This window comes from Brevundimonas sp. AC546 (genome assembly GCF_979258305.1).
The window spans coordinates 507,896-562,165 of sequence record NZ_OZ409849.1 but is presented as its reverse complement, the minus strand read 5'-3'; the positions used below and the strand labels follow the sequence as shown (position 1 = coordinate 562,165).

At 65.8% G+C, this 54,270-nt stretch carries 60 protein-coding genes and 1 tRNA gene (2 of these 61 only partly in view); 25 read left to right on the top strand and 36 right to left on the bottom strand.

Translation table 11 applies throughout. The features are described from left to right. Positions 1–116 carry the 5' end (the start) of a 30S ribosomal protein S9 gene (rpsI, locus tag ACZZZD_RS02815; RefSeq protein ID WP_135195973.1) on the bottom strand. 379 nt of this gene lie to the left of the window's left edge, so only the first 116 of its 495 coding nucleotides appear in the window; its start codon is at positions 114–116; the stop codon falls past the left edge of the window. A 2-nt stretch (positions 117–118) separates the two neighbouring features. Continuing rightward, positions 119–592 (bottom strand): 50S ribosomal protein L13, encoded by a 474-nt coding sequence (rplM, locus tag ACZZZD_RS02810; protein WP_159851782.1) that lies wholly within the window; start codon positions 590–592, stop codon positions 119–121. Positions 593–858: 266 nt separating this feature from the next. On the opposite strand from rplM, the gene ACZZZD_RS02805 reads away from it, so the two are divergent. Then, positions 859–2,244: an alkaline phosphatase PhoX gene (locus tag ACZZZD_RS02805; protein WP_463432463.1), complete on the top strand. Its 1,386-nt coding sequence runs from the start codon at positions 859–861 to the stop codon at positions 2,242–2,244. On the opposite strand, the gene ACZZZD_RS02800 is transcribed toward ACZZZD_RS02805, so the two are convergent. Next, positions 2,213–3,313, bottom strand: coding sequence for a COX15/CtaA family protein (locus ACZZZD_RS02800; protein WP_463432461.1), 1,101 nt, complete (start codon positions 3,311–3,313; stop codon positions 2,213–2,215). The genes ACZZZD_RS02805 and ACZZZD_RS02800 overlap by 32 nt on opposite strands. Before the next feature lie 135 nt (positions 3,314–3,448). Between ACZZZD_RS02800 and ACZZZD_RS02795 the strand changes: the two genes are divergently transcribed. Together ACZZZD_RS02795 and ACZZZD_RS02790 are read left to right on the top strand one after the other, a co-directional pair. Further along, positions 3,449–3,700, top strand: coding sequence for a transglycosylase (locus tag ACZZZD_RS02795; protein ID WP_463432459.1), 252 nt, complete (start codon positions 3,449–3,451; stop codon positions 3,698–3,700). After that, the gene (locus ACZZZD_RS02790) at positions 3,700–3,894 is read left to right on the top strand and encodes a DUF2842 domain-containing protein (protein WP_463432457.1); all 195 of its coding nucleotides are present in this window, start codon (positions 3,700–3,702) and stop codon (positions 3,892–3,894) included. Before ACZZZD_RS02795 ends, ACZZZD_RS02790 begins: the two co-directional genes overlap by 1 nt. 64 nt (positions 3,895–3,958) lie before the next feature. On the opposite strand, the gene ACZZZD_RS02785 is transcribed toward ACZZZD_RS02790, so the two are convergent. The 7 genes from ACZZZD_RS02785 to ACZZZD_RS02755 form a co-directional block, all read right to left on the bottom strand. Then, positions 3,959–4,035 (bottom strand) — tRNA-Pro (locus ACZZZD_RS02785). A gap of 59 nt (positions 4,036–4,094) precedes the next feature. After that, positions 4,095–4,502 (bottom strand): MerR family transcriptional regulator, encoded by a 408-nt coding sequence (locus ACZZZD_RS02780; RefSeq protein WP_463432455.1) that lies wholly within the window; start codon positions 4,500–4,502, stop codon positions 4,095–4,097. Between the two features lie 5 nt (positions 4,503–4,507). Continuing rightward, positions 4,508–4,816, bottom strand: a complete 309-nt coding sequence (locus ACZZZD_RS02775; protein WP_135196090.1) for an integration host factor subunit alpha — start codon at positions 4,814–4,816, stop codon at positions 4,508–4,510. A 74-nt stretch (positions 4,817–4,890) separates the two neighbouring features. Further along, positions 4,891–5,868, bottom strand: coding sequence for a beta-ketoacyl-ACP synthase III (locus tag ACZZZD_RS02770; RefSeq protein WP_463432453.1), 978 nt, complete (start codon positions 5,866–5,868; stop codon positions 4,891–4,893). Beyond that, positions 5,865–6,908 (bottom strand): phosphate acyltransferase PlsX, encoded by a 1,044-nt coding sequence (gene plsX / locus ACZZZD_RS02765; RefSeq protein WP_463436060.1) that lies wholly within the window; start codon positions 6,906–6,908, stop codon positions 5,865–5,867. Before plsX ends, ACZZZD_RS02770 begins: the two co-directional genes overlap by 4 nt. A 139-nt stretch (positions 6,909–7,047) precedes the next feature. Then, positions 7,048–7,566, bottom strand: a complete 519-nt coding sequence (locus tag ACZZZD_RS02760; RefSeq protein WP_463432451.1) for a YceD family protein — start codon at positions 7,564–7,566, stop codon at positions 7,048–7,050. A gap of 5 nt (positions 7,567–7,571) precedes the next feature. Then, positions 7,572–8,096: a ubiquinol-cytochrome C chaperone family protein gene (locus tag ACZZZD_RS02755; RefSeq protein ID WP_463432449.1), complete on the bottom strand. Its 525-nt coding sequence runs from the start codon at positions 8,094–8,096 to the stop codon at positions 7,572–7,574. Between the two features lie 91 nt (positions 8,097–8,187). Here ACZZZD_RS02755 and ACZZZD_RS02750 point away from each other — a divergent pair, with 91 nt between their 5' ends. Beyond that, on the top strand, positions 8,188–8,667 hold the full coding sequence (locus tag ACZZZD_RS02750; protein ID WP_017503908.1) for an outer membrane protein assembly factor BamE: 480 nt from the start codon (positions 8,188–8,190) through the stop codon (positions 8,665–8,667). Positions 8,668–8,743: 76 nt separating this feature from the next. On the opposite strand, the gene ACZZZD_RS02745 is transcribed toward ACZZZD_RS02750, so the two are convergent. Continuing rightward, positions 8,744–10,891, bottom strand: a complete 2,148-nt coding sequence (locus ACZZZD_RS02745) for a sodium-translocating pyrophosphatase (protein WP_463432445.1) — start codon at positions 10,889–10,891, stop codon at positions 8,744–8,746. Between the two features lie 280 nt (positions 10,892–11,171). Here ACZZZD_RS02745 and ACZZZD_RS02740 point away from each other — a divergent pair, with 280 nt between their 5' ends. Continuing rightward, positions 11,172–11,453 carry a hypothetical protein gene (locus ACZZZD_RS02740; protein WP_463432443.1) on the top strand — a complete coding sequence of 94 codons (282 nt, stop codon included), beginning with the start codon at positions 11,172–11,174 and terminating at the stop codon, positions 11,451–11,453. Here ACZZZD_RS02740 and ACZZZD_RS02735 read toward each other — a convergent pair. The 14 genes from ACZZZD_RS02735 to ACZZZD_RS02670 form a co-directional block, all read right to left on the bottom strand. Beyond that, positions 11,450–11,884, bottom strand: coding sequence for a hypothetical protein (locus ACZZZD_RS02735; protein WP_463432441.1), 435 nt, complete (start codon positions 11,882–11,884; stop codon positions 11,450–11,452). The two genes, ACZZZD_RS02740 and ACZZZD_RS02735, sit on opposite strands and share 4 nt — an antisense overlap. Positions 11,885–11,926: 42 nt before the next feature. Next, a complete protein-coding gene (gene thiL / locus ACZZZD_RS02730) occupies positions 11,927–12,916 on the bottom strand; it encodes a thiamine-phosphate kinase (protein ID WP_463432439.1) in 990 nt (329 codons plus the stop codon). Beyond that, a complete protein-coding gene (gene nusB / locus ACZZZD_RS02725) occupies positions 12,916–13,440 on the bottom strand; it encodes a transcription antitermination factor NusB (protein ID WP_159851412.1) in 525 nt (174 codons plus the stop codon). Before nusB ends, thiL begins: the two co-directional genes overlap by 1 nt. Beyond that, the gene (gene ribH, locus ACZZZD_RS02720) at positions 13,437–13,898 is read right to left on the bottom strand and encodes a 6,7-dimethyl-8-ribityllumazine synthase (protein ID WP_463432437.1); all 462 of its coding nucleotides are present in this window, start codon (positions 13,896–13,898) and stop codon (positions 13,437–13,439) included. The genes nusB and ribH overlap by 4 nt, the downstream gene beginning before the upstream one ends. Beyond that, positions 13,895–15,028: a 3,4-dihydroxy-2-butanone-4-phosphate synthase gene (gene ribB / locus ACZZZD_RS02715; protein WP_463432435.1), complete on the bottom strand. Its 1,134-nt coding sequence runs from the start codon at positions 15,026–15,028 to the stop codon at positions 13,895–13,897. Before ribB ends, ribH begins: the two co-directional genes overlap by 4 nt. Further along, positions 15,028–15,618 carry a riboflavin synthase gene (locus ACZZZD_RS02710; protein WP_463432433.1) on the bottom strand — a complete coding sequence of 197 codons (591 nt, stop codon included), beginning with the start codon at positions 15,616–15,618 and terminating at the stop codon, positions 15,028–15,030. The genes ribB and ACZZZD_RS02710 overlap by 1 nt, the downstream gene beginning before the upstream one ends. Before the next feature lie 68 nt (positions 15,619–15,686). Beyond that, complete coding sequence (locus ACZZZD_RS02705) at positions 15,687–16,307, bottom strand: RibD family protein (RefSeq protein WP_463432431.1); 621 nt, start codon at positions 16,305–16,307, stop codon at positions 15,687–15,689. Then, positions 16,307–16,777, bottom strand: coding sequence for a transcriptional regulator NrdR (gene nrdR, locus ACZZZD_RS02700; RefSeq protein WP_135195991.1), 471 nt, complete (start codon positions 16,775–16,777; stop codon positions 16,307–16,309). The genes ACZZZD_RS02705 and nrdR overlap by 1 nt, the downstream gene beginning before the upstream one ends. Positions 16,778–16,784: 7 nt before the next feature. Beyond that, a complete protein-coding gene (gene glyA, locus ACZZZD_RS02695; protein ID WP_463432427.1) occupies positions 16,785–18,068 on the bottom strand; it encodes a serine hydroxymethyltransferase in 1,284 nt (427 codons plus the stop codon). 79 nt (positions 18,069–18,147) lie between these two features. Then, positions 18,148–18,543 (bottom strand): hypothetical protein, encoded by a 396-nt coding sequence (locus tag ACZZZD_RS02690; protein WP_463432425.1) that lies wholly within the window; start codon positions 18,541–18,543, stop codon positions 18,148–18,150. A gap of 63 nt (positions 18,544–18,606) precedes the next feature. Beyond that, positions 18,607–18,792, bottom strand: a complete 186-nt coding sequence (locus ACZZZD_RS02685; RefSeq protein WP_463432423.1) for a DUF6898 family protein — start codon at positions 18,790–18,792, stop codon at positions 18,607–18,609. 9 nt (positions 18,793–18,801) lie between these two features. Continuing rightward, the gene (gene hemA, locus ACZZZD_RS02680; RefSeq protein ID WP_463432421.1) at positions 18,802–20,028 is read right to left on the bottom strand and encodes a 5-aminolevulinate synthase; all 1,227 of its coding nucleotides are present in this window, start codon (positions 20,026–20,028) and stop codon (positions 18,802–18,804) included. A gap of 115 nt (positions 20,029–20,143) precedes the next feature. Then, entirely contained in the window at positions 20,144–21,331 is a 1,188-nt protein-coding gene (locus ACZZZD_RS02675; RefSeq protein WP_463432419.1) for a sialidase family protein, read from the bottom strand. Continuing rightward, positions 21,331–22,134 carry a class I SAM-dependent methyltransferase gene (locus ACZZZD_RS02670; protein ID WP_463432417.1) on the bottom strand — a complete coding sequence of 268 codons (804 nt, stop codon included), beginning with the start codon at positions 22,132–22,134 and terminating at the stop codon, positions 21,331–21,333. Before ACZZZD_RS02670 ends, ACZZZD_RS02675 begins: the two co-directional genes overlap by 1 nt. 126 nt (positions 22,135–22,260) lie before the next feature. Between ACZZZD_RS02670 and hemB the strand changes: the two genes are divergently transcribed. Both hemB and ACZZZD_RS02660 read left to right on the top strand, forming a co-directional pair. Further along, positions 22,261–23,262: a porphobilinogen synthase gene (hemB, locus tag ACZZZD_RS02665; protein ID WP_463432415.1), complete on the top strand. Its 1,002-nt coding sequence runs from the start codon at positions 22,261–22,263 to the stop codon at positions 23,260–23,262. Then, positions 23,259–23,750 (top strand): N-acetyltransferase family protein, encoded by a 492-nt coding sequence (locus ACZZZD_RS02660; protein ID WP_463432413.1) that lies wholly within the window; start codon positions 23,259–23,261, stop codon positions 23,748–23,750. Before hemB ends, ACZZZD_RS02660 begins: the two co-directional genes overlap by 4 nt. Positions 23,751–23,753: 3 nt before the next feature. On the opposite strand, the gene ACZZZD_RS02655 is transcribed toward ACZZZD_RS02660, so the two are convergent. Further along, positions 23,754–24,614, bottom strand: coding sequence for an NAD(P)-dependent oxidoreductase (locus tag ACZZZD_RS02655; protein ID WP_463432411.1), 861 nt, complete (start codon positions 24,612–24,614; stop codon positions 23,754–23,756). Between the two features lie 117 nt (positions 24,615–24,731). Here ACZZZD_RS02655 and ACZZZD_RS02650 point away from each other — a divergent pair, with 117 nt between their 5' ends. The 5 genes from ACZZZD_RS02650 (at position 24,732) to ACZZZD_RS02630 (ending at position 29,321) form a co-directional block, all read left to right on the top strand. Continuing rightward, positions 24,732–25,628, top strand: a complete 897-nt coding sequence (locus ACZZZD_RS02650) for a flagellar motor protein MotB (RefSeq protein WP_463432409.1) — start codon at positions 24,732–24,734, stop codon at positions 25,626–25,628. 114 nt (positions 25,629–25,742) lie between these two features. Continuing rightward, positions 25,743–26,480, top strand: a complete 738-nt coding sequence (locus ACZZZD_RS02645) for an arginyltransferase (RefSeq protein WP_463432407.1) — start codon at positions 25,743–25,745, stop codon at positions 26,478–26,480. A gap of 100 nt (positions 26,481–26,580) precedes the next feature. Next, positions 26,581–27,351: a peroxide stress protein YaaA gene (yaaA, locus tag ACZZZD_RS02640; protein ID WP_463432405.1), complete on the top strand. Its 771-nt coding sequence runs from the start codon at positions 26,581–26,583 to the stop codon at positions 27,349–27,351. 53 nt (positions 27,352–27,404) lie between these two features. Beyond that, a complete protein-coding gene (locus ACZZZD_RS02635; protein ID WP_463432403.1) occupies positions 27,405–28,235 on the top strand; it encodes a 3-hydroxybutyrate dehydrogenase in 831 nt (276 codons plus the stop codon). Between the two features lie 18 nt (positions 28,236–28,253). Then, on the top strand, positions 28,254–29,321 hold the full coding sequence (locus ACZZZD_RS02630; RefSeq protein ID WP_463432401.1) for a patatin-like phospholipase family protein: 1,068 nt from the start codon (positions 28,254–28,256) through the stop codon (positions 29,319–29,321). Here ACZZZD_RS02630 and ACZZZD_RS02625 read toward each other — a convergent pair. Further along, complete coding sequence (locus ACZZZD_RS02625; protein ID WP_463432399.1) at positions 29,318–30,235, bottom strand: L-threonylcarbamoyladenylate synthase; 918 nt, start codon at positions 30,233–30,235, stop codon at positions 29,318–29,320. The genes ACZZZD_RS02630 and ACZZZD_RS02625 overlap by 4 nt on opposite strands. Then, on the bottom strand, positions 30,232–30,783 hold the full coding sequence (locus ACZZZD_RS02620) for a cytochrome b (RefSeq protein ID WP_463432397.1): 552 nt from the start codon (positions 30,781–30,783) through the stop codon (positions 30,232–30,234). The genes ACZZZD_RS02625 and ACZZZD_RS02620 overlap by 4 nt, the downstream gene beginning before the upstream one ends. 149 nt (positions 30,784–30,932) lie before the next feature. Between ACZZZD_RS02620 and ACZZZD_RS02615 the strand changes: the two genes are divergently transcribed. The 5 genes from ACZZZD_RS02615 to ACZZZD_RS02595 all read left to right on the top strand — a co-directional run bounded on the left by ACZZZD_RS02615 (position 30,933) and on the right by ACZZZD_RS02595 (position 37,363). Continuing rightward, a complete protein-coding gene (locus ACZZZD_RS02615; protein ID WP_463432395.1) occupies positions 30,933–32,717 on the top strand; it encodes an acyl-CoA dehydrogenase in 1,785 nt (594 codons plus the stop codon). A 79-nt stretch (positions 32,718–32,796) separates the two neighbouring features. Next, positions 32,797–35,016 (top strand): S9 family peptidase, encoded by a 2,220-nt coding sequence (locus tag ACZZZD_RS02610; RefSeq protein ID WP_463432393.1) that lies wholly within the window; start codon positions 32,797–32,799, stop codon positions 35,014–35,016. Continuing rightward, positions 35,013–35,579 (top strand): N-acetyltransferase family protein, encoded by a 567-nt coding sequence (locus tag ACZZZD_RS02605; RefSeq protein ID WP_463432391.1) that lies wholly within the window; start codon positions 35,013–35,015, stop codon positions 35,577–35,579. The genes ACZZZD_RS02610 and ACZZZD_RS02605 overlap by 4 nt, the downstream gene beginning before the upstream one ends. Before the next feature lie 39 nt (positions 35,580–35,618). Beyond that, the gene (locus ACZZZD_RS02600) at positions 35,619–35,945 is read left to right on the top strand and encodes a hypothetical protein (RefSeq protein WP_463432389.1); all 327 of its coding nucleotides are present in this window, start codon (positions 35,619–35,621) and stop codon (positions 35,943–35,945) included. Positions 35,946–36,001: 56 nt separating this feature from the next. Next, complete coding sequence (locus ACZZZD_RS02595) at positions 36,002–37,363, top strand: hypothetical protein (RefSeq protein WP_463432387.1); 1,362 nt, start codon at positions 36,002–36,004, stop codon at positions 37,361–37,363. Between the two features lie 4 nt (positions 37,364–37,367). Here ACZZZD_RS02595 and ACZZZD_RS02590 read toward each other — a convergent pair whose 3' ends face one another. The 4 genes from ACZZZD_RS02590 to tpiA all read right to left on the bottom strand — a co-directional run bounded on the left by ACZZZD_RS02590 (position 37,368) and on the right by tpiA (position 40,643). Next, positions 37,368–37,541: a hypothetical protein gene (locus ACZZZD_RS02590; RefSeq protein ID WP_463432385.1), complete on the bottom strand. Its 174-nt coding sequence runs from the start codon at positions 37,539–37,541 to the stop codon at positions 37,368–37,370. 82 nt (positions 37,542–37,623) lie between these two features. Next, complete coding sequence (locus tag ACZZZD_RS02585; RefSeq protein ID WP_463432383.1) at positions 37,624–39,276, bottom strand: CTP synthase; 1,653 nt, start codon at positions 39,274–39,276, stop codon at positions 37,624–37,626. A gap of 124 nt (positions 39,277–39,400) precedes the next feature. After that, complete coding sequence (secG, locus tag ACZZZD_RS02580) at positions 39,401–39,826, bottom strand: preprotein translocase subunit SecG (protein ID WP_463432381.1); 426 nt, start codon at positions 39,824–39,826, stop codon at positions 39,401–39,403. Positions 39,827–39,890: 64 nt separating this feature from the next. Continuing rightward, a complete protein-coding gene (tpiA, locus tag ACZZZD_RS02575) occupies positions 39,891–40,643 on the bottom strand; it encodes a triose-phosphate isomerase (RefSeq protein WP_463432379.1) in 753 nt (250 codons plus the stop codon). A gap of 152 nt (positions 40,644–40,795) precedes the next feature. Between tpiA and ACZZZD_RS02570 the strand changes: the two genes are divergently transcribed. Together ACZZZD_RS02570 and trpE are read left to right on the top strand one after the other, a co-directional pair. Continuing rightward, a complete protein-coding gene (locus tag ACZZZD_RS02570) occupies positions 40,796–42,703 on the top strand; it encodes a peptidyl-prolyl cis-trans isomerase (RefSeq protein WP_463432377.1) in 1,908 nt (635 codons plus the stop codon). Then, positions 42,700–44,217, top strand: coding sequence for an anthranilate synthase component I (trpE, locus tag ACZZZD_RS02565; protein WP_463432375.1), 1,518 nt, complete (start codon positions 42,700–42,702; stop codon positions 44,215–44,217). Before ACZZZD_RS02570 ends, trpE begins: the two co-directional genes overlap by 4 nt. On the opposite strand, the gene ACZZZD_RS02560 is transcribed toward trpE, so the two are convergent. Next, a complete protein-coding gene (locus ACZZZD_RS02560) occupies positions 44,214–44,417 on the bottom strand; it encodes a peptidoglycan-binding protein (RefSeq protein WP_463432373.1) in 204 nt (67 codons plus the stop codon). The genes trpE and ACZZZD_RS02560 overlap by 4 nt on opposite strands. An 88-nt stretch (positions 44,418–44,505) precedes the next feature. Between ACZZZD_RS02560 and ACZZZD_RS02555 the strand changes: the two genes are divergently transcribed. From ACZZZD_RS02555 to lexA, 4 genes are all read left to right on the top strand, one after another. Beyond that, complete coding sequence (locus ACZZZD_RS02555) at positions 44,506–45,096, top strand: anthranilate synthase component II (RefSeq protein ID WP_463432371.1); 591 nt, start codon at positions 44,506–44,508, stop codon at positions 45,094–45,096. A gap of 2 nt (positions 45,097–45,098) precedes the next feature. After that, positions 45,099–46,136: an anthranilate phosphoribosyltransferase gene (gene trpD / locus ACZZZD_RS02550; RefSeq protein WP_463432369.1), complete on the top strand. Its 1,038-nt coding sequence runs from the start codon at positions 45,099–45,101 to the stop codon at positions 46,134–46,136. Further along, positions 46,133–46,927, top strand: a complete 795-nt coding sequence (trpC, locus tag ACZZZD_RS02545; protein ID WP_463432367.1) for an indole-3-glycerol phosphate synthase TrpC — start codon at positions 46,133–46,135, stop codon at positions 46,925–46,927. Before trpD ends, trpC begins: the two co-directional genes overlap by 4 nt. Before the next feature lie 129 nt (positions 46,928–47,056). After that, positions 47,057–47,752 carry a transcriptional repressor LexA gene (lexA, locus tag ACZZZD_RS02540; RefSeq protein ID WP_159851186.1) on the top strand — a complete coding sequence of 232 codons (696 nt, stop codon included), beginning with the start codon at positions 47,057–47,059 and terminating at the stop codon, positions 47,750–47,752. Here lexA and ACZZZD_RS02535 read toward each other — a convergent pair. Then, positions 47,733–49,847 (bottom strand): ComEC/Rec2 family competence protein, encoded by a 2,115-nt coding sequence (locus tag ACZZZD_RS02535; protein WP_463432364.1) that lies wholly within the window; start codon positions 49,845–49,847, stop codon positions 47,733–47,735. The genes lexA and ACZZZD_RS02535 overlap by 20 nt on opposite strands. 67 nt (positions 49,848–49,914) lie before the next feature. Between ACZZZD_RS02535 and gltX the strand changes: the two genes are divergently transcribed. Beyond that, a complete protein-coding gene (gene gltX / locus ACZZZD_RS02530; RefSeq protein ID WP_463432362.1) occupies positions 49,915–51,330 on the top strand; it encodes a glutamate--tRNA ligase in 1,416 nt (471 codons plus the stop codon). A gap of 66 nt (positions 51,331–51,396) precedes the next feature. Continuing rightward, entirely contained in the window at positions 51,397–52,698 is a 1,302-nt protein-coding gene (gene gltA, locus ACZZZD_RS02525; RefSeq protein ID WP_159851180.1) for a citrate synthase, read from the top strand. Positions 52,699–52,755: 57 nt separating this feature from the next. Here gltA and ACZZZD_RS02520 read toward each other — a convergent pair whose 3' ends face one another. Both ACZZZD_RS02520 and ACZZZD_RS02515 read right to left on the bottom strand, forming a co-directional pair. After that, complete coding sequence (locus tag ACZZZD_RS02520; RefSeq protein ID WP_463432360.1) at positions 52,756–53,748, bottom strand: FUSC family protein; 993 nt, start codon at positions 53,746–53,748, stop codon at positions 52,756–52,758. 2 nt (positions 53,749–53,750) lie between these two features. Next, a protein-coding gene (locus ACZZZD_RS02515) for an alpha/beta fold hydrolase (protein ID WP_463432358.1) crosses the window boundary here: on the bottom strand, positions 53,751–54,270 show its 3' portion. 179 nt of this gene lie beyond the right edge of the window; 520 of the gene's 699 nt are visible here — the last part of the coding sequence; the start codon falls outside the window, past its right edge; its stop codon occupies positions 53,751–53,753.

Genomic DNA, 54,270 nt, shown 5'->3' with positions numbered 1-54,270 from the left:
CGGCCCTGGGCGTCCAGCTTCTGGACATAGACGGGGGCGTCGTTCTCGACCGAAGAGCTCAGGCCCTTCAGGGCGTCGAAGCCGGTGGCGGCGGTGTCTTGCGTCGCGTCAGTCATGCTCAGGCGCTCCGGGTGTTCTTGGGCGACGCCGACGCGAAGTCGATCGTTTCCGGTTGCTGGGCTTCATGTTCGTGTGCGCCGCCGGCGAACAGACGCAGGTGCGTCATCTGCTTGCGGGCCAGAGGGCTTTCCTTGGGCAGCATGCGCTCGACGGCCTTCTCCAGCACGCGCTCGGGGAAGCGGCCGCCAAGGACCTTCTCGGGGGTCGTCGACTTGACGCCGCCCGGGTGGCCGGTGTGGCGATAATAGACCTTGTCGGTCGACTTCTTGCCGGTGAACACCACCTTGTCGACGTTGGTGACGACGACATAGTCGCCGCAATCGACGTGCGGGGTGTAGTCGCCGCGGTGCTTGCCGCGCAGACGGTTGGCGATGAAGGTCGCGAGACGGCCCACAACGACGCCTTCGGCGTCGATATGGATCCATTTCTTCTCGACCTCGGCCGGCTTCAACGAAGCCGTAGTGCTCTTCAGCATGAGGGGGTTCCTGGAGACGAAAATCGGGTCCGGCCCCCGAGGGAACCGAATGAAGGCGCGCTGATACAGGAGACGATTGGTCGCGTCAACGCGTTCGAATGCGCCGCAATTACTACAAGGTGCTGTTATTATTGATGATTACAAATACGGTATTAAAATACCCGACGCATCGGAACTTTCAGCGTTACGAAATAACGCCTTTCGTCATCAAACCATGACCTTTCCCGGCCATCCGAGGGCCGATCTTCCTTCGGAGCCCTCCTATGATCCTTCACCGTCGCGGCCTGATCGCCTCCAGCGCCGCCTCCGCGTTCGCCGGTCTGGCGCACCACGCCTCCGCCCAGGTCGCCGGAGAAGAAACCTACGTCAATGAGGTTCACGGATACGGCCCGCTGATGCGTGATCCGAACCGCCTGCTCGACCTGCCCGAAGGCTTTTCGTATCAGGTCGTGGCCCAAAGCGGCGACACCATGGACGACGGCCTGTTCGCACCGGGACAGCCCGATGGCATGGCCTGTTTCGCGTTGGAGGGCTCGCGCGTCGCCCTGGTCCTCAATCACGAGCTCAAGGGATCCAGCGGCCTGCACCGCAACCTGGGTCCGGGCGGCCTGCACGAAGAACGGCTGGGCCTGCTGGACGCAAGCAAGGCCTATGATACCTACAAGAATGGCCGCCCCCTGCCAGGGGGGTGCTCCACCATCATCTACGATCTGGCGACCCGCAAGATGGTCAGCCAGCATCTGACCCTGGCCGGGACCTCGACCAACTGCTGCGGCGGCCCGACCCCCTGGGGCAGCTGGCTGACCTGCGAGGAAACGCTGGAGACGCCGGCAGACGCCGACGTGACCAAGAACCACGGCTGGGTGTTCGAGGTGCCGGCGACAGCGACCGGCCCCGTCGATCCTGTTCCGTTGAAGGCCATGGGCCGTTTCGACCATGAGGCCGTCTGCGTCGATCCCCGCACCGGCACGATCTATCTGACGGAAGACGACAACGCCGGCCTTTTCTACCGCTTCATCCCCAATGTCCCGAGCAAGCTGGCCGAGGGCGGCCGGCTTCAGGCCATGGCCTGGAAAGGCGTTCCCGCCGCCGACACCCGTAATCAGGACGTCCGCGCCTGGGCGGTCGGCGACTGGCGCGAGGTCGAATGGATCGACATGGACGACGTTGAATCCCCCAATGGCGACCTGGCCAAGCGCGGCCATGCGGCGGGCGCGGCCCTGGTCGCGCGCGGCGAAGGCGTCTGGTGGGGCGACGACGAGATGTATTTCACCGCCACCTCGGGCGGGCCGATCCGGCGCGGCCAGGTCATGCGACTGGTCCCCGGCCTGAACGGCGCGGCCGACCGTCTGCAGTTGTTCGTCGAAAGCACGGATCTGAAGACGGTGAACATGGCGGACAACATCACCATCGCACCGTGGGGCCACCTGATCCTGTGCGAGGACAACTATTCATCAGATGTCCGCAACCACCTGAAAGGCGTCACGCCAGACGGCAAGGTCTATACGATCGGCCGCAACGTCTTCACCGGCAACTCGGAATTCGCCGGCGCGTGCTTCTCGCCGGACGGCGAGGTGCTGTTCGTCAACATCATGTACCCCGGCATGACCCTGGCGATCAGAGGCCCATGGTCCTCGGTCCGGACATGAAGATGCGGGGCTGAGCGCGCAGCACAAGCCAAAGGTTAGCCGTCGCCACCGCCAGCACGACGGCCGCCCCACCCTGATGCAGTACGCCCAGCCACACCGGCACGGCATGCATCAGGGTGACGATGCCCAGCAGGGCCTGGAACCAGACCACGCCCGCCAAGGTGAAGGCGGCCAGGCCCATCCCTTCTGCCACGCGCCAGCGCCAGGCCTGGAAGGCGTAGATGCTGACGGCGATCAGCAGCCCATAGGCCACCAGCCGGTGATTAAACTGGGTCAGGGCCTGGTCGTGCAGAAATGCGCTCGCACCCAGGCTCCAGTCCGCAGGGGGCAACACCGCCCCGTTCATCAGCGGCCAGTCGGTATAGACCAGCCCCGCGTGACCGCCCGCGACCAAGGCCCCTAGCAGGCACTGGACAAAGACCGCGCCCAGCAGGAAACCCGCGCCGCGCGCCCAACCTGCAGGCGGACGTCCGTGGTCCTCGCCGTTCCACGCCTCAAGCCCGGTCCAGATCAGGGCGGCGAACAGGACGAAGGCCAGGCCCAGGTGGGTCGCCAGCCGCTCTGGCGCGACGCTGACCCGCTCGGACAGGCCGCTGGACACCATCCACCAACCGATCAGCCCCTGCAGACCGCCCAAGGCCAGCAGCACGACGCAGCGCCAGATCAGCCGATCCGGCATTGCCCACTGACGGAACAGCGAACGCGGCGGCGCGATGCGGCACAACAGGAAGAAGACCAGCGGCAGGGCGAATACCGTTCCGACCAGGCGGCCGATAAGCCGGTGCAGCCATTCCCACCAGAAGATGCCCTGAAACTCGCCGAGGCTCATCCCGGCGTTGATCTGGGCGTACTGGGGAATCTGTTTGTATTTCTCGAACGCCTCCGCCCACTGGGCGTTGTTCAGCGGTGGAATCGCGCCCATGATGGGCTTCCACTCGGTTATGGACAGGCCCGAGCCGGTCAGGCGGGTGATGCCGCCGATCACCACCATCAGAAAGACGATCGCCGCCGTGGCGAACAGCCACACGGCGACGGCGCGATTGCGATCTGGATTTCCGAAACGGTTCATTCGACGCCTGACACTGACCCGGATATGCTGTCGCGCTCGACCGTGACCAAAACGCGACCGGGGCGGTATGCCTGCCCTTCGCGACGAGCGCGAGTCGGATTGAGTTAACGGCGCTGACGCCGCAGGAGATCAGGGTTGCAATACGCCGATATCGCCGCCGCCATTGCAGGCGGCCTGCTGCTGGCCTGGATCGCTGACCTTATGACGGGGCGTCGCGGCTTCGGCGGCACCAGCCTGGTGTCCGGCGTTGGCCTGGCCTGTGGCTGGTTTCTGGCTGTCCGCGTGTTCGCGGTCAGTACGATGGACAGCTGGGTCTGGGTTCCCTGGGCCCTGGTCGGCTCGGCCTTCTGCCTGGTCGCCTTCTTCCTGTTTCGGAACAAGCGCTGATGCCCCCTCGCCTGCGTCGGTTCGTCGCCGCAATCGGGGTGCTGGCCTTCCTGGTCTTCTGGATCTGGGGCCTTATTGCCCTGCGCGGGCTGCTGCCCTCGTCGCAGTGGATCGACTTCCTGTTTTTCGGCATCGGCGGCACCGCCTGGGGCCTTCCGCTCATTCCGCTGCTGAAGTGGGCCGAGAGAGGTTAGGTCCAGAAACGGCGATGGGGCCGCCCGCAAGGACGACCCCACCATCATCATTCTTTTGCAAGAATGGTCGGAGCGACAGGATTCGAACCTGCGACCCCTTGACCCCCAGTCAAGTGCGCTACCAGGCTGCGCCACGCTCCGAAGGCGCTCCCTATAGACGGGGGTTTCGCGCCCTGCAAACGCTAAAACGACTTTTCCACCTACCGTGAAAGAACGGCGTCCAGACGGGCCTTCGCCTGCTCCAGATCGGCCAGAACCTGATGCAAATTCGAGGTTTCGAGGCGAACGGCGTCGGATGTCGCAGTGCTGATCGCGACATCGCCGTCCTCGATCAGAGCGGCAGCCTCGGCGCCGATCAGCTTTTTCAGCCCCTGTTCCTTGTGCAGCCGCTGAACGCCGCGAATCGTCAGGCCGTCATCGTGCAGCAATCGCTTCACCGCCTTGAGCATGGCGATGTCCTGAGGGCGATAGAATCGCCGACCGCCCGCCCGTTTGACCGGCGTCACGAAGACGAACTTGGTCTCCCAGAAGCGCAGCACATGCTGGGGCGCGCCGACCTCTTCGGCCGCTTCGGAAATGGTGCGAAAGGCGTCGGCGCTCTTGGCCACGCGCGTCAGTCCTCGACGACGGCGTCGTGAACCCGGCTTTTCATGATCTGCGAGGCGCGGAAGCTGATGACTCGGCGCGGATTGATCGCCGCCGGTTCGCCCGTCTTGGGATTGCGGCCCATGCGGGCGCGTTTCTCGCGGACCTGAAAGACGCCGAATCCGGAGAGTTTCACCGTCTCGCCGCGCTCAAGGGATTCGACGATCAATTCCAGGGTGCGCTCCACAAGGCTGGAGCACTCCTGGCGCGACAGCCCCACCTCATTGTGTACGGCTTCGCACAGGTCGGCACGGGTTACGGTCTGCTGGCCTGCCATCGTATCCCCGCTAGCTGCGTCCAATGACGGAATAGGGCCGCAAAGGCCCCGAAAAATCAATGCCTATGGGGCGATTAAAGTCGCAGCGCGCAGGCGCCCCAAGTCAGGCCGCCGCCCATGGCTTCCAGCAGGACCATGTCGCCCTTCTTGATTCGACCGTCCTGGATCGCAGCGTCCAACGCCAGCGGAATGGAGGCGGCCGAAGTGTTCGCATGGGTCGCCACGGTCGAGATCACCTTGTTCTCGTCCAGACCCAGCCGGTCGCCTACGCCCTTGATGATGCGCTGATTGGCTTGGTGGGGCACGAACCAGTCCACGTCCGCGATCTCGATGTTCGCGGCGGCGCAGGCGGCGGTGATGCCCTCGGCGATGTTCACCACGGCATGGCGGAACACCTGGTTGCCCGCCATCCGCAGATGGCCGACGGTTCCGGTCGTCGCCGGCCCGCCGTCGACGTAGAGTAGATCAGTTTTGGAGCCGTCGGCGCGCAACGCGAAGCCCAGCATGCCCTGATCGTCGGACGTCCCCTGCCCTTCGCGCTGTTCCAGCACCACGGCGCCGGCGCCGTCGCCGAACAGGACGCAGGTGGTCCGGTCGGTCCAGTCCATCAGCTTCGTCATTTCCTCGGCCCCGATCACCAGGGCGCATTTCGATAGGCCACGGGCCACGAAACCGTCGGCGACGCTCAAGGCATAGACGAAGCCCGAACAGACAGCCTGAACGTCGAAGGCGATACCGACGCCGGCGCCCAACTTGGCCTGAACGATCGCCGCGACAGCCGGGAAGGTCATGTCCGGCGTGGTGGTGGCCACGATGATCAGATCGACATCCGTCGCCGCCTTGCCCGCGTCGGCCAGCGCCTTCTTGGCGGCCTCGACCGCCAGATCACTGGTTGGCTGGTCGTCGCGCGCCTTGTGGCGTTGCTTGATGCCTGTGCGCTCCTGGATCCATTCGTCCGACGTGTCGACGAATTTGGCCAGATCGGCGTTGGTGACGATCTGCTCCGGCAGATAGGAGCCTACGCCGGTCACAGCGCTGCGGGTGACGCTCACTGAAGGGGTTCTCCCACGGATACGGCAGGCTTGGCGGTATGATCGAACACCGCGTCCAGCTTGCCCAGGTTGTCCCCCACCTTGCTCATATAGTCACTGCGGGCCAGATCGACAGCGATGCGGATCGCATTGCCGAACCCCTTGGCGTCGGCGCCGCCGTGGCTCTTCACGACGATGCCGTTCAGGCCCAGAAGAGGCCCGCCGTTGATGGTGCTGGGGTCGATCTTCTGGCGCATCTTCTTCAACGCCGGCATGGCGATGACGGCGCCCAGCTTGGATTGCAGGTTCGAGGTCAGGGCCTCTTTTAAAAGGGCCGAGATATAGCGCGCCGTGCCCTCGGCGGTTTTCAGCGCGATATTGCCGGTGAAGCCGTCGGTGACGACCACGTCGACCGTGCCCTTGGCGATGTCGTCGCCCTCGACGAAGCCGTGGTAGTTCAGGTCAAACGGACCGTCGCGCAAGATGGCGTGCGCCTCCTTGACCTGTTCGTTGCCCTTCATGTCTTCCGAACCCACGTTCAGCAGGCCGATGGTCGGGCGGGCGATGCCGCGCACCGCGGACTGAAAGGCCTCGCCCATGATGGCGAATTCGACCAGTTGCTCGGCGTCGCTGCCGATATTGGCGCCCACGTCCAGAACCGCAGTATGCCCCTTGAAGGTGGGCCAGCTGGCGACGATGGCCGGCCGCTCAAGGCCCGGCGCGGACATGCGCAGAATCAGTTTCGATATCGCCATCAGGGCGCCGGTGTTGCCGGCCGAGACGACGCCGCCCGCTTGGCCCGTCTTCACCGCATCGATGGCATTCCACAGGCTGGAGCCCTTGCCGCGCCGCATGGCCTGGGCCGGCTTTTCGTCCATGGCCACGACCTTGTCGGTGTGACGGATTTCGCAGATGTCCGCCGTCAGGCCGCAGCGCGCCAGTTCGGGCGCGATCTTGGCCTCGTCGCCATGCAGCAGGAAACGAACGCCATCGCCGTCATGGGCGCGGATGTAGCTGCGGATGCCGGGAACGACGACGGATGGCCCGTGATCGCCGCCCATGGCGTCAAGCGAGATCGTAACTGGGGCTGGCAAATGGACCTCGTTTGGCCGCGTCGTCTTGTCGCGCGACGCTTGGCAGTATGCGCTGAACGATAGCGCCGAAGCCGGGGGATGCAACCACCCGGCCCCTGCGTCAACCTCAGCCTTTATCGTCCTGAGATTTAAGCGCCTTCAAGGCGGCGAAGGGTGAAATCTCGCCCGGCTCCTCCGGTTGCACGAATTCCGCGCCCGGCTTGCGTGGAAAAGGATCCAACGACAGCAGCAGTTGTTCGACGGCGTACTGACCCAGGTCGATCTTGCCGTCCTCGATCACGTCGGCGTCTTCCTCGTCCAGCGTGACCTCGATCTCTTCGGTCTCCTGAGGCTTGGCCTGGACCAGCTGGATCGAAAAGCGGCGATCCACATCGACGGGCAAAGGCTCCAGCGTCAGGCCGCAGGACTGAATGGCATGGGCCGTGATACGACCCTTCAGGGTCCACTCGCTGGTGGAGGGGGTCGGCTTCACGTCGAAATCCACCACGAAATCGTCGAGACCCTGAAGGTCCAATGCACGGGCGATTCGCTTGCACGTGTCTGCGTCCGGTTCGAGCTTCCGGTTCAATCCGGCCCCGATCTGATTGACCCGCACCGTCTCGCTGTAGGGGAGCATTACGCTCATATCTCTCAAACTTCCGCCCATGCCGGCGACGCCAGCACCTTGTTGAAATCCTGCGCCGCCAGGGCCGCGCGTGTCATCAGCGCATAGCGCGCCAATGTGTCCGCATGAGGCGCCTGCGGTTCCGCATAGACGTTCTTCGCCACTGCCTCGGCCAGGGCGTCCGCATCGTCGGCGCGCAAAGGCTGCTCATAGGCGTTCATCCGGCCATACAGGGCCTCGCCCAGCTTGCGCATCTTCTTGCCGACGGCGACATCGCCCACGCCTTCCTCGCGCAGGGCATGGTCCAGCGCTGAGACATAGACGTCGAACACCGCCTGGCCCGCATCCTGGCCCTGGGCCGTATTCTCGTCACGCAGCCGCAGCACCAGCAGCAGCACATGCAGCGTATAGAGCTCGAATCGGGCGTCGATGCGGTCGGCGATCCCCAGCCGCGTGTAGAAGGCCGGATTGCGCGCCTGGCTGACAGCCTTGCCGTACAGATCGTCGCCAATACGGACGCCGGCCCGGGGTTTGAACAGGTTTTTGAGCATGGGTTTCAACGGCCCCTTTTCCGCCGTGCCGTTGAACTAGGACGCAGGTCCGTCTAGGTCAAAGACCTTGTTCTCTCGCAGGCGCCCGACCATGTCCCGTTTCGTCCCGCTTTTCGTCGCCGTTTCGCTGGCCGGCCTGTCTGCCGCCTGTGCTCCGACCATCGGCTCCAACGGCTTCCAGGCCATCGACGCCAAGCCGCAGGACGTGGTCGCCGGCACCGACACCAAGGAAACTGTCTTGGCCAAGTTGGGCTCGCCCTCGACGACCTCGACCTTCGAGCCTGATCAGGTCTGGTACTACATCAGCCAGACGACCGAGAAATACACCTACAACCTGCCCAAGGTTTCCACCCGCACGGTGACGGAGATCACCTTCGTGCCGCAGGGCGACCAGGTCGCGTCGGTTCGCACCCTTGGCCTGACGGACGGCGAGCAGATCGCCATGAACCGCAACGAGACCCCGACCCGCGGCCGCGAGCTGACGGTGCTGGAACAGCTGCTGGGCAACGTCGGTCGCGGCCAACTGCCCCGCACCGAAGACGACACGCCCGGCCAGCGCCGCCCCGACTAAGGCGGCCCTTCCCGCTCAGACAAAGACGCCCCGGAGATCGCTCTCCGGGGCGTTTTCGTATCGGTAGTCTTACAGTCTAGCCGATATTGCCGCTCGCCAGCACCGCCAGCAGAAGCAGTGCGACGATGTTGGTGATCTTGATCATCGGGTTCACCGCCGGACCTGATGTGTCCTTGTAGGGATCGCCCACGGTATCGCCGGTCACGGCCGCCTTGTGCGCTTCCGAACCCTTGCCGTGGACGACGCCGTTCTTGTCGGTGAAGCCTTCCTCTATCACCTTCTTGGCGTTGTCCCAGGCGCCGCCGCCCGAGGTCATGGAGATGGCGACGAACAGGCCGGTGACGATCACGCCCATCAGCATGGCGCCGAGGGATGCGAAGGCGTTGGCCTTGTCGGAGATCGCCATCACGGCCACGAACAGCACAATGGGCGACAGCACCGGCAACAGCGACGGCACGATCATCTCGCGGATCGCCGCCTTGGTAAGGATGTCGACCGCCCGGCCGTATTCCGGCTTCACCTCATAGGTCATGATCCCGGGGTTCTCGCGGAACTGACGCCGCACCTCGGCCACCACGGCCTCGGCCGCCCGCCCGACCGCCATCATCGACATCCCGCCGAACAGGAAGGGCAGCAGCCCCCCGAACAGCAGACCGACGACGACGTAGGGATTGGTCAGATCGAATGCGATCGGCCCCATATCAGCGAAGAACGGATAGTCCGCAGGGTTGGCCGAGAAATACTGCAGGTCCGACGTATAGGCCGCGAACAGCACCAGCGCGCCCAGACCGGCCGAACCGATGGCGTATCCCTTGGTCACCGCCTTGGTGGTGTTGCCCACGGCGTCCAAGGCATCTGTCGAATGACGCACGTCGCTGGGCAGGCCCGCCATTTCGGCGATGCCGCCAGCGTTGTCCGTGACCGGCCCGAACGCGTCCAGCGCCACGATCATCCCCGCCACGCCCAGCATTGTGGTGGTGGCGATGGCGATGCCGAACAGGCCCGCCAGTTGGAAGCTGGCGACGATGCCGACGATGATCGTCAAGGCCGGAAGCGCGGTGGATTCCAACGACACCGCCAGCCCCTGGATCACATTGGTGCCGTGTCCAGACACCGAGGCGTTGGCCACCGACTGCACGGGCCTGAAGTTCGAGCCGGTGTAGTATTCGGTCACCACCACGATCGCCGCCGTCACCGCCAGCCCGACCATGCCGGACCAAAACAGCGCCATCGGCTGGATCTCCAGACCGCTGGCCGTCACGATCGGCCCCGTCACCATCTGGTCGATCACCCACCACACCGCGCCGATCGACAGGACGCCGGTCACGATCAGGCCCTGATACAGCGCCCCCATGATGTTCTGGCTCTTGCCGAGGCGCACGAAGAAGCTGCCGACGATAGAGGTGATGATGCACACCGCACAGATCGCCAGCGGCAGGACCATCATCACGTCGACATAGGGCTGTCCCCGGAAGAAGATCGCGGCCAGCACCATGGTCGCGACGGTCGTCACCGCATAGGTCTCGAACAGGTCGGCCGCCATGCCGGCGCAGTCGCCGACATTGTCGCCGACATTGTCAGCGATGGTCGCGGCGTTGCGAGGATCGTCCTCGGGAATGCCCGCCTCGACCTTGCCCACCATGTCGCCGCCCACGTCAGCGCCCTTGGTGAAGATGCCGCCGCCCAACCGCGCGAAGATCGAGATCAGCGAAGCGCCGAAGCCCAGCGCCACCAGCCCGTCGATCACCTCTCGGCTGGTCGAGGCCAGCCCCAGATGATGGGTCAGCACGATATAGTAGCCGGATACACCGATCAGGGCCCCGCCCGCCACGAACATGCCGGTGATCGCGCCCGAGCGGAACGCCAAGTTCAGCCCCTTGGACAGGCTTTCGGACGCCGCCTGAGCCGTGCGCACATTGGCCCGCACCGAGATCAGCATACCCGCATAACCGGCCGCGCCCGACAGGACAGCGCCGATCAGGAAGCCGATGGCGGCGTAAACGCCGATCAGGAAATAGGCGGCGATCAGGATCACGATCCCGACCATGCCGATGGTCAGATATTGCCGCTTCAGATAGGCGGAGGCGCCTTCCTGAATTGCGGCGGCGATCTCTCGCATCTTGTCGTTGCCGGTGCTCGCCTTCATCAGCACGGCGGTCTGAGCGGCGCCATAAAGCACCGCCAGCACACCGGCCGCGAAGACCAGCGTAAGTGAGTTCGTCATTGGCGTTTCCATGCCCCTTGCAAACAGGCGCGCAGGCCTTGGCGCGGTCGGGCGTTATCGCCTCTGTCCGCCTTCCGGTCCCCCCGCACGCGGCGAACGCGTCAGTGCGTTCTTTGGGATTTGCATGCCGACGGTGTCACGGCGGAAGCGTCGATGCAACGCCGCTGGTTTTCGGGCGCCCGAACGGCAAGCATGACGTGGCACAACCCCCATAAGCATAGCTCGCCATTGTGGATCGGCCTTGATTATGAGACCCTCGGTCGTTCCAATGGAGGGTTCAATGACGTTCGGCATGATAATTCTTATTGGCATGCTGGCGATGCAGCAGGCTCCAGCGCTGCCAGCACCCACATCGCCGCAAGCCGCACCTTCCACGCAAGCTGCCCCTCAGCGTCCGCGGCGCATCTGTGAATCTCGCGCGCCCACCGGCCGTCGGTTGGAGCAACGCGTCTGCTATACGCCGGAACAGTACGCCGCCATGGTTGAGGCCAAACGAAAAGAAGCAGAGGAACTGCAGGCGCGCGGCAACATCCAGAACGACGCCAAAGCCGCTGGCGGTTAACGCGTCGTCGGCATTCCCGTGCGGCGGCGCGGGCTTTGAGACACGACTTCGACCCCAGTTATCGAGCCACGCCCAGAGATCGCGTTCGCGGCCGCCACAACTGCGGCGGACAGCGCCTGTTCGTTCAGCCGGGTCCAATTCCCCGCAACGGTGAACGGGGTCCGATGCGCAGCCTTGACCAGGGCGTCGCGGAAAAAGGCTTCCTTGGGCCGCATCTGCTCGACCGTCTTGCCTCGCCCCAGCTGAAGGCGCAGAGCCACGAAGACGTAGTTCCGCAATCGACCGCCCTCAATCACCGGTAGGCCGAGGCCGGCGATACACAGGGCAGCGGGTGCGGCGGGCGCGTCGCTGCTGCTCGACGCGGTTGCGGATGTGGCGGCCGCCCCGGCGAGAGCGGCGGTTCCGGCGGCGATCAGAGAGCGACGGTTCATTCTTCGCTTATGACGCAAGGCCGTTAGGATTCCCTTGCCGCCTCAGCCGTGGGTCCAGCCGCCGCGCACCATTGCGACGGGCAGGCCGTCATAGGTGACGGTCAGCCCCGATCCGGCGGTCACCTGGCCTATCCGGGTCAGGCGCAGCAGGCGGCGTTCGGCCTCGCGACGCAGGGTTTCCTCGTGGCGCGGATGAGCGGTGAAGGCGATCTCATAGTCGTCGCCGCCGCTGGCCAGGTCTTCCAGCGACAGCTGCGGATCGACCCGATCTGCAAACCAGGCCTGAGCCGCCGCCGACAGAGGCAGGACGTTCAAGTTCAACGAAACGCCCACTCCACTCGCTTCAGCGATATGGGCCAGATCGGCCGCCAGTCCGTCAGAGACATCGACCGAGGCCGTCGCAAAATCCCGCAAGACATCGGCGAAGTCCACGCGAGGCGTCGGCGTACGATAATGCGCCGCCAGGGCCTCGATGCGTTCTGGCTCAAGCGAAAGCTCGCTCCGCGCGGCCTTCAGACCCAGCAGGCCGTCGCCGATCGCGCCGGTCACGAACACCAGATCCCCGAGCTGTGCGCCCGCACGCGACACGGCCGCGCCCGTCGGAACCCAGCCCAGGGCCGTCAGCGAGAACGTCGCCGGGCCGGGGGTTCTCACGGTGTCGCCGCCCAGCAGGAAGACGCCGAACCTGGCCTGATCCTCGGCGAGACCCGCAGCAAAGGCCTCGCGCTCGGGCCAGCCGCACCGTTCGGACCAGAAGCAGGCCAGCAGATAGCCGAACGGCTCGGCGCCCTTGGCCGCCAGGTCCGACAGGTTCACCCGCAGCAGCTTCCTGGCCACCGTATCCAACGGATCGTCGGGCAGAAAATGCACGCCCTCGACGATGGCGTCCTTGGTCAGGACGAGGTCGTAGCCGGGCCGCGAGGGCAGGACCGCCACATCGTCAGCCAGTCCCCTACCCCATTCGGGATGGGCCAGCGGCTTCAGCAGCCTCTCGATCGTCTCGAACTCGCCCGCGACGTCGAGCGCCGGCATTATTTGCGCGTGTCTCTGGACACGCCGTCCAGGGCCGCATTGACGAAGCGCGCCTCGGAATCGTCGAAGAAGGCCTTGGCCAGTTCGACATATTCGTCGATCACGACCTCGCGCGGCGTCTCGGGATGCTTGATCAGCTCCCAGGCGCCCGAGCGCAGCAAGGCCCGCAGGGTGGCGTCGATGCGCTCCAGCTTCCAGTTGGAGGCCAGGCGGGCCTTGATGGCCGCGTCAATGTCGCGCTGGCTTTCGATCACGCCGCGCACGATGTCGGCGAAATAGGCCTCGTCCGCCTCGGCCAGGGCCTCGCCCTCGATATCGGTGTCGAAGCGGAAGTTCGAGAATTCGGTAATCACCGTCTCCACGCCCTCGCCCGCTAGCTCCATTTGATACAGGGCCTGGACGGCTGCGAGACGCGACACGGTGCGGGCGCGACGTTGCTTGGAGCTGAGATTGGGCTCGGCGCGCTGCTTTTCGGCTTCGGCGAGTTGTTCGAGGACGGCTTTGACACTGTTCGGTTCAGTCATGCGCCGACGCCATGACGCAATCGCTTCTTCAAGGCAATGAGGTCCAGACAGGCTTTCGCCGCGCCGCCTCCCTTATCCCCTTCCGAAAGACGCGCCCGATACCAGGCCTGGTCCTCGTCTTCAGTCGTCAGGATGCCGTTGCCGATGATCACGCCCTTGACGCCCAGGGCCATGATGCCGGCCGCCGACTGGTCCGAGACGATTTCGAAATGATAGGTCTCGCCGCGGATGATCGTGCCCAGGGCCACATAGCCGTCATAGCGGGGCGCGGTCGGAAAACGTCCGGCTTCTTCGGCCAGGGCGATGGCAGGCGGCACTTCCAGCGCGCCGGGCACCGTGATGACGTCGAAGTCGACGCCGCGCGCCTTCAGCGTCTCCTTGGCGCCGTCCAGCAGGGCGTCGGCCAGGTCGTCGTAGAAACGCGCCTCGACGATCAGAATACGGGGGGCATCAGTCACGCCTTGTCTTCTCCATCCATGTCGCGCCAGCCGACGATGCGCAGGCCATAGCCCTCAAGCGCCGTCGGTTCGGGTCGCGTCGAACTCATCACGATCATGTCCTCGACGCCCAGGTCCAGCAGGATCTGAGCCCCGACGCCGTAGGCTCGGAACGATCGATCCATCGCCGCCGGCTTGTCGGCGCCGGCCAACCGTTCGGCCAGCGACGTCAGCGATGGGTCGCGCAGGAAGACTACGACGCCGGGGCCGTCGTGATCGGTGATCTGCTTCAGGGCGGTGGGCACATAGTCTTGGCGCGCCTCGACATGGCCCAGCAGGTCGCAGGCGAAGTCCACCTGGTGCATCCGCACCAGCGTCGGTTTGGTCGGATCTATGCGGCCCTTGACCAGAGCGACGTGCTCGGCGCCCTCGATAGTGTTCTTGTAAAGCATCAGCCGGAACGGGCCGCCGTGAACGCTGTCGAACGGCGTGTCCATGATCCGCTCGACGAACCGCTCGGTGCGGCGGCGATAGGCGATCAGGTCGGCGATGGTGCCGATCTTCAACCCGTGCAGCTGAGCGAAGGCGACCAGATCGGGCATCCGCGCCATCTCGCCGTCGTCCTTGATGATCTCGCAGATCACCCCGGCCGGAGTCAGGCCCGCCATGCGGCTGATGTCCACCGCCGCCTCGGTATGGCCGGCGCGAACCAGGACGCCGCCATCTCGGGCGACCAGCGGGAAGATGTGACCGGGCGAAACGATGTCGTCCATGCCCTTCGACGCATCGGTCGCCACATGGATGGTGCGCGACCGGTCGGCCGCGGAGATGCCGGTCGTCACGCCGTCCTTGGCCTCGATCGAGACGGTGAAGGCGGTCTTCATGCTCTCGCGATTGTCGGCGGCCATCGGTGGCAGACGAAGCTGGTTCGCACGCTCGGCCGTGATGGCCAGACAGACCAGGCCGCGCGCCTGGCGGATCATGAAGTTGATCTGGTCGGGGGTCGCGAACTGGGCGGGGATAATGATGTCCCCTTCGTTCTCGCGATCCTCGGCGTCCACCAGGATATAGGGACGGCCGTTACGGGCGTCTTCCAGGATGTCCTCGATGGGACTGATCGGGCTGTCGTTCATGTTCGCGGCCAATTGCATCACGCCGTCTCCTGCCACCGCGCGAGGTATCGCGCCAGCATGTCGATCTCGAGATTGACCGGATCGCCCTCCTTCAGGCGTCCCAGGGTCGTCACGTCCCACGTATGCGGAATGATATTCAGCGAAAACACCTGCCCCGCGACGCTGTTCACCGTCAGGGAGACGCCGTCCACGGTGATCGAACCCTTGGCGGCGATGTAGCGGTGCAGCGGCGCGGGCGCCTCGACCTCGACCCGGTGCGATCCGCCCTCCGGCCTGATCGACACGACCCGGCCCAGGCCGTCGACGTGACCCGAGACAACATGGCCGCCCATCTCGTCGCCCAGCTTTGCGGCGCGCTCCAGATTGACGCCGTCGCCGGCCTTCCAGTCACCCAAAGTGGTCTTGGACAGGGTCTCGTTCGACACCTCAACGGCGAACCAGCCTGCGCCCTTTTCCGTCACCGTCAGGCAGCAACCCGCGTGGCTGATCGATGCGCCCAGGTTGATGCCGTCGGTGTCCCACACAGTTTCGATCTCGTAGCGGCGGTCGCGATCTGTCGCGCGGACCTCGCGGACGCGGCCGATGTCGGTGACGATGCCGGTGAACATTTGAACTCTGGACCCCTTCGGACCGAAAAATACCGTCTAATTCGTCTAATCGTCTAATCTCGACGATCTCAAAGGCGCGCGTAGCGTTCCCACAGGTCGTCCCCGACAGGCTCGGCGCCCAGGCGACGGAACTTGGGTGCGTCGGCCAGCTTTGCAAGAGCCAGGGCGGCGATGCAGGGCCTGCCCTCACTGCCCAGCAGCATCGGCGCACGAAACCACTCCAGGGCATCGACGGCGTTGGCGCGCAAAAACGATGCGGCGACCTGGCCGCCGCCCTCGATCAGAAGCGACGTTGCGCCGGCGTCTTTCAGTGCCTTCAAGACTGCCGGGATCGTCGGGCGACCGTCTTGGGCTTCGACCTGCACGACCTTGGCCGCACCGATCGGGCGTGGGGCGACGACGGTCAGGATCAGGGTGTTCTCGCCCGCCAGCTTCGCCTTCTGCGGCGTCCGCAGACGGCTGTCCAGCACGACCCGAAGCGGCTGATCCACGCTGCGCCCCGGCAGGCGCGCCGTCAGTTCAGGGTCGTCGTGCAAAACCGTCTCGACGCCGACCAGGATGGCGTCATGCGCCGCGCGCAAACGGTGGCCTTCCAGCCGCGCCGCCTCGCCGGTGATCCACTGGCTTTCGCCCGACGCCGTGGCGATGCGCCCATCCAGCGAGGTCGCCAGTTTCAGGGTGACCCGCATCAGGCCTTGCCGGACGGTTCGTCGAACCCTTCGTCGCCCAGGAATTTGGCGAAGTCGCCGGTGTGGCGGAAATCCTTGTAGACCGAGGCGTAACGGACATAGGCGACCTCATCCACGCCCTTCAGCGCCTTCATGATGAAATCCCCGACGGTGCTGGACGGGATTTCGGTCTCGCCAAGGCTTTCCAGCTGACGGACGATCCGGTTGACCATCTGCTCGACCTGATCGGCCTGGACCGGGCGTTTGCGCAGGGCCACGCCCAGCGACCGTTCCAGCTTGTCACGCTCGAACGGCGTGCGCCGCCCGTTGCGTTTCAGGATCACCAGTTCGCGCAACTGCACCCGCTCGAACGTCGTAAAGCGCCCATTGCAGTTAGGGCAGGACCGACGGCGTCGGATGGCCGAGCCGTCGTCCGACGGCCGGCTGTCCTTCACCTGGGTGTCCTGATGACCGCAAAAAGGGCACTTCATCAGGGGGTTATCCGTAGATCGGGAAGCGGTGCGTCAGCTCCCGCACCTGGGCCGCCACGCCTGCGACAACGGCCGGATCGGCTTCATCGCCGCCATTCATCGACGAGACGACATCGGCGATCCAGTGACCGATCTTCTTGAACTCTTCCTCGCCGAAGCCGCGCGTGGTGCCGGCCGGCGTGCCCAGGCGGACGCCCGAGGTGACGGTGAAGGGCGCGGTGTCGAACGGCACGCCGTTCTTGTTGCAGGTCATGAGCGCCTTTTCGAGCTCGTGCTCGGTCGCCTTGCCGGTCACGCCCTTGGGCCGCAGATCGACCAGGGCCAGGTGGCTGTCGGTGCCGCCCGAGACGATGGCCAGACCGCGTTCGATCAGCACGCCGGAAAGGGCCTGGGCGTTCTTGACCACCTGCTGCGCATACAGTTTGAACTCGGGCTTCAGCGCCTCGCCGAAGGCCACGGCCTTGGCGGCGATGACGTGTTCCAGCGGCCCGCCCTGCAGACCGGGGAAGACGGCGGAGTTGATCTTCTTGGCGATGTCGCCGTCGTTGGTCAGGATCATGCCGCCGCGCGGGCCGCGCAGGGTCTTGTGCGTCGTGGTGGTGACGACGTGGGCATGCGGCACCGGGTCGGGATAGGCACCGCCGGCGATCAGACCCGCATAGTGGGCCATGTCCACCATCAGATAGGCGCCGACGCTGTCGGCGATCTCGCGGAAACGCTTGAAGTCGATATGGCGGCTGTAGGCGGAGGCGCCGGCCAGGATCAGCTTGGGCTTCTCGCGCTCAGCCATCTCGGCGACGTGGTCGTAGTCGATCAGGTGATTGTCTTCCCGCACCTTGTAGGTCACCGGGCGGAACCACTTGCCCGACTGGTTCGCCGGCGAGCCGTGCGTCAGGTGACCGCCGCAGGCCAAGTCCATGCCCAGGAAGGTGTCGCCGGGCTGAAGCAGGGTGAAGAAGACCGCCTGGTTGGCCTGGGCGCCCGAGTGCGGCTGGACGTTGGCGAAGGCCGCGCCGAACAGTTCCTTGGCCCGCTCGCGCGCCAGATCCTCGGTGATATCGACGAACTCGCAGCCGCCGTAATAGCGACGACCGGGATAGCCTTCCGCGTATTTGTTCGTCAGCACCGAGCCTTGCGCGTCCAGCACCGCCTGCGAGACAATGTTCTCGGAAGCGATCAGCTCGATCTGCTCCTTCTGGCGACCCAACTCGCCCTGAATACCCTTGAAGACGTCCGGATCGGCGTCAGCGAGCGTCTTGGTGAAATAGGCGTCGTGGGTGAAGGCCGTCACGCTGGAATCCCCGAAAATCAGAAGGCCGCTTATCTAGTCCCCAGAGCGCGTGACCACAACATCTTGTGGCGGCAACCGTTCACACGCCACCTGCGGGAATACGGCGAACACGTGATTCAGCCACCCCTTCGGTCGATTCGCGAACCGAGACGCTGCAAGCGCGACAACTTTTCTTGTCGATCAAAACGGCAGGCCCTTCGAACAATGCGGAAGAGCCCTGAGGCAGGAACTGCTGCACACGAACGGACGATCCTGTGTCAACAACTTCGAACCCGAGATCGGGCTGAAACTGGCTTCGGTATCTGTCGGTCAGCGCCGCCTTCGCTGTCTCGACATAGTCACACCGCTGCACTTCGGGCCCGGTACAGCCCGGCGACGCATGGTCAGCACCCGTCAACAGAACCAGACCGGCCAGCACAGCGGAGATCGAAAACGCGCCTAACCCCAGAATGGCCGGGCTACCCGGTTGCAACATGGCCTCCTCCCATGCGCGAAGGGAACCATCGATCACCGTCGGAGTCGATTCTATCGCGTCGTCTTAAAGCCCGCTGGACAAAGCCCGCCGCAGCTTGGCGATCGCCACCCGTTCGACGGACTTCGGCTCATTGACCGGCCCCATGGCGCTGACCTCGCGGCCGGTGGCGACGTGGATGGCCGAACATTTCAGGTAGGAGCCGTTACGGGTGAACTCGACGATCACCTCGCCGAGATCTTCGTCCGCCATCACCGAGCCTCAGGCTGCGACGGGCCGGCGCGCCACGTTGCAGTGGGCGAACAGCTTGTCCATCGCCTGGACCAGGTGATCCATCATGGCGTCGGTGTGGTTCGGCGAGGGGGTGAAGCGCAGGCGCTCTGTCCCCTTGGGCACGGTCGGATAATTGATCGGCTGAACATAGACGCCGTATTCGTCCAGCAGCATGTCCGAGATCATCTTGCAGTGGATCGGATCGCCGACATGCACCGGCACGATGTGGCTCTCGCTTTCCATCACCGGGATGCCGGCCGCCGCGAAACGCGACTTCAGCGTCGCCGCCCGTTCCTGATGCTGGACACGCAGTTCGGGGTGGGTCTTCAAATGCCGCACGGAGGCCAGCGCCCCCGCAGTCAATGCCGGCGGCAGAGAGGTGGTGAAGATGAAGCCCGAGGCCCAGCTGCGCACAGCGTCGATGATCATGGCTTCGGCGGCGATATAGCCGCCCATCACGCCGATGGCCTTGCCCAGAGTACATTCGATGATGTCGATCTGGTCCAGCACGCCGTCACGCTCGGCCACGCCCGCGCCGGTTTCTCCATACAGGCCGACCGCATGGACCTCGTCCAGATAAGTCAGGGCGCCGTATTTCTTCGCCAGGGCGATGGTGCCAGCCAGGTCGGCGATGTCGCCGTCCATCGAATAGACGCTCTCAAAGGCGATCAGCTTGGGCGCCTCCGCCGGGGCCGCCGCCAGCAGGGCCTCCAGATGCGCCAGGTCGTTGTGCATGAACACGTGACGCTCGCCCCCGCCGTGGCGAATGCCGGCGATCATCGAGGCGTGGTTCAGCGAATCGGAGAAGGTGATCAGGCCGGGCAGGATCTTCTGCAGCGTCGACAGGGTCGCCTCGTTGCCGACATAGCCCGAGGTGAACAGCAGCGCCGCTTCCTTCTGGTGCCAGTCGGCCAGTTCGGCCTCGAGATCGACGGCGGACCGTGTGGTGCCCGAGATGTTGCGCGTGCCGCCGGCGCCGGCGCCGACCGCATCGATCTCCTCATGCATGGCGTCCAGCACGACCGGGTGCTGGCCCATGCCCAGGTAGTCGTTGGAGCACCAGATCACGACGTCCTGCTGGGATCCGTCTTCGCGACGACGCACCGCCAGCGGAAACTGTCCACGCACGCGTTTCAGATCGGCGAAGACGCGATAGCGCCCTTCGCTGCGAACCTGCTCCACGGAGCTTTTAAAGGCGGCCTTATAGTCGAACAAACTACGCGTTCTTTCGCTTATGGCGATGTCTTTGCGTTATTTGCTCCCCCGGCGCGGGCTTGTCCATGTCCGCCACATGGACAAAACGACCCAAACCCTTAATTGATAACGGTTCTCAGTATTGCAGGGATCGCAGCGGGACGCGCGTGACCTGCACATCCTCCTTGTTCGCGGCATAGGCGACGTAGAGGTAGTCGCCCCACACGACGCTCTTTGGATAGTGATAGCCCGGCCGCTTGTACTGCCCCTCGAACCGTAGCGGTTGAAGGTCGCCCTGCCCCCGCAACAGATGGCTGCGATCGAACAGGCGACCGTCGCGGCTGAGCGTCACCGCCAGCGGCAGGCGCGGTCGGTCGCTGTTGGGCGCATTGACCAGATAGGCCGTTCCGTCGGGCAGATTGCCGGCGCTCTGCTTGGCGCGGGCGTCCGGCATGTCGGTCAGCACCGGCGTCGTCCAAGTCACGCCCCGGTCGCAACTTTCGGACGCCAGTTGGCGAAAGCTGAGCTCCTCGTCCCTGAACACCATGACCACACAGCCGTCGGCGCGCCGGAACAGGCTGGGTTCGATCTCGCGGCTGAGACGACGCTCGTGCGCGGCCTGGGCGCTGCTGGCGTCGCGCGTCAGGTTCGCCATCCGCCCTGCGGTCCATCCCGTTACGCCCAGCGGATCGTCGGTGAAGAAGGGTGTCGCGATCATGCCAGGCCGCAGGTGAAAGCCCGTCATCACCCGCCCGTCGATCCGGTGGGGATCCTGTTCGATCACGCCTTCGACCGGACGGCCGTCCGCGCCGGTCACGCGACGCGCGTCGCTCCAGGTCACGCCGTCCGTGCTGGTCCTGTATTCGGCGAAGCCGCCTGCGCCGGACTGAAAACCCTCGGGCCAGACATTGACATAGGCGACCAGGGTTTGGCCATCAGTCCACCAGCCGCCGCTGGAATGCATCCGCCCGCCATGCCCCGCTGAAACAAGGGTTTGAGGCCCCGACCAGGCCTCGCCGTCGTCGCTGACGCTGTAGGCGACCCAGGTGTCGGCCGCGTCCTCGTCCCGCGCCGAGCTTTGCCAATGGGCGTAGAGGCGGCCCTTGAAGGGGATCAGCACCACACCGTTGCTGAACCGATCCGTGTCCTGCGTCGGCGTGAAGACGGTGAAGGTCTCGGTCCCCGGCGCAGGCGTCAGGCCTAGATCGGGCGCATCCGGCCGAAACAGATTCGGCGCCACCGTATAGGGCGGATCGCCGTCGCCCGCCGCTGCGGGCCCGCAGATCAGAACCAGCGCCGTCGCCAGCGCGGCCGTCGCCCGCATCAGCCCGGCTTGCGGAAGCGATAGACGAACTGGTCGGTCTTGCCGCGGATCTTCTCGTCGAAGACATTCAGGCTGTGGTCGTCGGCCGGATTGGCGACGGCCGTGCTTTCGCCCTCATAGACGAAGCCCGCCGCCTCGACTTCGCGCTTCAAATAGTCGCCTTCGATACGGTGCAGGGTCTGGACCGCCGAGATGCCCGTGCCGGCCGCCGCCTCATGGTCGATCAGGATGTAGCGACCGCCGGGCTTCAGCGCCGCGAACACGGCCGCATTCATCTTGGCCACGTCGGTGTTGAAGCCGGGGATGTGGAAGTCGTGGTATTCCTGGCTCATGAAGATCATGTCCAGCGGCTCGGCGTAGGTCATCGAGTCCAGCAGGCCGTTGACCCGCGTCACGTTGGAATAGGCAGCGGCAAGGGCGTCCGCCCCGGCGTTCTCCCGCGCCATCGTCCGCTCGGGCACAAAGGCGTAGACTCGGCCGGTCGGGCCGACCACGTCCGAGAACAGGCGGGTGAAATAGCCGGCGCCGGGGCGGATATCGGCGACCTTGTCGCCCGGTGCGAGTTGGGCGAAAGCCAGGATCTCGGTCGGATGACGCAGGGGATCGCGGGCCACTTCTTCGGCCGGACGCTTCGTGTCGGCGACCGCATCTGTATAGAGCGAGACATACGACGGGGACGCCATGGCGGCGTTGTCGCCCGCGACCACGGTCCGCGACCCGCCGTCGGACGACACGATGATACAGGCCGAAAGGCCCGTCGCCAGAGCCAGAACCGCCGCGCCGGCCGCCAATCGCTTGATCATCGTCATCTCCCTTATTCGACGGCGATAGGCTCGCATTTCGCCGATCCGCGCAAGCAGTCTTGCGCGCGTGATTTGCGCCACGGCCACTGCGGCGCTAGTGCGACGCCAAGTTTCGAAAGTTTCGTCATGCTTCCCTATCAGCCCGCCCCCTTCCCGCTCGCCCGTCCGCGTCGCCTGCGTTCCAGCCCGTGGGTGCGGCGGCTGGTGGCGGAAACGACCCTGACGCCGGCCGATCTGATCTTGCCGCTGATCGTCCACGACGGCGCCGAGGATCGCGTGCCCGTCGCCTCCATGCCCGGCGTCTTTCGCCTGTCGCCCAAGGCAGCCGCCAACGCGGCTGTCGAGGCCCGCGATCTGGGAATTCCGATGATCGCCCTGTTTCCGAACGTCGATGGCGCGATCAAGGACGCGGTCGGCACCGGCGCGACCGATCCCGACGGCCTGATCCCCGACTGCATCAAGGCGATCAAGGACGCCGCGCCCGAGATCGGCGTCATGACCGACGTGGCGCTGGACTGCTACACCGACCACGGCCATGACGGCGTCATGGAGGGCGACCGGATCGTCAACGACGCCTCGCTGGACCGGCTGGCCGAACAGGCCTTCATCCACGCCCACGCCGGCGCCGACGTCGTGGCGCCGTCCGACATGATGGACGGCCGCATCCAGGCGGTGCGCGAGGCGCTGGAGGCCAACGGCTTTTCCGACACCCTGATCCTGTCCTATGCGGCCAAGTTCGCCTCGGCCTTCTATGGCCCATATCGCGACGCCGTCGGCTCCTCAGCCATGCTGAAGGGTGACAAGAAGACCTATCAGATGGACTACGCCAACTCCGACGAGGCCCTGAAGGAGGTCGCGATGGACCTTTCGGAAGGCGCCGACGCGGTCATGGTCAAGCCGGGCATGCCCTATCTCGACATCGTTCGCCGCGTGTCCGAGACCTTCCGCGTTCCGACCTTCGCCTATCAGGTGTCGGGCGAGTACGCGATGATGCAGGCCTCCATCGCCAACGGCTGGCTGGATCAGGACCGCGCGATCCTTGAGACCCTGCACGGGTTCAAGCGCGCGGGCTGCGCAGGCGTCCTGACCTATTTCGCGCCTCAGGCCGCGCGGCTGCTGGGCCGATGACGGTCGAAATCCGGCCGATCACGGATGCCGATTGGTCCGGCCTGTGGCCGATCATCGAGACCGTCACCCGCGCGGGCGAGACCTATACCTATCCGCTGGACATGACCGAGGCGCAGGCCCGCACCATGTGGACGCCGCCCGCGCCCGGCGGAACCCTGGTCGCGGTCGAGGACGGCCAGGTGCTGGGCGCCGCCAAGATCATTCCGAACCAGCAAGGAAACGGCGCCCACGTCGCCAACGGCAGCTTCATGGTGGGCCCCGCCGCACGCGGTCGAGGCGTGGCCCGCAGCCTAGGAGAGACCGCGCTGACCTTCGCCCGCGACGCCGGCTTCAAATCGATGCAGTTTAATGCGGTCGTGGAGACCAACACCGTCGCCGTCGGCCTATGGAAGAAGCTGGGCTTCAAGATCGTCGGCACGGTTCCCGAGGCCTTCGATCACCCGGCGCACGGCCTGGTCGGCCTGCACATCATGCACCGCAAACTTTAGGCGTCAGTCGCGCGATTGCAGCCGCGCCGCCAGGCTGGACGTATCCCAGCGGTTTCCGCCCATGGCCTGAACCTCGGCGTAGAACTGATCGACCAGCGCCGTCAGGCTAAGGCGCGCGCCGTTCGACCGCGCCTCGTCCAGCACCAGGCCCAAGTCCTTGCGCATCCAGTCGACGGCGAAGCCGAACTCGAACGCGCCCTTGGCCGCCGTCTTCCAGCGATTGTCCATCTGCCAGCTTTGCGCCGCGCCTTTCGACACGGCCTCATAGGCGGCGTCGGTGTCCAGGCCTGCGACCTGAGCGAAATGCACGGCCTCGGCTAAACCCTGCACCACGCCGGCGATGGCGATCTGGTTGACCATCTTGGTCAGTTGGCCCGACCCCGCCGGCCCCATGTGTTTGATCGCCTTTGAATAGGCCTTCAGCGCCGGCTCCGCCGTCGCCAAGGCGGCTGCATCCCCGCCAGCCATGACGCTGAGCTGCCCGTTCTCCGCCCCGGCCTGACCGCCCGACACCGGCGCATCGACGAAATGACGCCCCTGCGCCTGCGCCAGTTCCGCCATCTCGCGCGCCACCTTGGCCGAGGTCGTGGTGTGATCGACGATGACTGCGCCGTCCGCCACATTCGGCAAGGCCTCCGTCACGACGGCCCGCACGTCGTCGTCATTGCCGACGCACAGGATGAACAGTTCGACGCCCTGCGCCGCCTCCGCCACCGTCGCGGCCGACTTGCCGCCTGTAGATGCCGCCCAGGCCTGGGCTTTCGCCGCCGTGCGATTGAAGCCGGTCACGTCGTGGCCCGCCTCGACCAGATGACGCGCCATCGGGGCGCCCATGACGCCCAGGCCGGCGAATGCGATCTTCATGACAGGCTCCTTCGATATTTGCGTCGGACTAGGCCGGGTCGCGCCGGGGTTCAAGGTCAACGCCCGGTTAACCTTGGCAAGGGCATTATGGGACACCACTCCTCGGGATACGTGTCCATGTCCGTGAGCGATCGTCCGATCCTCATCAAGAAGGTCAAGAAGGTCTCCGGCGGAGGCCACCACGGCGGCGCGTGGAAGGTGGCCTATGCGGACTTCGTGACCGCCATGATGGCCTTCTTCCTGCTCATGTGGCTGATCAACACCACGGACCCTGAGCAGAAGCGCGGCATCGCCGAATATTTCGCACCCGCCAGCGTGTCCGAGACCACGTCCGGTTCAGGCGGTATCCTGGGCGGCACGTCTCTGGGCGACGACGGCCCCAAGAGTTCGGGCTCTCAATCCGTGCTGCAGGAACTGGCGCCCGAGGCGCCGGCGACCGACCAGACCGGCCCCAGCTCGAACCTGTCGTCCGCGAGCGACGCCGCCCTTCAGGCCGAAATCCAGAAACGCGAAGCCGCCGAGTTCGCCAGCGCCGCCGAATCCCTGCGTCAGGCGATGCAGTCGATGCCGGAACTGGCCGAGCTGTCGAAACAGCTGATCGTCGATCAGACGCCTGAGGGCCTGCGCATCCAGCTGGTCGATCAGGAAGGCCGGTCGATGTTCGACAACAACTCGTCACGACCGAACGCGCGGGCCCAGGTCCTGCTGCGCGCCATCTCCAAGGTCATCAACCAGCTGCCGAACCGGATCTCCATCACCGGCCACACCAGCGCCACGCCCGGCTCCAACCGCGCCAGCGCCCCGGCCGATTGGGCCCTGTCTTCCGAACGCGCCAACGGCTCGCGCCTGGTGCTTCAGGGCGCCGGCGTCGATCCCGACCGGGTCTATTCGGTCGCGGGCAAGGCGGGGTCCGATCCGCTTTACCCCGACGATCCGACGCTCGCCGGTAACCGCCGCATCGCCATCGTCCTTCTGCGCGAGGCGCCCGTCCTGCCGATGGATACTTCGCTGTGACTCCGCTCGGCTGCGACGCGAACACGCTTGCAGCCGGGCCACGATTGACGCCAAATCGCGACATGAGCGTTCAACTGTCGCAATATTGGCAAGATCGGATGCGGACCTGAGGCCGTGACCCAGCACGTACCGACACGACAGCTGCGCTTCTTCATGACCTCGGTCGCGCCCTGCCCCTACCTGCCGGGCAAGACCGAGCGGAAGGTGTTCGCCAACCTGCCCTTCTCCGACGGCGCCCACGTCAACGACGAGCTGACGATCGCCGGCTTCCGCCGCAGCCAGAACATCGCCTATCGCCCGGCCTGCGAGGCCTGCGACGCCTGCGTTTCCGTGCGTCTGCCCGTGCCGGAGTTCGCCTTCAGCCGCTCGCAGCGCAAGGTGCTGGCCCGCAACGACGACCTGTCGCGCAGTCTGGTCGAGGCCGAGGCCACGACCGAACAGTTCCAGCTTCTGCGCCGCTATCTGACCACCCGACATCCGACCGGCGGCATGAGCGACATGGGCTGGCTCGACTATGTCGCCATGGTCGAGGACACAGCCGTGCGAACCCATCTGATCGAATATCGCCTGCCCTCGACCGACGGCGGCCCTGGCGACCTGGTCGCCGTAACCCTGACCGACCTGCTCAAGGACGGGCTGTCGATGGTCTACAGCTTCTACGACCCGACGATGGAGCGCCGCAGCCTGGGCCGGTTCGCGATCCTGGATCACGTGCGGCAGGCGGCCCTGGTCGGTCTGCCTTTCGTCTATCTGGGCTATTGGGTCCAGGGCTCGGCCAAGATGGACTACAAGGCCGACTTTCGCCCGATGGAAACGCTTGGCAAGCTGGGCTGGGTTCGACTGGACGAATAGCGCCGCCGTCCTTGTGGACGCATGGGCAAGCCTTCGCCACACCCGGTTCAAATCGTCGCCGAAGCGGCCTATGTGAGCGGCGCTGCAACGGAGCCGCCAATTGCTGATCGTTCTTTCTCCCGCCAAACGGCTCGACTTCGCCGAAGCTGATCCGGCTGTTCCCGGCACTGGGCGTCGCTTCGTCGAGGACACAGCCAGCCTGGCGACGACCGCCAGGCGTCAAACCAAGGCCGACTTGCGCCGCCTGATGGGAATATCGGATGATCTGGCGACCCTGAATGTTGCGCGTTTCAAGGCCTTCGATGCCGAATCCACAGACGGCGTCCAAGCCGCCTTCGCGTTCGCCGGTGATGTCTACGAAGGGCTGAAAGCGCGCGAGCTGGACGCCAAAGGCTTGGCTTTCGCACAGGACCATCTGCGCATCCTGTCGGGCTTCTATGGCTTGCTGAGGCCGCTGGATCGAATTCAGCCGTATCGTCTGGAAATGGGCACGCGGCTGAAGACCCGGCGCGGCGCTAGCCTGTATGATTTCTGGGGCGACCGGATTTCCAAACAGTTGAACGCCGACGCCGAGGGGCAGACCGACCCCACCCTGGTGAACCTCGCCAGCCAGGAATATTTCGGCGCAGTCGACGCCAAGGCGCTGAAACTGCCCGTCGTGACGCCGCAGTTTCGTGAAGAGAAGAACGGCGAGAGCCGGATCGTGTCCTTCTTCGCCAAGAAGGCGCGCGGCGCCATGGCGCGCTTCGCCATCGACGAGCGGGTGGAACGGGTCGCGGACCTGAAGGCTTTCAACCGGGACGGCTACGCTTTCGACAAGGCCGCCTCTACGGATAACGAGTGGATATTCATCAGGTCGGGAAATTCTTGATCACTGGCCTGTCGTGCCGCTAATCTCTCGCCAACGAACCGAAAGGCGGATCCATGTCGCAACAGCCTAGTGCACCCACGCCCGCCCTCGCCGGCATCGGCGATCTGAAGGGGCAGGTTGCGGTCGTGACGGGATCGACCTCAGGCATCGGCCTGGCCCTGGCGCGGGCCGTGGCGGCGGGCGGCGGCGACGTGGTCCTGAACGGCCTGGGCGATCCGGCGGAGATCGAGCGCACGCGCGCCGACCTTGAAGCCTCGTCCGGGGTTCGCGTTCTCTATCATCCGGGCGATATGACGCGTGGCGATCAGATCGCGGACATGGTCGCTTTCGCTCAGAACGAACTCGGCCGTCTGGATATTCTAGTCAACAACGCCGGCATCCAGCATGTCGAATCGGTCGAGAAATTTCCCGCCGACCAGTGGGAGAAGATTATCGCCATCAACCTGTCCTCGGCCTTCTACGCCACCCAGGCCGCCATCCCGATCATGAAGGCCCAGGGACGTGGCCGAATCATAAACATGGCCTCGGCTCACGGCCTGGTCGCTAGCCCGTTCAAGTCCGCTTATGTCGCAGCCAAGCATGGCGTCATCGGCTTCACCAAAACGGTGGCGCTGGAACTGGCGCGGGACAACATCACCTGCAACGCCATCTGCCCCGGCTTCGTCGAGACGCCGATCGTGACGAAACAGATCGCGGACCAGGCCCGCACCCGCAACATGACCGAGGAGCAGGTGCTGACCGACGTCATTTTGGCGGCCCAGCCGACCAAACGGTTCGTCACCACGGACGAACTGACCGGCCTCTTCCTCTACCTAGTCAGCGATCTCGGCGCCTCGGCGAACGGGGCCAGTTTCTCCATCGACGGCGGCTGGACCGCTCAATAGCGAAAGTCACGGGCGGGCATGGCGATCTTCAAACGCAAGGCCGCCCAACCGGCGGAAGGTCTCCCCGCTCCCGCGGGCCGTCGTCCCGTCTGTCTCGCGCTTCAGGGCGGGGGTGCGCACGGCGCATTTCAATGGGGCGTGCTCGACCGGCTGCTGGAAGACGACCGGCTGGATGTTCGTGCGGTGTCCGGCGTTTCGGCCGGGGCCATGAACGGCGCGGCGCTGGTGTCCGGTTTCGCGACCGGCGACGCCCGTTCGGCGCTGGACAAGCTGTGGCGCGAGGTCAACCAGTCCGGCGGTCGCAACGTCTTTGGCGACAGCGCCATGTGGAACGCCGCCCAACCACCGGACTGGATCAAGGACAACCCCTTCTGGCGCGCCGGCGAGACGCTGGCGATGTCCATGAGCCCCTATGAATTCAATCCACTGAATCACAATCCTCTGAAAAGGGTGCTGAAGGCGGCGGTCGATTTCGGCGCGGTCCAGGCCTCGGACATCAGGCTGTTCGTCGCCGCCACCGCCGTGCGCCAAGGCAAGACCCGGCTCTTCGAGACGCGCGAGATCAACGCCGATGTCCTGATGGCGTCCGCCTGCCTGCCCCACCTTTTCCAGGCGGTCGAGATCGATGGCGAGCCCTATTGGGACGGTGGTTATCTGACCAATCCGCCACTCTGGCCGCTGACAGGCGACGACACGCCGGACGATGTCCTGCTGGTGACGCTGAACCCCTTGGCGCGCGACGAGACGCCCCGCAGCGCCGGGGATATCCTGGATCGGCTGAACGAGATCGTCTTCAACGCGCCCCTGGTCGCCGAACTGCGCGCCATCGCCCTGGCCGGCGAGATGATCGCGCACGGTCAGCTCAAGGGCGGGGGCTCAGGCCCCTATCGCCACGTCCGCCTGCACGCCATTGAGGCGGACGGCTGGCTTTCAGACCTGTCTCTGCGATCCAAGTTCAATACGGAATGGGGCTTCCTCAACGACCTGAAGGCGCGCGGTCGAGCGGCGGCCGACGACTGGCTGGAGACCTGTCTGCCAAGCGTCGGCCGCCAGTCCAGTGTCGATCTTCAAGCCCGGTTCGGCTAGCCGACGAAGCCGGCCGCCCGCCTCAGCCGATCATTGATGGCCTCGCCTAATCCCGTCATGGGGATCGGTGAGACCGCGATCCCGACAGGATGCGTCCGATCCGCCTCGCGCAGAAGCCGAAACAGATTGGCCGCCGCTTCCCTCAGGTCGCCTGACGCGCTCAGACTCCAGCGCGGATCGCCGACGCCGGCGCCGAACCCCAGCAGGATTTCGCCGCTCTTCGTCTCATACGCCTCGATCCTGACCGGGGCGTCCGGCGCGTAGTGCAGAGCCAACCGCCCCGGCGAGCGATGCCCCTCCCCGCTGTCCGCCAGCGGACCGACGAGCGCCTCGATCTCGAACCGGGTGACAGCGCCCGGCCGCAGCAGGGCGATACGTCCGTCCAGCACCGACACGACCGTGCTCTCCAGCCCGACCTGGCAAGAACCGCCATCGACCGCGGCGGCGACCGCGAAGCCTGTCTCGTCCACCGCATCGGCGAACGTCGTCGGGCTGGGCCGTCCCGATCGATTGGCCGACGGGGCCACCACAGGACCGCCGAACGCCGCCAACACCGCCCTCGCCATTGGATGGGCAGGCACGCGGATCGCCACACTGTCCAACCCGGCGCGGGCCAGATCGCAGACCCCCATGGCGTCCCGAACCGGCGTTACCAGCGTCAACGGACCGGGCCAGAAGGCCTCGGCCAGGGCGCGAGCCGCCGGACCGAATTCTCCGATGGCCGCCGCCGCATCCCCATCGACGACGTGGGAAATCAGCGGGTTGAACCTAGGCCTTCCCTTGGCGGTGAAGATGGCGGCGACAGCCTGCGCATTGCCTGCATCGGCGCCCAGCCCATAGACAGTCTCGGTCGGCAGCAGGATCAGGTCGCCGTTCGCCAGCGCCTGCGCCGCCTGCTCTGGGGTCTCGCTCACGGTCGGCGGGGGATGATCGGGACCATCCGGTGCAGCACATTGTCCCGGTCGACGAACTGATGCTTGAGCGCGGCGAGGACATGCAGCGCGATCAGGACATACAGTCCCTTCACCGCAATCCCATGCAGCCCCATCAGGCTGCGCGCCGCATCGCGCCCGCCGCCGATCGGCATCAGCGGCCAGGAGAACAGGCCGAACCATTCGATGGCGCGCCCACCGGCGGACGACGCCAGCCAGCCGGTCATTGGGATGACGATCAGCGCCAGATAGAACAGCACATGGGTCGCGCGCGCCGCCAGCCTCTGCCAGCGTGGCAGATCGGACGGCAGTGGGATGGCGGGATTGGCCAATCGCCAACCGATCCGGGCCAAGGTCAGCATCAGGATCGTCAGCCCCACCGATTTGTGCAGCATGACGAACTGCCCGGAGATCGGCCCTTCCGTATTCTCATGCGCGGTTATCAGCAGCACCTGGATCAGGACCGCCAGGGCGATGCCCCAGTGCAGAAACAGGGAAACGCTCGAATATCGATTTCGGGGTTCGCCCATGTCTTCCCTTCCGTGACGGCACTGCGTCACCTTGCGCTCAGACACTTTGCACTGAGCCACCTTGCACTGAGATAGGGCGCGTCGCCAAGACGCTTGCAGCGACAGGCCCCGACGCGGCACTTAGGCCGCAAAGACGATTGAGGAAACCCATGACCTACCGCGCCCCCGTTCGAGACTTGGCCTTCACCTTGGAGGCGGTGGCCGGCATGGCCGATGTGGCGGCGACCGGCGCCTTTCCCGACTATGACGCCGATGTCGCCTCGGCGGTGTTGGAGGCGGCGGGCCAGTTCTCCCAAGAGGTGCTGGCGCCGCTAAACCGGATCGGCGACCAGAAGGGCTCGACCTATGTCAACGGTTCGGTCACCGCCGCGCCCGGCTTCGCTGACGCCTACCGCCAGTTTGCGGCGGGCGGCTGGACCGGCCTGTCCGCCTCGATCGAGGCAGGCGGTCAGGCCCTGCCCAAGGCGCTGGAACTCGCGGCCTATGAAACCGTCCATGCCGCCAATATGGCGTTCGGCCTGTGCCCCATGCTGTCGCTGGCCTCCATCGAAGCGTTGGAGCAGGTCGGGACTGACGAGCAGAAGGCCAAATATCTGACCAAGTTGGTCAGCGGCGAATGGACGGGCGCCATGGTCCTGACCGAGCCGGGCGCAGGCTCGGACCTGGGCTCCCTGACCGCCACCGCCACGCCGAATGGCGACGGCACCTATGCCCTGAACGGCGAGAAAATCTTCATCACCTGGGGCGATCACGACGCCACCGACAACATCGTCCATCTGGTGCTGGCCCGCCTGCCTGATGCACCCAAGGGGCCGAAAGGCATCAGCCTGTTCCTGACGCCCAAGTTTGCGGTGAAGGACGACGGGACCCTGGGCGACCGCAACGCCTTCCGCCCTGTCGGGGTCGAGCACAAGCTGGGCATCCACGCCTCACCCACCTGCGTCATGAGCTACGAGGGCGCCACCGCCGAACTGGTCGGTCAGCCGAACCAGGGCCTGGCCCATATGTTCGTGATGATGAACGCCGCGCGTCTGGCGGTCGGCGTCGAGGGCGTCGGCATCGCCGAACGCGCCTATCAGCACGCCCTCGCCTATGCGCTGGACCGCCGTCAGGGTCGTTCGGTCTGGACCGGCGAGGCCAACGCACCGATCTTCGACCATCCCGACGTGCGCCGGATGCTGAGCGTTATGAAGGCCAAGATTTCGGCCGCGCGCGCCATCTGCCTGTCCACTGGCGTCGCCGCCGATCTGGCGAAACACGCCGGGACCGAAGAGGAGCGTCGTCGCTGGAAGGGCCGCGAAGACCTGTTCACCCCCATCGCCAAGGCCTGGTCCACCGATGTCGGCTGCGAGGTCGCCTCGATGGGGATCCAGGTTCACGGCGGCATGGGCTTCATCGAGGAGACCGGCGCGGCCCAATACTATCGCGACGCCCGCATCGCCCCGATCTATGAAGGCACCAACGGCATCCAGGCGATGGATCTGGTCGGGCGCAAGCTGTCGATAGACGGCGGCGAATTGGCCAAGGCGTTGATCGCCGACATGAAGGTGACCCTGGTCGATCTCGGCGGTCTCTACAGCGGAAAGCCGGTCGAACGGTTCGCAACAGCGATCGAGGCCGTCGAGGACGCGACCTTGTGGCTGCTGGATCAGAAGGCCGATCCGAATGCGGCGGCCGATGTCCTGGCGGCCGCAGACGCCTATCTGAAACTGCTGGGCGATGTCGTCGGCGGCTGGATGCTGGCCAAGGGCGCCCTGGCGGCGAAGACGAAGCTGGAGGCGCAGGACGGCGACCCGGCCTGGCTGCAAGGCAAGCTGGACCTCTACGAAGTCTATGCCGCCAATGTGCTGGGCCATGTCTCCAGCCGACTGGCGGCCATCGGCCAAGGGGGCGAACTGCTGCAACGGATGACGGTCGACGCCTTGGCGGGCTAGGCGTTGAGGCGTTTCTTCATTTGACGTTCGACGCCCGCCGCGCCCAAACTTCGCCTTCGGCTATCAAGGGGAGCGACCGATGAATTGTCGGCAACTGATCATGTCCACCGCTGCGACGGCGCTCGCCGCCTCGGCCTCCCCCGCGCTCGCTCGCCAGTCCACCGGATCTCCCATGCCTCAACCGCCCGTCGCCAAGAAAATCCCCGTCGTCATCGAGCAACTGGGCCGCACCCGCACCGACGACTATCAATGGATGAAGGACGACAACTGGCAGGCCGTTCTGCGCGACCCGACCCTGATCAAGGCCGAGGTCAAGGAGCATCTGACGGCCGAGAACGCCTATCGCGAGGCCATGATGGCCTCCACCCTGCCTCTGCAGCAGACGATGTTTGCGGAGATGCGCGGTCGCATCAAGGAAGACGACAGCTCCGTCCCCGCGCCGGACGGCGGCTGGAACTACTACGTCGAATACCAGACGGGCGATCAGCATCCGCGTTACATGCGGGTCGAGCGCCAAGGCACATGGATGGTGGACGGTCAGCCGGTGACGAAGAACTTCGTCATGGCCCCCACGCCCCAGCTGCTGCTGGACGCCAACGAACTGGCCAAGGGCAAGGCCTATTCGGAAGTCTCGGCCGCAAGCCACAGCGCCGACCATACCTTGTTCGCCTATGCCGAGGATGCGCAGGGTTCAGAGGTCCACAAGATCTACGTCAAGGATCTGGTGACCGGCGAAGTCCTGCCCGACGTGATCGACAGCGCCACCGGCGACTTCGTCTTCTCGCCCGACAGCCAGTGGATCTTCTGGACCAATCGCGACGACAACGGCCGCCCCGACAAGATCTTCCGGCGTCCGGCGCGCGGCGGCGAGACCACCCTGGTCTATGAAGAGGCCGACGACGGCATGTTCATCGGCGTCGGACGCACGGCCGACGACCAGTTCATCGTCATCGGCATCCAGAACCAGGAAACGTCCGAGGCGCGCTATATCCCCGCCGCCACGCCGACGGCCGAACCCATCGTGCTGGAGCCACGCGTGGTCGCCATTCGCTATGACGCCGATCATTGGGGTGACCGCTGGGTGATCCGCACCAATGCGGACGACGCCATTGATTTCAAGATCGTCCAGGCCCCGACCGCGACTCCGTCAAAAGCCAACTGGACCGACCTTGTCCCGCACACGCCCGGTCGTTTCATCGAAGGCCTGAACCTGACGAACGACCACCTGGCGCGCCAGGAACGCGCCGACGCCAACACCCGCATCATCATCCGCGACCGCGCCGGCGAGGAGCACGAGATCGCTGTCGACGAACCCGCCTTCGCCCTGTCGCTGGCCGGCGCATCCGAGTTCGAGACGACGACCACCCGCTACGCCTATAACTCGCCGTCAACCCCGACCCAGACCTTCGACTACGACATGGCGACACGCGAGCGGACCCTGCGCAAGACCCAGCAGATTCCGTCCGGCCACAATGTCGAAGACTATGTCGTCGAGCGTCTGAACGCCCCGGCGTCCGACGGACAGCTGGTGCCGGTGACAGTGCTGCGCCGCAAATCGACGCCCGTCGATGGTTCCGCGCCACTGCTGCTCTATGGCTATGGCTCCTACGGCATTCCGATGCCTGCCAGCTTCTCGACCAACCGGCTTTCGCTGGTGGATCGCGGCTGGATCTACGCCATCGCCCATATCCGGGGCGGCTCCGACAAGGGGTGGGGCTGGTTCCTCGATGCGAGGAAGATGACGAAGAAGAACACCTTCACAGACTTCATCGCCGCCGCCGAACATCTGATCGATCGCAAATACGCCGCGACCGGAAACATCGTGGCCCAAGGCGGATCGGCCGGCGGCCTGCTGATGGGCGCGGTCAACAATATGCGGCCCGACCTGTGGGCCGGCGTCATCGGCCAGGTGCCGTTCGTCGATGTGATCAACACCATGAGCGACACCTCCCTGCCCCTGACGCCGCCGGAATGGCCCGAATGGGGCAATCCGATCGAGGACCCGGCCGCCTACGACTATATGCTCAGCTACAGCCCCTATGATCAGGTCGAGCCCAAAGCCTATCCGGCGGTGCTGGCCACCGGCGGCCTGTCCGATCCGCGCGTCACCTATTGGGAGCCGGAAAAATGGGTCGCCAAGCTGCGGCCCGCCACGACCTCGGGCAAGCCTGTGCTGCTGAAGATCAATATGGAGGCGGGGCACGGCGGCGCGGCCGGCCGGTTCGACTATCTGAAGGAGGTCGCCCACGACTACGCCTTCGCCGTCTGGGCCATCGACAAGGGATGGGAGACCGCGTGAGCGGACTGACGGTTCGCGACGCCCGTCCCGAGGATATCGCCGCGATCACGGCCATCTATGCCGAGAGCGTCGCCAATGGTCGCGGCACCTTCGAACTGGAAGCGCCCGACGAGGTCGAGATGGCGTCCCGGCTTGCCGGGGTGGAGGCTCTGGGCCTGCCGCGACTTGTGGTCGAGATCGAGGGCGCGGTCGCAGGCTACGCCTATGCCGGACCGTTTCGAACCCGTCAGGCCTATCGCTACATGGTCGAGGACTCGATCTATGTCGCGCCCTGGGCCAGGGGACGCGGCGTCGCCGGCGCTCTGCTGGGTGCGCTGATTGCGCGCTGCGAGGGGATGGGGCTTCGTCAGATGGTGGCGGTGATCGGCGATTCCGAGAACACAGGGTCCATCGCCCTGCATCGCGCGCATGGTTTCGCCGACGCCGGCGTGTTCAAGGCCGCAGGATGGAAGCATGACGACTGGCGCGATGTCGTCTTCATGCAGCGGGCGCTGGGCCAAGGGGGTTCGGCGGCCCCCGACGCCCCCGGCCTGCCGCTGGTGGACAAGAAGCCGACCCGTTGACGCATTGCGACGCATCGCCCCGACGCCTATCCTGACGCGGTGAAGATCCTTCAATCCCTGTTGCTGCTGATCGGCGCCCTGGCGGTGCTGGCGCTCGGCACGGTCGGCGCGTCCGCGTCGCCTGCCGCCGCTGCGCCCTGTCATGAAACAGGCCAGCCCATGCCGGGCGAGGCCCCCAGTCACGCCCCCAAAGCCATGAAGGCGATGATATGCTGCGTCGCCTGCGTGGCGACCCCGACACTAGATCCCGCGCCCCTGTCAGGCTTGAAGGTCTCGTCCGCGCGTCTTGCCGCCGTGCTGATCGACATGCCCGCTGGTCGGCTGCTGTCGCCCGAACCCGGCCCTCCCCGCCTCCTGATCGTCTGACCCCGCTCGCGCCTCTCGCAGGCGCAATCCGTCACGATCATTAGAGGAGGCCTTGAATGGCTATCCGTATTCTCGCCAGCGCCTGCGCCGGCGTCTCCCTGCTCGCCCTGGCTCAAGCCGCGGCGGCGCAGGATCATTCCCAGCACGCTCCACCGACAACAACCGCACCGACAGCGGACCCGCACGCCGGCCACGACATGCCCATGCCGACGGCTGAACCTGACATGGGCCATGTGGGCATGGCTCATGTCATGACCAGCCCCTACGGCCCCTGGCCGATGAGCCGCGACGCCTCGGGCACCGGTTGGCAACCCGACGCCGGCGAACATGGCGGCATCCACACCGTCCGGGGCGACTGGATGGTGATGACCCATGCCATGCTCAACCTGGTCTACGACACCCAGTCCGGTCCGCGCGGCGGCGACAAGACCTTCGTTGCTGGAATGCTGATGACCTCGGCGCGGCGCGACTTCGACGACGGTTCGACGTTGAACCTGCGCGCCATGCTCAGCCCCGACCCCCTGATGGGCAAGTCCGGCTATCCGCTGCTGCTGGCGGCTGGTGAAACGGCCGACGGGATCGATCCCCTGGTCGATCGCCAGCACCCGCACGACCTCTTCATGGAGCTGTCGGCCAGCTATTCGAAGCGTCTGTCCGACAAGGACAGCGTCTATGGCTATATCGGTTTGCCGGGCGAGCCCGCCTTCGGGCCGCCCGCCTTCATGCACCGCATGAGCGCCATGGACAGTCCCGAGGCGCCGATTACTCACCACTGGCTGGACTCGACCCATATCGTCTTTGGCGTGACCACCCTGGGCTGGGCGCATGATCGGTTCAAGATCGAGACGTCGGCCTTCAAGGGACGCGAACCGGACGAGGAACGCTGGGGCATCGATTCGCCGCGGCTGGACAGTTGGTCCGTGCGGGCCGCCTGGAACCCGACCGACGAATGGTCGCTGCAGGCCTCCTACGCCGATGTCTCCGCGCCGGAACAGTTGGAGCCGGAGGAGGATGAGACCAAATGGTCGGCCAGCGCCATCCACACCCGGCGGCTGGGAGACGACGGCTGGTGGTCATCCACCTTGGCCTGGGGCCGCAAGACCAACGATCACGGCGAGTTGAAAGACGGCTGGCTGCTGGAATCCGCCGTCCACCCTAACGATCGCTGGACGGTCTTCGCCCGTGCCGAACGGATCGAGACGGATGAACTGGTTCCCGGCGTCGGCGGCGGCCACGGTCCGCTCTACACGGTCGGCAAGGCGTCGGTCGGGGTGGTGCGTGACTGGCGGATCACCGAACACGTCCGGTTCGGTCTCGGCGGTCTCTATGCGATGAACCGCGTGCCGACAGCGTTGGAGCCGCTTTACGGCGGCGATCCTGACGGGGCGATGATCTTCATGCGGCTAAAGATCGACTGACGGTTTAGGCCCGTCCGGCTTCGACCGGGCGGGCCGGCTGCTCGCCCATATGCCGCACGGCCTCATAGCCGAGCAGAGCCACACCCAGGACGAGCATCAGCCCGCCGGCGATCAGCACCAGGCGAACATGCCGGTGCAGGTGATAAAGCAACTCGCCGATCATCGACGGTCCTGTCATATCTCGGACCGTGCCAGATCGATCCGTTCAGGACATCATACTGCAAAACGCGAGCCTGATGGAGTCCGCGAACGGCGTTCCGTCAGACGAGGCGGCTTTGCACCACGGCCGCGCCGATGAAGCTGGCAAATAGCGGGTGCGGCGCGAACGGACGGCTCTTCAGCTCAGGGTGATACTGAACACCGATGAACCAGGGGTGGTCCGGGCGTTCGACCGTCTCGGGCAGGATGCCGTCAGGCGACAGGCCGGCGAAGACCAGGCCGGCCTTCTGCTCGATCGCCTCGCGATAGTTGATGTTGACCTCGTAGCGGTGGCGATGACGCTCGCTGATCGCGGTGAATCCATAGATTTCCGCGATCTTGGACCCGGCCGTCAGGGTCGAATCATAGGCGCCCAGACGCATGGTCCCGCCCAGATCCCCGCCTTGCTGGCGCAGGACCCGCTGGTTGCCCTGAGTCCATTCGGTCATCAGGCCGACGACCGGCTCGGCAGTCGGCCCGAACTCGGTGGACGAGGCCTTGGGATAGCCGGCCAGGTTCCGCGCCGCCTCGATCACCGCCATCTGCATGCCGAAGCAGATGCCGAAATAGGGGATGTTGCGCTCGCGGGCGAAACGCGCCGCCTCGATCTTGCCTTCCGAGCCGCGCTCGCCGAAGCCGCCAGGCACCAGAACGGCGTGGGCGCCCTGCAGCCGCTCCTCGCAGGCTTCGGGATCGCCCTCGAAGGTGTCGGCCTCGACCCAGTCGATGTTGACCTTGACATTGTTGGCCACACCGCCGTGGTGAAGGGCCTCGATCAGGGACTTATAGGCGTCCTTCAGGACCGTATATTTACCGACAACCGCGATGGTGACTTCGCCATCGGGATGCAGACGTCGGCGAGCGATCTCCTGCCATAGCGACAGATCGGGATCGGGCGCATCGGCGATACCGAAATGGGCCAAGACTTCGCGGTCCAGCCCTTCGCGGTGATAGTCCAGCGGCACGGCGTAGATATCGGCCGAGTCCATCGCCTGGATCACGCCGCTTTCGCGCACGTTGCAGAACAGGCCGATCTTGCGCTTCTCCTCGGGCGGGATCGGGAACTCGCAGCGGCACAGCAGGATGTCCGGCTGAATGCCGATCGAGCGCAACTCCTTAACCGAGTGCTGCGTCGGCTTGGTCTTCATCTCGCCGGCAGTCTTGATGAAGGGCAGCAGCGTCAGGTGGACGAAGCAGGACTGACCGCGCGGCAGGTCCTGGCCCAGTTGACGGATGGCTTCGAAGAAAGGCAGCCCCTCGATGTCGCCGACCGTGCCGCCGATCTCGACCAGGACGAAATCGACCTCCTCGCCGTCATCGGTCAGGGCCTTGGTCAGGCAGAAGGATTTGATCTGGTCGGTGACGTGGGGAATGACCTGGACCGTCGCGCCCAGATAGTCGCCGCGACGTTCCTTCTCCAGGATGGTCGAATAGATCCGGCCGGTCGTGATGTTGTCCGACTTCGCAGCCGATACGCCGGTGAACCGCTCATAGTGACCAAGGTCCAGGTCGGTCTCGGCCCCGTCGTCGGTCACGAAGACCTCGCCGTGCTGGTACGGGCTCATCGTGCCCGGATCGACGTTCAGATAGGGGTCGAGCTTGCGCAGGCGGACCTTATAGCCGCGCGCCTGCAGAAGAGCGCCGAGAGCGGCGGAGGCGAGGCCTTTTCCTAGCGAGGAAACCACGCCGCCGGTGATGAACACATAGCGAGCCATGGGCGGACACCTTACTCCATGATTCGCGAACGGCGCATCGCCCGCTGCGAATCGAACTGTTGATCAAAAGAAGAAAGCGCGCCCTGCGGCGCGCTTTCGGGAAGTCGGGTCGTTCGCCTGACCGTTACCGGGCGGGCCGCTGGGCCGGCGCCGTCGTCGCCGACGGCAGGCTGGCTTCCAGGTCGTCCAGCGAAGGGGCCGTCGGCTGAGCCGGAGCGGCCGGCTGTTGCTGGGTGGGCGCCTGCTGCTGGGTCTGCGGCGTGGTGGCCAGCGAGCCGACGGCGTTGGCGTCGATCACCGAAACCGAAGCGCGGTCCATGTTGCCGACGACGGTCAGGACGATCGTCAGACCGAACAGCAGGAAGGCCAGGATCCAGGTCACCTTCGTGAGCAGGTTGCCGGCGCCGCGCGCCGTCATGAAGCCCGACGGTCCGCCGCCCATACCTAGGGCGCCGCCCTCGGAACGTTGAAGCAGCACCACGCCCGTCAGGGACACGGCGATAATGATGATGGCGACGAGCAGGATGGTCTGGAGCATGGCGTCATTCATGTGGGCGCGGATCTGCGCCGATCAAGCGGCGGCCTCTATCATCGAAGCCGGCCCGGAGCAAACGTCAGGCGGCCGCTTTGACGATGGGCATGAAATCTTCGGCCTTCAGCGACGCCCCGCCGACCAGGGCGCCGCCGACTTCCGGCGTGGCCAGGATTTCCCGCGCGTTCTCGGACTTCACCGAACCGCCGTACAGGATGGGCGCAGTTCGCGCGCTCTCGCCCAACCGCTTGATCATGGCCGCACGGATGGCGGCGTGGACCTCGGCGATCTGTTCCAGTGTCGGCGTCAGACCGGTCCCGATGGCCCAAACCGGCTCATAGGCCACAGCGAAGTCACGTCCGGACAAGCCGGTCGGCAAGGAACCCTCCACCTGTGCGGACACTACGGCGATGGCGTCGCCCGCCTCGCGTTGCTCCAGCGTTTCGCCGACGCAGACGATGGGCTCCAACCCCGCAGAGATGGCCGCCTCGACCTTGGCTGCAACATCCGCATCGGTCTCGCCAAAGGCGTCGCGGCGTTCCGAATGCCCAAGGATCACTACGGTCGCGCCTGCATCGGCCAGCATTTCCGCCGATACCGAGCCGGTGAAGGCGCCGACCGGCTTCTCATGGCAGTCCTGACCGCCCACGGCGACGCCGCTGCCCGCCAGCGCCGCACGCATCCGGTCGATCAGCGGGGCCGGAGGGCACAGGACGACCCTAGGCCCCTGCCCCGCTGCGCCGACGGCGTCCCTTATCGATTCAGCCTGCGCCAAGGCGGCCGACAGGCCATTCATCTTCCAATTGCCGACGATCAACTTCACGGATTGTTTCATGGGCGCCTGTCTAGAAGGCGAAAACCGCGAAGCCAAGGGGCCGCGCCGCAATCCGGACATCATGCCGTCCTTGCAGCAGCGTGCCCGGCCCGACTATACGCGTCGATTGACACCAACATCGGCCCCAATCTCGGCCAGTCTCGGGTTTTCGAATGCTCACCGCCTTCCGCGCCTTCTCTCGATCCAAATGGGCGGCCGCCCTCCTTATCCTGATCGCGATCAGCTTCGTGATCGTTGGCGCGCGGATGGACGTGTTCTCCAACCTGGGTCCCAAGCACGTCATCGACGCGGGCGATCGTTCGATGAACGACTTGGAGTTCCGAACGGCCTTCGATCAGGTGCGCGAACGTCTGCAGCAGCAGGTCGGCCGTCCTCTGACCAACCAGGAATTGGTCGCGGAGAATATTCACACCCGGTTTCTGACCGAGCAGACCCAGCAACTGGGCTTCCTGAACTGGGCCTGGAAGGCGGGCATCCGCCCCGGCAAGGAGCTGATCGTCAAGCAAATCCGCCAGATCCCCGCCTTCTTCAACTCGGTCACCGGCCAGTTCGACCAGCAGGCCTATGAAGCCGCCCTGGCCCAGCAAAACCTGACTCCAGCCATGCTGGAACAGGACCTGCGTGACCAATACGCGACCGAACATTTCGGCGCCGCCGTCTTCGCCGGCGCCCGCGTGCCGCGCATCTATGGCGCGCTTCTGGCCGGCTCGGCCTTCGAAAGCCGCGATGGCCGCTGGTTCGAGGTGACGTCTGCAATGGCGGGCCAGATCCCTGCCCCGACCGACGCCCAACTGAACGCCTTCATCCAGGAAAACGCCGAGCGCCTGCGCGCGCCGGAGTTCCGCATGGTCTCCGTCGTCCTGTTCACGCCTGAAGCCTCGGCCGCGACGCCGATCACGGACGAGCGCATCCGCGAGCGTTTTGAGTTCAAGAAGGACACCTTGGGCAAGCCCGAGACCCGCACCTTCGTCACCCTGACGGCGCCGAACCGCGAAACGGCCCAGAAGATCGCCGCCGCCCTGCGCGCCGGCCAGTCGCCTGCTGACGCCGGCCGCGCTAACAACGTCACCCCCGCGACCTTCGACGCCACGCCCCGCTCGGCCATCGGCGACGCCGCGACCGCCGGCGCTGTGTTCGGCCTGCAAGCCAACCAGGTTTCCGATCCGGTCCAGGCCGGCGTCGGCTTCGCCGTTGCCAAGGTCACCGCCATCCAACCTGCTGCGCCTGCAACGCTGGAGAGCGCCCGCGAAGAGCTGATCCAGGAACTGCGCGCCGAGGACGTGAAGACCCAGACCTACGCCAAGGTCGAGAAGTACGAAGCCGCCCGCACCGGCGGCAAGAACCTGGCCGACGCCGCTCGCGAAGCCGGCGGTCGCGTGGTCGATCTGCCGCCCTTCACTCGCGACGGCAAGCTGCCGAACGGCCAAGCGCTGAACGCCCCGCCGCAGATCTTCGAGACGGCCTGGGGCCTGACCAAGGGCGGCGAAAGCGACGTGATCGACGCGGGCCAAGGCCAGTATTTCGCCGTGCGCGTCAACGACATCCGTCCGGCCTCGCTGCCGACCCTGGCCGAAGTCCGCGAGCCCCTCGCCGCCCAATGGATCCAGCGCGAGACCATGCGTCGCCTGTCCGCCAAGGCCGAGGAACTGACCAGCCGCGTGCGCAATGGCGAGGACATCGCCGCCGTCGCTCGTTCGGTCAATGCGCCCCTGACGGTCCGCACGGGCGTCGTCCGCAACCAGGCCACGCAGGACTCGCTGGGCCAGGGCGTGCTTCAGGGTCTGTTCGGCCAATCCAAGGGCCAGGCCTTCTCGCAACCGGCATCGGAGACGGCCTATGTCGTCGGTCGCGTGGACAACGTCCATGCCGCCAATCCCGCCGTCGCAGGTCCGCTGGCCGAACAGGTTCGTCCGCGCCTGACGCAGGAACTGGTTCAGGCCATGGTCGAGACCTCCTTCGCCGCAGGCGCCCAACGCTCCAAGGCCAAGAACGACCCGGTCCAGGCCCGTTCGGCTCTGGGCCTGTCGGCCGACGCGACGCCCGCAGCCCCGGCGCAATGACAGAGGCTTTATCGGGCGAAGCGGACTTCGACGCCTTCGCCGCCCGCCTTTCGGCCGGTCGGCCGCAGGTGGTGGTGCGCCGGGTCATCGACGATCTGGAAACGCCGGTCTCGGCCTATCTGAAGCTTGGTCGCGACCGGCCTTACGCCTGTTTGCTGGAATCGGTCGAGGGCGGAGCGGTCAAGGGGCGTTACTCGATCCTGACGCTGGATCCCGACGTGGTCTGGCGCTGCCGGTCGAACGCGGCGGAACTGTCGCGCGGCCCGGCCATCGCCGAAGGTCGGTTCATCCCCGAACCGCTGCCGACGCTGCAGTCGCTGCGCGCCTTAATCGCCGCTTCGAAGTTCGACCTGCCCGAAGGTCTGCCGCCAATGGCCGCCGGTCTGTTCGGCGTGTTCGGCTACGACATGGTGCGGCTGCTTGAGCCGTTGGGTGCGCCCAATCCCGATCCGCTCGATCTACCGGACGCCGTACTGACCCGGCCGTCACTGGTCTCGATCTTCGATTCCGTTCGCCACGAGATCGTACTGGTGTCGGCGGCCTATCCCGATGCCGGAATTGACGCCCGCGAGGCCTTCGACGCCGCCGTAGCCCGACTAGACGCCTTCGAGACGGCTCTGCGTGAACCTCTGCCCGTCCGCGCCGCGCCGCAGGAAACCCCGACGCCGGCCTTCACCTCTCCCGTCGATGAGGCAGGGTTCGGCGAGATGGTCGCCAAGGCCAAGGACTATATCGGCGCCGGCGACATCTTCCAGGTCGTGCTCAGCCACCGGTTTTCAGCGCCCTGGACCGAGGATCCGTTCGCCTTCTATCGGTCCCTTCGTCGCCAGAACCCCTCGCCCTATCTGTTCTATCTGAACTTCGAGGGCTTCCAACTGGCCGGCTCCAGCCCCGAAATCCTGGTTCGGCTGAAGGACGGCGAGGTCACCATCCGCCCTCTGGCCGGCACCCGCATGCGCGGCGCGACGCCCGAGGCGGATAAGGCGCTGGAAGTCGAACTGTTGGCCGATCCCAAGGAACGCGCCGAACACCTGATGCTGCTGGACCTGGGCCGCAACGATGTCGGTCGGGTCGCTGCACCCGGCACGGTCGAGGTGACCGAGAGCTTCGTCGTCGAACGCTATAGCCAGGTCATGCACATCGTCTCGAACGTGCGCGGCAAGGCCGACCCCAAGCTGGACGCGGTGGATACGCTGCTGGCCGCCCTGCCCGCCGGCACCCTGTCGGGCGCTCCCAAGGTGCGGGCGATGGAGGTCATCGACGAACTGGAGAGCGAGAAGCGCGGCGTCGGTTACGGCGGCGGCGTCGGCTATATCTCGGCCGGCGGCGAGGCGGACATCTGCATCACTCTGCGCACCGCCCTGTTCGCCGACGACCGGATTTTCGTCCAGGCCGGCGCCGGCGTGGTCGCCGACAGCGATCCAGCGGCCGAATACGCCGAGACCCAGCACAAGGCGCGTGCACCGATGCGGGCCGCCGACGACGCCTGGCGCTTCCGCACCGGCAATCGCTAGCGCGTAACGGTCATCGTCGGGTCGTCGAAGTGCACACCAGGGCCGACGATGACGACGCCCGCCATCAGCACGGCCGCCGTCGCGGCGAATGCAGCGGCGCCCAAGGCGGCGACGGGGCTGGGCCTGGTCTCGACCACAATCAGCTTCGCCTTGGCGGCGGCGATCTTGGCGGCAATGTCTTTTTCAGCGGCGAGTTTCACAGCCGCATTTATCCCCGGGTCGGGTTAAAATGCGCTTTACCGCCGCGCCCGCTTGGCGCGGACGCCCGTCAAGCCTAGAAGCCAAGCCATGATCCTCGTCGTCGATAACTACGACAGCTTCACCTACAACCTCGTCCACTACCTCGCGGAGTTGGGCGCGCCGACGCATGTGGTGCGCAACGACGACCTGACGGTGAACGAGGCGTGGGCGCTGAACCCCGCCGCCGTGCTGTTGTCGCCCGGCCCCTGCGCGCCGGATCAGGCCGGGATATGCCTGCCGCTGATCACGACCGCGCCGGCTTCGATGCCGATCCTGGGCGTCTGCCTGGGCCACCAGGCGATCGGTCAGGCCTTTGGCGGCGACGTGATCCGCGCCAAGACCCTGATGCACGGCAAGACCTCGCCGATCCTGCACGAAGGCCAGAGCGTCTTCGCCGGCCTGCCCTCGCCGTTCACCGCCACCCGCTATCATTCCCTCGCCGTGAAGCGCGAGACCCTGCCCGACTGTCTGGAGGTCACATCCTGGACCGCCGACGGCGAGATCATGGGTCTTCAGCACCGCACCCGCCCGATCCACGGCGTGCAATTCCACCCGGAATCCATCGCCACCGAACACGGCCACGACATGCTGGCCAACTTCCTAGAGATCGCCGGCGTGAAGCGCCTCGCGGCCGCCTGACGGTGGGGGAAGGATTCAAGCCGATCCTCGCCCGACTGGTCGAGGGCCAGCCGCTGACGTCGCAACAGGCGCACGACTTCTTCGCCGCCTGCCTGCGCGGCGAGCCGACCCCGTCGCAAGTCGCCGCCGCCGTCACCGCCATGCGGATGCGCGGCGAGACGGTGGACGAAATCGCCGCCTTCGCCGGCGCCATGCGTGAGGCGGCGCTGACGCTGGATCATCCGTACGAGGTCATCGACACCTGCGGCACCGGTGGCGACGGTCAGCACACCTACAACATCTCCACCGCCGCCGCTCTCGTTTTGGCTGGTGCGGGCCTGAAGGTCGCCAAACACGGCAACCGGGCGATGTCTTCGAAATCAGGCTCTTCGGACGTTTTATCGATCCTGGGCGTGAACCTGATGGCGGATCAGGCCCAACAGAGGAAGGCGCTGGACGAGGCCGGAATCTGCTTCCTGTTCGCCCCTGCCTATCACGGGGCCATGCGTCATGTCGGGCCGGTTCGGGCCGAGATCGGTTTCCGCACCGTTTTCAATCTGTTGGGACCGCTTTCAAATCCAGCGCAAGCGAAGCGTCAGGTCATGGGTGTCTACGATCCCCGCCTGCTAGAACCTCTGGCCGAAGTTTTGGGTCGGCTGGGCGCGATACGGGCCTGGACCGTTCACGGACAGGGTCTGGACGAACTGGCGACCTCTGGATCGACAGAAGTCGCGGAATGGAAGGACGGCGCCGTCCGTCGCTTTCAAGTCACGCCCGAGGACGCCGGCCTGCCCCGCGCCTCCATCGCAGACATCCGTGGCGGCGACGCCGAGGAGAACGCCGTCGCCCTGCGCGCCCTGCTGGCGGGCGCGGCCGGACCCTACCGCGACATCGTGCTGCTGAACGCCGCCGCCGCCCTCGTGGTATCGGACCGGGCGACTGACCTTGCCGAAGGCGCCGTCCTCGCCGCCGCCGCCATAGATAACGGCCGGGCCGCCGAGGCCCTGGAGCGTTTGGCCCACATCACCTCCACGCCGCTGGAAAGCGAAGACCCCGCATGACCGACGTTCTGGACCGCATCGCCGCCTACAAGCGCGAAGATGTCGCCGCTCGCAAGGCCGCGACCTCGCAGGATGCGATCGAGGCGCTGGCCCGCACCGCTTCGGCTCCGCGTGGTTTCCGCGCCGCACTTGAGCGTGTGGTAGAAGAGACCGGCCGTCCCGCCCTGATCGCCGAGATCAAGAAGGCCAGTCCGTCCAAGGGCCTGATCCGTCCCGACTTCGACCCGCCGGCCTTGGCCCGCGCTTATGAAGCCGGCGGCGCTGCGTGCCTTTCGGTCTTGACCGACGGCCCCAGTTTCCAGGGCGATGACGCCTATCTGGGCCAGGCTCGTGATGCAGTCGCTCTGCCCTGCCTGCGCAAGGATTTCCTGGTCGATCCTTGGCAGGTCGCCGAGAGCCGCGCCCTGGGCGCCGACTGCATCCTGATCATCCTGGCCATGGTCGATGATCGGCTGGCTGCAGAACTGCTGGCCGAGGCGGAGCGCTTCGGCATGGACGCCCTGATCGAAACGCACGACGAGGAAGAGATGGCGCGCGCCTGTGCGCTTGGCGGCGATCTGGTCGGGGTCAACAATCGGTCGCTGCGCACCTTCGAGGTCGATCTGGAGGTGACCGAGCGCCTGTCGATGCTCAGTCCCGTTCGCGCCCTGCTGGTCGCCGAAAGCGGCATCTTCACCTGTGAGGACGTCGAACGCGTCTCGGCCGCCCATGCCCAGGCCATTCTGGTCGGCGAGAGCCTGATGCGTCAGGCGGATGTCGAGGCGGCGACGCGGCAACTGCTGGCGGCCTGATCGCCTTCCTCGCGTCACGCGGCGTCCCAAGGGCGCTGTTAAGTTGACATTAGGAAGGAACACTTACAGAACATCGACAAATGTTCACGGCCCGTTCCGATTCGTCGGCGGGCGCATGAGGGCCTGGCGATGCTCACGCGCAAGCAGCACGAACTGTTGATGTTCATCCACGAACGGATTCAGGAGACGGGCGTCTCCCCCTCGTTCGACGAGATGAAGGAGGCGCTGGACCTGGCGTCCAAGTCGGGCATTCACCGGCTGATCACGGCGCTGGAGGAGCGCGGCTTCATTCGCCGCCTCGCCCACCGCGCCCGCGCCTTGGAAGTGACCAAACTGCCCGAGCAGGCCACCGCCGGCGCACCACGTGGCCGGGCCGGGTTCAAGCCCGACGTGATCGAAGGCGGCGGCGGCCGCGCCCTGGCGCCGCTTGCGGCCAATGACACCCGAGAGCTGCCGCTGATGGGCAAGATCGCCGCCGGCACGCCGATCGACGCCATAGAGCACGAGACGGCGCGCTATCCTGTTCCCGAATCCATGCTGGGCTCGGGCGAACATTATCTGCTTGAGATCGAAGGCGATTCGATGATCGAGGCGGGCATTCTGAACGGCGACATGGTGGTCATCAAATCGACCGACAACGCTTCCTCAGGCGAAATCGTGGTGGCGCTGGTCGAAGGCGAACATGCGACGCTGAAGCGGCTGCGCAAGAAGGGCGCGTCCATCGCGCTCGAGCCCGCCAACCGCAACTACGAAACAAAGATCTACGGCTCGGATCAGGTCGCCGTTCAAGGCAAACTGGTCGGCCTCATGCGCCGCTATCACTGACGTCCGGGTTCGGCTGGCGTGTCCAGGGGCGGTCGCCCCGCACGTCGGCCGTCCAGACGGCGCGCCAACGGTGTGGTTCGACCGCACTGTCACGCCATAACTCCACCGCACCGCCTCTAGCGAAATCAACGCCGTCGAGTAGCAGGCGATCCTTGCAGACGCTCGGGATCGACGTGACGACCGCACGCACGCTGATGACGGTGGCGGCGCCGCATAAGGCCTCCATCTGGTCCTGACTGGGAGCCTTGCGTCCCCACCAGATCGCTACAGGCCCTTGGTTAGCCTCTGGACGACAAGAAAAGCGCTCGCAAGCCCAGCCCGTCTCAGGCCGATCCGTCATGGTCAGGCCGCGCCGCCGCGACCACAGATCGACGGCGAATTCTCGTACGCCGGGCCTCACGACAACCGCCTCCTTTTCGCGATGAAATGCGGCGTTTGTTCCCCCGTCGCCGATCCACAGATCCGGCGTCGGTACGCGCGGCCAGAACAGCACGGCGGCCGCCAGCGGCAGGCCCAGCCACCTCAGTCGTCCCTGCCACAGACAGACGAACAGCACCCCCAGGAAAGCGATCGGCAGGACATAGTCCGGCGCGCTGGCCACCGTCCGCACCGCCCCCGGAAGCCCCGCCGTCCAGGTTCCGATCGCCAGCATCAGATCGACGCCCCATCCCGCAACCGCCAGGAAAGGCCCGCCTAGCCCCAGCGGCTCCAACGCCGCGCCGATGGCCAGGGCCGGCATCAGGATGAAGTCCGCGACTGGCGACGTGCCCAGGTTCGCCAACAGCCCGTACATTGCCGTGCGATTGAAATGCTGCATGGCGAACGGCCCTGTCGCCAGGCCCGCCACGACGCTGGCCGCCACGGCCGCCGTCAGCCAGCCGCCGAACCGCTGGATCGCCAGGATCGGCCACGGGGCGGAAATCTCTCGCGTCCGCTTGGGCCAGGCTTCGACCAGAGCGACCAAGGCTGCAGTCGCCGCGAAGGACATCTGAAAGCCCGGCGTGACGATGGCTTCGGGCTGGATGGCCAGAACGATGAAGGCTGCGACCGCCAGCCCGTGCATCGTCACCGCCTGCCGATCCAGCAGGATGGCCAGAAAGGCGATTGAGGCGGTGATGGCCGCCCGCTCGGCCGGCGGCGGCGCGCCCGACACCACCAGATAGACGCCGACCGCCGTCAGCCCGGCCACCGCCGCGACCTTCTTGCCGGGAACGCGCAGCGCCAGCCAAGGCCAAGCCGCCACGCCCAGCCGCACGGCGAAGAAGACGAAACCGCCGACGATAGCCATGTGCAGACCCGACACCGACAGGATGTGCGCCAAGCCGGAATCCCGCATCACGTCCATGTCTTCCTGGCTGATCCAGGTCTCGTGGCTGGTGGTCATGGCGGCGGCGATCCCGCCCGTTCTTTCGCCCAGGCGCGCCACGATCCGTTCCGCCAAGGCATAACGAGCGCCATTCACCGCCATCGCCAGCCTCAATCGCCAGGGTGCCGGCGCCAGATCGGCCGCGCGCGTCTCTCCCAATGCGAAGGCCACGCCGCCCATGCCCTGGAAGAAGGCGTTGCGGCCGAAATCATAGGCGCCGGGGCTGGCCGGCGCCGGTGGCGGATTGAGGATGCCGAACAGGCAGATCGCATCGCCGGGTCTTGGCGGCTCGCCCCGCACCGTCGCCCGCAACCGCACCGGGGTCTGCTCGGGTGTCAGCCCGCGTATCCAGACGGGCGCGATCACGATCCGCGCGCCCCTCTGGCCAGGACTGTCGACGTCCACGACCCAGGCCTCGATCACGGTGGGTTCGCTCAATGCCGGCGCGATCGGTGCTGCGATCATTTCGGTGCGGACCTTGGCGGCCGCCAAACCGCCAGCGACACAGGCCAGCATCAGCAGCGGCGAGGTCAGACGCCGCGCCCATCCCCGCCGCCTCGCCGCAATCCAGGCTGCAAAGGCGACGACGGCGCCCAGCAACAGCGGCCACAACGCCGGCTCGGAGCGCAGCGAAAAATAGACTGCGGCGCCGGCGCCGAATGCGACCGGCGCCCACAACCGCCATCGCAACGTCTGCGCCGCGACCTGGTCGTCCAACCAGGCGCGCAATCGCGCACCAGGGGTAGGCTTTGCCGCGTCGGAGCGTATAAGGGCCTCGCTTACGGACCCCTCCCCTATGACCTCACCTTCCTCGACTGTCGTCACCCGCTTCGCCCCCTCGCCGACAGGCTATCTGCATATCGGCGGAGCGAGAACCGCTTTGTTCAACTGGCTATACGCCAAGCGACACGCTGGGCGTTTCCTGATCCGCGTCGAAGATACCGACCGCGAACGTTCGACCGACGAGGCTGTCAAGGCCATCTTCGACGGCCTCAGCTGGCTGGAACTGTTCGCCGACGAAGAACCAGTCTTCCAGTTCAGCCGCGCCGACCGCCATCGGGAGGTGGTGGATCAACTGCTCGAAACCGGCCACGCCTATCGCGACTTCACCTCTGCCGAGGACACCGGCCGTCTGCGCGACGAGGCCAAGGCCGAGAAGCGCACCTTCGAATCCTTGTGGCGCGACCGCACACCCACGGTCGACGACCTTGCCCTGCCCCACGTCGTGCGCTTCCGCCGACCCAAGGCGACGACCGTCACCGTGGCCGACGAGGTCCAGGGATCGGTCATCTGGTCGACCGACGATCTGGACGACCTGGTCCTGCTGCGCTCGGACGGCGCGCCGACCTATAATCTCGCCGTCGTCGTGGACGATCACGACATGGGGGTGACCCATGTCATCCGAGGCGACGACCACCTGAACAACGCCGCCCGCCAGAGCCTGGTCTATGACGCTCTGGGCTGGACGCGTCCGATCTTCGCGCACATCCCGCTCATCCATGGTCCCGACGGAGCCAAGCTGTCAAAGCGCCATGGCGCCCAGGCGGTGCATGAATACGCCGAGATGGGCTATTTGCCCGAGGCGATGCGCAACTATCTGGCCCGCCTGGGCTGGGCGCATGGCGACGACGAACTGTTCAGCGACGCCCAGGCCGTAGAATGGTTCGACCTCGCCGGCATCGGCAAGGCCCCGGCCCGGCTGGACTTCGACAAGCTGGCCCACGTCAACGCCCACTGGCTGCGCCTTGCGGACGACGAACGTCTGTCCAAGCTGACGCTGGACGCACACCTTCAGCGCGGACACATTCTCGCCGAGGCGGACGAGACCCGGCTTCAACGCGCCATGCCCTTCGTCAAGGATCGCGCCAAGACGGTGCTAGACTTGGCTGAGCAGACGGCTTTCGTGCTGAAGACCCGGCCGCTGATCCTCGACGAAAAGGCCCAGACCCTGTTGTCGGGCGACACGCTGGAGCGCTTGGGCCGCCTGCGCGACCGGCTGGCGCTGTTCCAGTCCTGGGACGTTTTCGCGCTGGAGGCGGAACTCAAGGCCTTCGCCGAATCCGAGGGCGTCGGCTTCGGAAAAATCGGCCCGCCGATGCGTGCGGCCCTTACCGCTGGGTCAACATCACCTGATATTGCGCGAACTTTGTCGGCTCTTGGGCGCGACGAAAGTCTCGGGCGCTTGGATGATGCGCTGCAACAGACTAAGTGATCACCCACAAACCAAAAAGCGGCCGACGCCTCCCCGCGCCTGGACGTATGATGCAAAGGGGCATTCATGACTGAACAAGCCAAAACCGCCGGCTCGGCGACCCTGTCCTTCGAGGACAAGACCATCGAGTTGCCGGTCCTTTCGGGCTCCACCGGCCCGGACGTCATCGACATCCGCAAGCTCTATGCGGGAACGGGCGCCTTCACCTTCGATCCCGGCTTCACCTCCACGGCCGCTTGCGAATCGGCCCTGACCTATATCGACGGCGACGCCGGCGTGCTGCTGCACCGTGGCTATCCCATCGACCAGCTGGCGTCGAAATCGAACTTCGTCGAGGTCTGCCACCTGCTGCTGCACGGCGAACTGCCGACCGCCGCGCAGTACGAGAAGTTCGAGAACAGCATCACCACCCACACGATGCTGCACAGCCAGTTCGATCGCTTCTTCGAAGGCTTCCGCCGCGACGCCCACCCGATGGCGATCATGGTCGGCACCGTCGGCGCGCTCTCGGCCTTCTATCACGACAGCCTGGACATCCATGACCCGGTGCAACGCGACATCTCGGCCATCCGCCTGATCGCCAAGATGCCGACGATCGCGGCCCGCGCCTACAAATACCACATCGGTCAGCCGTTCGTGTCGCCGCGCAACGACCTGTCCTATGCCGAGAATTTCCTGCGCATGTGCTTCGCCGTGCCGGCCGAGGATTATCACGTCGATCCGGCCCTGGTGCGCGCCATGGACCGCATCTTCACCCTGCACGCCGACCACGAGCAGAACGCCTCGACCTCGACCGTGCGCCTCGCCGGTTCGTCGGGCGCCAATCCGTTCGCCTGTATCGCCGCCGGCATCGCTTGCCTGTGGGGCCCGTCGCACGGCGGCGCCAACGAAGAGGCGCTGACCATGCTGAAACAAATTGGCACCCCGGAAAACATCCCAGAGTTCATCCAGGGCGTGAAGGACCGCAAATACAAGCTGATGGGCTTCGGTCACCGGGTGTACAAGAACTACGATCCGCGCGCCAAGGTCATGCAGCAGTCGGCCTATGAAGTCCTGGCCGCGACGGGCCGCGAGAACGACCCGCTGTTCCTGGTCGCCAAGGAACTGGAAAAGGTCGCCCTGTCGGACGAATACTTCACCTCGCGCAAACTGTTCCCGAACGTCGACTTCTATTCGGGCATCACCCTGTCGGCGATGGGCTTCCCCACCACCATGTTCACCGTCCTGTTCGCCCTGGCCCGCACCGTGGGCTGGATTTCGCAGTGGCAGGAAATGATGGCCGATCCCTCGCAGAAGATTGGTCGCCCGCGTCAGCTCTATACGGGTCCGACCGAGCGCGACTACGTGCCGATCGAACAGCGCGGCTGATCCACGAAACTGAAATGAAGAACGCCGGGGAGCCATCCCCGGCGTTTTTCTTGGCCGTCAGACCAGCTTCAGATCGGCGAACCGCGCGGCCAGGTCATCCAGGTCGCGGTGCATGTGGGCCACGCCGATAGCGGCGGCGCCCAGAGCCATGTCGTCGCCCTCCACGGCCATGGACAGGGCCAGGCCCTGGTCGATCGGCCCCATTGGCTGTGCGGCCTTGCCTCGCGACAGGGCCTCCAGCTGCTCCACCGCACGCCCCGCATCCTGAGACCAGGGATCCAGCCGCGCGCCTGCCCCCTCGGCCTGAAAACCACGCCCCAGGATGACGATGTCGCTGCGCACCCGCCAGAAGGCGCGCGCCAAGGCGGCCCGGTCGGCGGTCTCACGCTGGGGTCCAGGCAGATCGATCACGTTCTTGGCCGCCTGACCCAGCGCATCCAGCCGTCGTTTCAGATCGGCATGGCGGCGGGTGATTTCGGACGCGTCCGCAGGATCGCCTTTGGATATCAGGCCCAGCAGCGCCGCCGCTTCCCCCGCCGCCTCGCGGGCCTGCAACTTGAACGACTGACGGGCGTGGCGTGGAAACAGCGCCAAGATGGCCATCACGCCGACGCCGCTGCCGACCAGGATTTCCATCACGCGGTCCAGCGCCAGCGAGGCGGGCCCTTCCGCTCCGGCCCCTCCGGCGATGACGATGGTCGCCGTCACAGGTGCGATCTTCAGCCAGGGCCGCCCGGCGCCCAGGAAGGCCAGAACCGCCGTGGACGCGGCGATGCTGAGCGCCATGCTCTCCATCCCCGGCGGCCGTAGGAAAGCGAAGATCGCACCGGCCAAAGCGCCGGTCACCGTCCCGATTGCCCGGTCGCGCGCGATGTTCAGGACCCCGCCCCTGACGCTGGCCTGAATCACCACAATGGCGGAGATCACGCTCCAATAGGGGTGCGGCAGATCCAGCCAGGTGGCGAGATAGAGCGCTGCCATGGCGCCGAACGCCATCTGAAGCGCGGCCCGGACTTCTGCGGCCCGTCGGGGACTGAGCGCTCTAGCCACCGTCAGATCCGCCGCATCCAGCGGTCCAATGCGGCGCTGACCAGGTCCGGCGCCTCGATCGGCGTCAGGTGACCACATCCCGGCGCGACGACCAGTTCGGCATCCCAGGCCAATTCCGCCATCTGGCGATGCACCGCCAGGGGCGTGATCGCGTCCACCTCCCCGCACAGGACCAGGATCGGCCGAGTGAAGGCGCGCAACACCGCGTCGCCGTCTTTCCGCGTCAAGGCATTCTGTCGCAGGAAGACCTCCAACCCCAGCCGTTGGGTCATGGCGCGCACACGTTCGGTCATCTCGGGGTCGGCAGCATGTGCGGGACTCAGATAGGCCCGCATCATCCGGTCGCCCATGCCAAGGAATCGTCCCGATGCCGAGGCCAGCCGGCTGAGCGTCTGCCGCTCCGTCGCCTTCTCGGGCGAATCGACCCGAATGGATGTGTCCATCAGGGCAAGCCGTTCGATCTGCTCGGGGGCCTGCCTCAGCATTTCCTGAGCGACATAGCCGCCCAACGAGAAGCCCGCG

What these genes read in the sequence shown, in the direction of transcription:
- ACZZZD_RS02805 (WP_463432463.1), top strand. Translation starts at nt 859, where the DNA reads ATGATCCTTCACCGTCGCGGCCTGATCGCCTCCAGCGCCGCCTCCGCG.
- ACZZZD_RS02775 (WP_135196090.1), bottom strand. Translation starts at nt 4,816, where the DNA reads ATGGCAGGCCAGCAGACCGTAACCCGTGCCGACCTGTGCGAAGCCGTA.
- ACZZZD_RS02570 (WP_463432377.1), top strand. Translation starts at nt 40,796, where the DNA reads ATGCTCACCGCCTTCCGCGCCTTCTCTCGATCCAAATGGGCGGCCGCC.
- gltX (WP_463432362.1), top strand. Translation starts at nt 49,915, where the DNA reads ATGACCTCACCTTCCTCGACTGTCGTCACCCGCTTCGCCCCCTCGCCG.
- hemB (WP_463432415.1), top strand. Translation starts at nt 22,261, where the DNA reads ATGCTTCCCTATCAGCCCGCCCCCTTCCCGCTCGCCCGTCCGCGTCGC.
- trpE (WP_463432375.1), top strand. Translation starts at nt 42,700, where the DNA reads ATGACAGAGGCTTTATCGGGCGAAGCGGACTTCGACGCCTTCGCCGCC.
- secG (WP_463432381.1), bottom strand. Translation starts at nt 39,826, where the DNA reads ATGAATGACGCCATGCTCCAGACCATCCTGCTCGTCGCCATCATCATT.
- ACZZZD_RS02685 (WP_463432423.1), bottom strand. Translation starts at nt 18,792, where the DNA reads ATGGCGGACGAAGATCTCGGCGAGGTGATCGTCGAGTTCACCCGTAAC.
- ACZZZD_RS02690 (WP_463432425.1), bottom strand. Translation starts at nt 18,543, where the DNA reads ATGTTGCAACCGGGTAGCCCGGCCATTCTGGGGTTAGGCGCGTTTTCG.
- ACZZZD_RS02740 (WP_463432443.1), top strand. Translation starts at nt 11,172, where the DNA reads ATGACGTTCGGCATGATAATTCTTATTGGCATGCTGGCGATGCAGCAG.
- lexA (WP_159851186.1), top strand. Translation starts at nt 47,057, where the DNA reads ATGCTCACGCGCAAGCAGCACGAACTGTTGATGTTCATCCACGAACGG.
- ACZZZD_RS02650 (WP_463432409.1), top strand. Translation starts at nt 24,732, where the DNA reads ATGTCCGTGAGCGATCGTCCGATCCTCATCAAGAAGGTCAAGAAGGTC.
- ACZZZD_RS02555 (WP_463432371.1), top strand. Translation starts at nt 44,506, where the DNA reads ATGATCCTCGTCGTCGATAACTACGACAGCTTCACCTACAACCTCGTC.
- ACZZZD_RS02755 (WP_463432449.1), bottom strand. Translation starts at nt 8,096, where the DNA reads ATGCTCAAAAACCTGTTCAAACCCCGGGCCGGCGTCCGTATTGGCGAC.
- ACZZZD_RS02660 (WP_463432413.1), top strand. Translation starts at nt 23,259, where the DNA reads ATGACGGTCGAAATCCGGCCGATCACGGATGCCGATTGGTCCGGCCTG.
- ACZZZD_RS02610 (WP_463432393.1), top strand. Translation starts at nt 32,797, where the DNA reads ATGAATTGTCGGCAACTGATCATGTCCACCGCTGCGACGGCGCTCGCC.
- ACZZZD_RS02630 (WP_463432401.1), top strand. Translation starts at nt 28,254, where the DNA reads ATGGCGATCTTCAAACGCAAGGCCGCCCAACCGGCGGAAGGTCTCCCC.
- ACZZZD_RS02800 (WP_463432461.1), bottom strand. Translation starts at nt 3,313, where the DNA reads ATGAACCGTTTCGGAAATCCAGATCGCAATCGCGCCGTCGCCGTGTGG.
- ACZZZD_RS02615 (WP_463432395.1), top strand. Translation starts at nt 30,933, where the DNA reads ATGACCTACCGCGCCCCCGTTCGAGACTTGGCCTTCACCTTGGAGGCG.
- ACZZZD_RS02710 (WP_463432433.1), bottom strand. Translation starts at nt 15,618, where the DNA reads ATGTTCACCGGCATCGTCACCGACATCGGCCGCGTCCGCGAGGTCCGC.
- ACZZZD_RS02635 (WP_463432403.1), top strand. Translation starts at nt 27,405, where the DNA reads ATGTCGCAACAGCCTAGTGCACCCACGCCCGCCCTCGCCGGCATCGGC.
- ACZZZD_RS02790 (WP_463432457.1), top strand. Translation starts at nt 3,700, where the DNA reads ATGCCCCCTCGCCTGCGTCGGTTCGTCGCCGCAATCGGGGTGCTGGCC.
- ACZZZD_RS02745 (WP_463432445.1), bottom strand. Translation starts at nt 10,891, where the DNA reads ATGACGAACTCACTTACGCTGGTCTTCGCGGCCGGTGTGCTGGCGGTG.
- nrdR (WP_135195991.1), bottom strand. Translation starts at nt 16,777, where the DNA reads ATGAAGTGCCCTTTTTGCGGTCATCAGGACACCCAGGTGAAGGACAGC.
- ACZZZD_RS02620 (WP_463432397.1), bottom strand. Translation starts at nt 30,783, where the DNA reads ATGGGCGAACCCCGAAATCGATATTCGAGCGTTTCCCTGTTTCTGCAC.
- ACZZZD_RS02670 (WP_463432417.1), bottom strand. Translation starts at nt 22,134, where the DNA reads ATGATCAAGCGATTGGCGGCCGGCGCGGCGGTTCTGGCTCTGGCGACG.
- ACZZZD_RS02675 (WP_463432419.1), bottom strand. Translation starts at nt 21,331, where the DNA reads ATGCGGGCGACGGCCGCGCTGGCGACGGCGCTGGTTCTGATCTGCGGG.
- gltA (WP_159851180.1), top strand. Translation starts at nt 51,397, where the DNA reads ATGACTGAACAAGCCAAAACCGCCGGCTCGGCGACCCTGTCCTTCGAG.
- ACZZZD_RS02655 (WP_463432411.1), bottom strand. Translation starts at nt 24,614, where the DNA reads ATGAAGATCGCATTCGCCGGCCTGGGCGTCATGGGCGCCCCGATGGCG.
- plsX (WP_463436060.1), bottom strand. Translation starts at nt 6,908, where the DNA reads ATGGGCGGCGATCACGGGCCATCCGTCGTCGTTCCCGGCATCCGCAGC.
- ACZZZD_RS02750 (WP_017503908.1), top strand. Translation starts at nt 8,188, where the DNA reads ATGTCCCGTTTCGTCCCGCTTTTCGTCGCCGTTTCGCTGGCCGGCCTG.
- ACZZZD_RS02595 (WP_463432387.1), top strand. Translation starts at nt 36,002, where the DNA reads ATGGCTATCCGTATTCTCGCCAGCGCCTGCGCCGGCGTCTCCCTGCTC.
- trpC (WP_463432367.1), top strand. Translation starts at nt 46,133, where the DNA reads ATGACCGACGTTCTGGACCGCATCGCCGCCTACAAGCGCGAAGATGTC.
- tpiA (WP_463432379.1), bottom strand. Translation starts at nt 40,643, where the DNA reads ATGAAACAATCCGTGAAGTTGATCGTCGGCAATTGGAAGATGAATGGC.
- thiL (WP_463432439.1), bottom strand. Translation starts at nt 12,916, where the DNA reads ATGCCGGCGCTCGACGTCGCGGGCGAGTTCGAGACGATCGAGAGGCTG.
- ACZZZD_RS02705 (WP_463432431.1), bottom strand. Translation starts at nt 16,307, where the DNA reads ATGCGGGTCACCCTGAAACTGGCGACCTCGCTGGATGGGCGCATCGCC.
- ribB (WP_463432435.1), bottom strand. Translation starts at nt 15,028, where the DNA reads ATGCAATTGGCCGCGAACATGAACGACAGCCCGATCAGTCCCATCGAG.
- ACZZZD_RS02735 (WP_463432441.1), bottom strand. Translation starts at nt 11,884, where the DNA reads ATGAACCGTCGCTCTCTGATCGCCGCCGGAACCGCCGCTCTCGCCGGG.
- ACZZZD_RS02760 (WP_463432451.1), bottom strand. Translation starts at nt 7,566, where the DNA reads ATGAGCGTAATGCTCCCCTACAGCGAGACGGTGCGGGTCAATCAGATC.
- nusB (WP_159851412.1), bottom strand. Translation starts at nt 13,440, where the DNA reads ATGACTGAACCGAACAGTGTCAAAGCCGTCCTCGAACAACTCGCCGAA.
- ACZZZD_RS02585 (WP_463432383.1), bottom strand. Translation starts at nt 39,276, where the DNA reads ATGGCTCGCTATGTGTTCATCACCGGCGGCGTGGTTTCCTCGCTAGGA.
- ACZZZD_RS02590 (WP_463432385.1), bottom strand. Translation starts at nt 37,541, where the DNA reads ATGACAGGACCGTCGATGATCGGCGAGTTGCTTTATCACCTGCACCGG.